The organism is Streptomyces sp. NPDC031210 (genome assembly GCF_055570395.1).
In genome coordinates this window covers 55,106-112,776 of sequence record NZ_JBVIHH010000019.1, presented here as the reverse complement: position 1 = coordinate 112,776, position 57,671 = coordinate 55,106, and the positions used below count along the sequence as shown (strand labels likewise).

Sequence of the window (57,671 nt, the reverse complement as noted above, 5' to 3'; positions counted from 1 at the left end):
GGCACCGCGTGCCCGAAAAGGCGGCACCCCGTGCCGACCTGCGGTTATTCGGCCGCCGAGCGTTGATCGATCATCGATCAGAGGCGTATCGTCGTCCGTCGGGGCGCGACACCCCTGCCTGCCGAATGCCTGCCGAACTCGCATTCCCACCCGTCCGGAAAGGGGCCACCCATGCCCGAACCCGTGCGCCTGCCGTACAGCCAGCTCGACCAGCTCCCGGACCGCGACCCCGAGGAGACGGCCGAGTGGCGCGAGTCGCTCGACGCCGTCACCAAGGCAGCGGGCCCGCATCGCGCCGCCTATCTGATGCGCCGCGCCCTGGAGCACACCGCGCGCACCGAAGGCACGGCCCTGCCGTCCCTCCTGGAGACGGACTACGTCAACACCATCCCGACCTCCGCCGAGCCCGACTTCCCGGGCGACGAGGCGATGGAGGCCAGGATCACCGCCTGGAACCGCTGGAACGCCGCCGCGATGGTCACCCGCGGCTCCCGCCAGGGCCTGGGCGGCCACATCGCCACCTTCGCCTCCGCGGCCTGGCTCTACGAGACCGGCTTCCAGCACTTCTTCCGCGGCAAGGAAGGCACCGGCAGCGGCGACCAGCTCTACATCCAGGGCCACGCCACCCCCGGCATCTACGCCCGCACGTTCCTGGAGGGCCGCCTCACCGCGGACCAGCTCGACCGCTTCCGCCAGGAGGCCGGCGGCGACGGCCTCTCCTCGTATCCGCACCCCCGCCGGATGCCCTGGCTGTGGGAGTTCCCCACCGTCTCGATGGGTCTGGGCCCGCTCTCCGCGATCTACCAGGCTCGCTTCAACCGCTACCTGGAGCACCGCGGCATCAAGGACACCGCCGACTCCCACGTGTGGGCGTTCCTCGGTGACGGCGAGATGGACGAGCCCGAGTCGACCGCCGCCCTGGCGCTGGCCGGCCGCGAGGAGCTCGACAACCTCACCTTCGTCATCAACTGCAACCTCCAGCGCCTGGACGGCCCGGTCCGCCCCAACTTCCAGATCGTGCAGGAGCTGGAGGCCCAGTTCCGCGCGGCCGGCTGGAACGTCATCAAGTCGCTGTGGGGCCGGGCGTGGGACGAGGTCTTCGCCCTCGACACCGACGGCGCCCTGCTGCGCCGCCTCGGCCAGACCCCCGACGCGCAGTTCCAGACGTACGCCACCCGCGACGCCGCCTACCTGCGCGAGCACTTCTTCGGCGCCGACCCGGCCCTCGCGGCCCTCGGCGGCAAGCTGTCCGACGCCAAGCTGCTGGAGCTGTTCCAGACCTCCCGCGCCGGCCACGAGCCGCGCAAGGTGTACGCCGCGTACAAGGCCGCCGTCGAGCACAAGGGCGCGCCGACCGTCATCCTGGCGCAGACCGTCAAGGGCTACACCCTCGGCGCGGGCTTCGAGTCCCGCAACGCCAACCACCAGATGAAGAAGCTCTCCGGGCAGGAGTTCCGCGCCATGCGCGACCTGCTCGAACTGCCCATCCCCGACAGCGCGTTGGAAGACGGCCTGGTGCCGTACTGGCGGCCGGCCGAGGACTCCCCGGAGATGGCGTACCTGCGCGAGCGGCGCGCCGCCCTCGGTGGCCCGGCGCCGGCCCGCAAGGTCGTCGCCAAGCCCCTGCCGATGCCCGCGGAGAAGAACTTCGACGCGCTGAAGAAGGGCTCGGGCAGCCAGGAGATCGCCACCACCATGGCGTTCGTCCGGCTGATCAAGGACCTGATGCGGGACAAGGAGACCGGCAAGCGCTGGGTCCCGATCGTGCCCGACGAGGCCCGTACCTTCGGCATGGAGTCGCTGTTCCCGACCGCCGGGCTCTACTCCCCCAAGGGCGCGACCTACGACCCGGTCGACCGTGACCAACTGCTCTGGTACAAGGAAGCCAAGGACGGCCAGATCCTCAACGAGGGCATCACCGAGGCCGGCGCGCTCGCCGACTTCACCGCCGCGGCGACCTCGTACGCCACCCACGGCGAGCCGATGATCCCGTTCTACATCTTCTACTCGATGTTCGGCTGGCAGCGCACCGCCGACCAGTTCTGGGCGCTCGCCGACCAGTTGGGCCGCGGCTTCGTGATCGGCGCGACGGCCGGCCGGACGACGATGACGGGCGAGGGCCTCCAGCACGCCGACGGCCACTCGCACCTGATCGCCTCCACCAACCCCGCGGCGCTCTCCTACGACCCGGCCTTCGCCTACGAGGTCGCGGTGATCGTCAAGGAGGGTCTGCGCCGGATGTACGGCCCGGACGCCGAGGACGTCTTCTACTACCTGACGGTCTACAACGAGACCAAGGTCCAACCGGCCATGCCGGAGGGCGTCGAAGAGGGCATCCTCAAGGGCCTCTACCGCTACCAGGAGGGCACCAAGCCGCAGGCCGACAGCCCGCACCTGCAACTGCTGGCCTCCGGCACCGCCATCCACTGGGCCCTTGAGGCGCAGCGGCTGCTGGCGGACGACTGGGGCGTGGCGGCCGACGTGTGGTCGGCGCCGTCGTGGACCGAGCTGCGCCGCGACGCCCTGGAGTGCGACGCGGCCCGCCTGGAGGGCGAGGACCGCGTCCCGTACGTCACCCGGGCACTGGCCGGCGCTCCCGGCCCGGTCGTCGCGGTCAGCGACTGGATGCGGGCGGTACCCGACCAGATCGCGCCCTGGGTCGAGCAGGACTGGACCTCCATCGGCACGGACGGCTTCGGCCTCTCCGACACCCGCGACGCGGCCCGCCGCCACTTCGGCGTCGACCCGCAGTCGGTCGTCATCCAGTCCCTGGCCGCCCTCGCCCGCCGCGGCGAGGTCAAGCCGGAGACGGTCAGGGAGGCGAAGGAGCGGTACGGGCGCTGAGACGCCGGGCCGCCGGGCCGCCGGGCCGCTGGGCCGTTAGCCGCCTGGGCGGTTGGGCGGGCGGGCGGCTGGGCGGCCGGTGGCCGGGCCGCTTCAAGCTGGCGGGCGGTCCCCCGGCCGACACCGGGGGGCGGCTCGCCGTGGGGGCACGCCCCCTCTCCCCAGGGGACCGGGGGCACTCCCCTCCCCAGGGGACTCAATCTCCCGTGCGGAGGTCACCTCCCGCGCCCGGGACCTCCGCACGGGACCTGCCCGTAGGCGGACCGGCAGACCTGCACACGGTCCGGTGGCCCGCCATCTTTTTCCCCACCGCCCACCCCCCGCTACCGCCGCAAGGACGCCGAGGTGGAGCGGGAGTTGGAGCCGTACGGCCTGGTTTTGAAGGCCGGCGTCTGGTATCTGGCGGCCCGCGCCGAGGGCGGCCCTCGGGTGTACCGCGTCGACCGCTTCACCGCCGCCGGTCCCGCCCCCGAGCGCTTCGTCCGCGACGAGACCTTCGACCTGCCCGCCTTCTGGGCGGAGCGGGCCGAGCAGTTCGCCCGCTCCCTCCTGCGCGAGGAGGTCCTCCTGCGACTCTCCGCGAACGGCGTCCTGCGCCTGCCGCACGTCACCGACCGGGCGGCGGCCCAGGAGGCGATCGAGAAGGCGGAGGCGGCCGGCGGGCCGGACGACCGGGGCCGGCTGACGGTCCGGCTGCCCGTGGAGTCCGCCGAAGTCGCCTACGCGCAGTTGCTGGCCCTCGGCCCGGAGGGCGAGGTGCTGGCACCCTCCGGTCTGCGCGACCGGTTCGCGGCGGCCGCCCGCCGAACGGCCGCTCTTTACGCCTGAGGTGGCGCGCCTTCCCGGGAGGACGCCCGTGGGACGAACTGGCCCAAGGCCGGCAGGCGCCACCCCGGCAGTCCGCGAACCGCCTAGCGGTAGTCCTCCGCGCTCCCGTCCTTACCGCCCATGACGACCTCTTCGAAGTAGCCGAAGGCGTCGGGGCGCGAGCCGTCCGTGTCGGTGAAGTCGTAGACCTTCGCCAGTTGCCCGCTGGAGAGCGACTGACCGCTCCAGCGTTCCTTGGCGGGGTCGGCGGCCAGTGCGGTGACGGCGCGGGCGATGAGGGCCGGGGACTCGGCGACGGCGAAGTGCGGTTGCTCGGCGATCGCGTCGCGCCAGGTCTCCTCCGTCACGCCGAAGTGGTCGAGCATCTCCTCGGACCGCAGGAATCCGGGGGTCAGCGAGACGGCCGTGCCGCCGTACTCCTTCAGTTCGGCCGCGAGGCCGAAGGCCAGGCGGTGCGGCGCGTTCTTGGTGAGGTCGAAGCAGAGGTTGCCGCGATACGTACGGTTGAACGCGGCGGTGCCGTCGGTGATTTCGGCGACCAGCCCGCCGGGCCGCCGGATCAGCAGCGGCAGCGCGTAGTGGCTGGTGATGACGTGGGTGTCGATGCCGAGCCGGAACATCCGCAGACCCTTGTCCAGGTCGAGATCCCAGACCTTCGTTTCGAACTCGATCAGACGGTCGCCGCCCCAGACGCTGTTGACGAGTACGTCCAGCCGGCCCTGCTCGCGGTCGACGCGGTCGATGAGGGCCTTGACCCGCGCGGGATCCAGATGGTCCGTCGGTACGGCGATCCCGGTGCCGCCGGCCGCGGTCACCAGTTCCGCGGTCTGTTCGATGGTCTCGGTGGGCCGGCCTACCTCGCTGACCCGCTCGCGCGTGGTCCGTCCCGTGACGTACACCAGGGCGCCGGCGCGGCCCAGTTCGACGGCCATCGCCCGGCCCGCGCCCCGGGTCGCGCCGGCGACCAGCGCGACCCGTCCGGTCAGGTCCGCCGTCACCGGCCGGTCCGCCCCCGTCACCGGCCCCTCGGCCGGCCCCGAGGCCGAGGGTCCCCCCACTGCCGCCCGGTCCCCCACTGCCGCCGCGTCGTTCCCTTCCGTCACGCTCGCCACTCCTCACCACTCCAGACCAGCCCAGGTCACCCCGGACCGCTCCAGCAGTCAGGCGCCCGGTCGACATCCTTCGACCATGACACTGACAGCGAATCCCGACATCTTCTGTCCGGATTCCGTGGCGGGACCGGGCCCGGTTCCGTGGCGGAACCCGGAACCCGGAACCCGGAACCTTGGCCACCCCCCGTCAACTCACCTCGGAACGGCCCGCACGCTCCCGCCCTCGCGCAGGCGGCCCGAGACCTGGGCCGGGGCGTGCGGGTCGACCCGTACGGCGAGGGTGGCGCGGTCGGTGGTGGCCCGGACGGCGCCGGTGACCTGGAGGCCGCCGACCTCCTGGCTGCCCGCGGCGAGCAGGTACCACTTGCCGGACTTCGCCTGCCAGTGCACGTCGCCGACCACCCGCCGGCCGAAGCCGCTGCACGCGGCGGTGTTCACGGCGTGTCCGGCGACCTGCCCGGGATCGGTGGGCCGGGCGGCGGGCGGCTGGAACCGCACCGTGACCTGCCCGGGCCCGCTCCAGGTGTCGGCGCGGGTGCAGACCCAGGCGGCGCTGCCGCCGCCCTCGGGGAGCCGCTGGTGCGCGAACTCCCAGTTGTTGACCGACCGTACGCCCGCGCCCCGCAGCGCCCCCAGGGAGCAGGCCGTACGGGCCCAGCTACGCAGCGCGGAGGCACCGGTCGCCTCGTCGGCTCCGGCCGGGGCGCGGCCGGGGCCGGGCGGCGGGAGGTAGGTGAGGTGGACGGGGGCGAGGTCGCCGAGGTCGGTGACCAGGAAGGTGCGGTTCTCCGCGATCCGCGGGGAGGACCGGAACCGCACCACGGGCCAGCGTCCGCAGGCGGCGCCCGTCTCCGGCGGGGTCGCGACGCGGTCGGTGACGCCGTCGGGGGCGACATGCAGCGAGCCGGCCGGGCCGCCCGGCGCCAGCAGGTCGCGGGTCGTGGTTTCGGCGATCCACGGCGCGACCAGATAGCGCATCCAGCCGTTGCCGCGCCCGATCACGAGGGCGGCGCCGGTCGTGAGGTCCGCGTCGTCCACCCGGGCGAAGTGCAGGGTGGGCGTGGCCTGTTCCGGCTCGGCGTAGCGCACCAGCCGTTCGCCGTCGTGGAAGACCACCACCCGTACGTTGTCGATCAGACCGGCGTACAGCAGGCGGGGCGGGTGGTCCGGCGGCCGGGTGGAGGTGCCGGCGGACGCGGTGATCCGCGCGTCGGCGGGCGGCTTCGCCCACACCCGCAGCGCCCGGGTCAGGAGTGCGGTGTCGCCGGCCGCGCGGCCGCGGGCGGGCCAGGCGGTGAAGTCGAGCCGGGAGGTGTCGGCCCACTGCTCGTTGGGGGTGCGCACCAGGTGGCCGGGGTCCAGCGCCTGTTGCGCGGGGGTCGGGGCGGACGCCCGCCGGGCGGCGCCGGACGGTTCGTCGTCGACGCCCGGCACACCCGTCACACCCGTCATCACCGCGGCGACCGCGACCACGGCCGCCACGGCGGCCGCGACCCGGACCCGCTGGCGACGGCGCAGCAGATCCGTCGGCCGGGCCTGGAGGGTGCACGGGTCGAACTCCTCCGAGGCGAGCAGCGCCTCGGCGCCGGCCCCGGTCTCCCGGTCCAACTGTGCCGCGGCCCGCTGGGCCCCGTCCGGGTCGGCGGCCCCGGCGTCGGCCAGTACGGCCCGGGTCTCGTCCTCGTCCAGCCCTTCGAGGTGGCGCAGTCCGATGGCGGCCCGGACCGGCGCGGTGACGGCGGACAGCGCCTGGTCCAGGGCCAGTTCGTCGGCGCCGCCGGCCCGGGGGAAGAGGCGCAGTCCCCAGACGAAGGGCACGGCGGGCGGCAGGGGTCCGCCGCCCGGCCGTTCCTCGCAGGCCAGTGCCAGCCGCAGGGTCCGCAGCCGGACCAGGGCGTAGCCGGTGGCGGGGGCCGGGCCGCGCTGCCCGGGCAGGGTGGCGCCGGTCCGGCGCGGGCCGCTTCTGGGCAGGGCCCGCTGGACCAGGCCGTGCGCCGCGAGGACCCGCCGGTGGCGGCCCATCGCTGGTGGGAGTACGAGGTAGGCGAGGCGGACGAGCCGGGGGTAGTGCTCCACGAGGGCCGCCTCCGCCCGTTCGACCTCGGCCCGGGTGCTTTCCTCCATGGGCATCGCCTGGAACAGCCCTTCACGTCATGGGATTGTGCCGTTCGTTGCATGCGTCGCACGCCATCCAACGAGTGAATCTTAGGGCGGTCACACGACTGTTCCGCGATCCGGATATTGACCGTGTCGCATCCGGGGTACTCGGCGTGCGGGGCGGAGCGGCACGACCGATGCTGGAGCGGTGATGGACGAGACGGAGTTCTGGGAGCTGATCGACGGCGCACGTCAGGCCGCCGAGGGCGACCCGGAGGAGCAGGCCGACGCGTTGGTCGAACGGCTGCTCGGGCTCGACCCGGACGCGGTCGTGGACTTCGCCCGCCATTTCGAATCGCGCTACAACCGGGCGTACGCCTGGGACCTGTGGGCCGCGGCCGCGGTGCTGCTGGACGGTGCGAGCGACGACGCGTTCGACTCCTTCCGCTGCTGGCTGATCGGTCAGGGCCGGGAGGTCTTTGAGGGCGCGCTGCACGATCCGGAGGACCTCGCCGAGCTACTGGAGGAGTTCGACGAGGAGGTGGACGGCGACGCGGAGGAGCTGGGCTTCGCCGCCGACGAGGCGTACGAGCAGCTCACCGGTGCCGAACTGCCGGACCTGGAACTGGCGCCGGCGCCCCGCGAACCGCTGGGCACCTACCTCGATCTCGATGACGACGAGGCCCTGGCGGAGCGCTTCCCGCGCTTGTGGGAGCGGTTCCGGCGATAGGCCCGGGGCCCCCGGTCGCCCGCTCCGTCCGCCCGGGGGCAGGATGGCCCCATGCGGATCGCGATCACCGGCTCGGCCGGTCTCATCGGCGCGGGACTCGTACGGTCCTTGGAGGCGGACGGCCACGACGTGGTGCGCCTGGTGCGGCGACCGCCGGCGGCGGCCGGTGAGGTGCGTTGGGACCCCCGGCGCGGGGAGGTCGACACGTCGGGGCTGCGCGGCTGCGAGGCGGTCGTGCATCTGGCCGGCGCGGGGGTCGGCGACCACCGCTGGACGGCGGCGTACAAGCGCGAGATCCGCGACAGCCGGGTGCGCGGCACCGCCGTCCTCGCCTCGGCGCTCGCCGCGATGGACGCCCCGCCGCGGGTCTTCGTGTGCGGCAGCGCGATCGGCTACTACGGCGACACCGGTGACCGACGTACGGAGGAGAGCGCGCCGGCCGGTTCGGGCTTCCTGCCGGAGGTGTGTGTCGCCTGGGAGGCCGCCGCGCGGCCGGCGCGGGAGGCGGGCATCCGTACCGTCTTCGCGCGCACCGGCCTGGTCGTGGCGCGCTCGGGCGGCGCGTGGGGCCGGCTGTTCCCGCTGTTCCGCCTCGGGCTGGGCGGCCGGCTTGGCGACGGCGGCCAGTTCTGGAGCTTCATCTCCCTCCACGACGAACTGGCGGCGCTGCGCCACCTGATCGACACCGACGCCCTGTCCGGGCCGGTCAACCTCACCGCTCCGGAGCCGGTCACCAACCGCGAGGTCACGGCCGTCATGGGCCGCGTCCTGCGCCGGCCCGCGCTGCTGGCCGTTCCCGCCCCGGCCCTGCGGGTCGCGCTGGGGGAGTTCGCGGGTGATGTGCTGGGCAGTCAGCGCGTCGTTCCGCGGCGGCTGCTGGATTCCGGTTTCACCTTCGCGCATCCCGGCATCGCCGACGCCGTGCGGGCCGCGTAAGCGGGAGGCGCGCCAGGCCGGGTGGTGCACCAGGCCGAGTGGTGCGCCAGACCGGGTGGTCCGACAGGCCGGGAGGCTCGACAGGCCGGGTCGCGACCGAGAGCGGCACGGCGTGCCACCCTGCGGCGCTCCCACGCGCCCCCCGGCGCCCCTGTCGGTCGCACCGCCGCGCTCCTTACCGTCCTCGAACACACATCTCGGCATCCCGCGCCGTGGCACCGGGCATGAGACCGGTGCCATCGCTGGGTCCGATCTCGGGAGGGGCACGTGCTGCGCACCGCATCGACCGTGGACGTCGTCATAGTGGGGGCCGGTCCGGCCGGTCTCGCCGCGGCCCGCCATCTGACCGGGGCGGGCGTCTCGGTCACCGTGCTGGAGGCCGCGCCACGGATCGGCGGCCGGGCCGCCACCGATCACGTCGACGGCTTCCGGCTGGACCGCGGCGGCCGCCCGCTGGCCCTGTCCACCGCCGAGCTGCTCCGTACGCCCGGTCTGGGCGAGCTGACGCTGCGGCCGTTCGCGCCCGGCCTGACGCTGCACAATGGGCAGCGGGCGCAGCGCATCAGCGGCGCCCGGAGCACAAGGGGCGCGCTGTCCGCGGCGCGCGCCCTGTCGCGTGCCGACCGGCGACCGGACCGGTACGGCGACCGCGCCGCCGTCCCGGCCCCCGCCGACCGCCCGGTCGGCGACGCCCTGGCGCACCGTCCCGTCTTCCCGCCCCGCTCCCCCGACGCGTTCCTGCGGCCGCTGCTCGGCGCGCTGCTCGGCGATCCGCGGCTGCGCGGGTCCAGCCGCAGCGCCGCGCAGGTCCTGCGGGCCTTCGCCGAGGGCCGGCTGTGCCTGCCGGCCGGCGGCGCCTTCGCCGTCCCCGCCCTGCTCGCCGCCGCGCTGCCGCCCGGCACGGTCCGTACGTCCGTGCGCGCCACGTCCGTGTCGACGACGGGCGTCAGCACCGCCGAGCACGGCCATGTCCCGTGCCGTGCGGTGCTGGTGGCGACCGGCGCGCGGGACGCGGCCGAGCTGCTGCCGGGACTGCGGGTGCCCGCCTTCCATCCCATGACGGTGCTGCACCACACGGCGGGGACCACCGGGGGCCGCGGCGGGCCGTACCGCGAGACGACCCTGGTCCTGCCCGTCGACGGGCCGGTCGCGCACACCTACGTGGCCGGGGCGGTCGACCCCTCCCGTACGCCGCCCGGCCGGTCGCTGGTCACCACCACCGTGCTGGGCGCCGCGGCGGCGCTGCCACTGTCCGTCCTGGACAAGACGGTCCGGCCCCAGTTGGAGCGGATCTACGGTGCCACGGCGGACAACTGGGAATTGCTGAGCGGCCATCACGATCCGTACGCCGTACCCGCGATGGCGGCGCCGCACGACCCGCAGCGGCCGGTGCGGGTGCTGGCGGGCCTGTACGTCTGCGGCGACCACCGGGACACCAGCACCCTTCAGGGCGCGCTGCGCTCCGGGCGCCGCGCGGCCCGGGCGCTGCTGCGCGACTTCGGCGTCCCGGCCCTGACCGGGCCGGACACGCTGCCGACGGCGGCCTGAGCCGCCCGGGTCGGCCGGTCCGCCGGCACGCACACGCACAGCACGCACGGCACCGGCGGGCCGGGCCCGGGCCCGCCGGTCAGCCCAGCGCCGCCACCCGGTCGCGGTAGCCGCGTACGGCCGCCGCGTCGCGGTACGGCTCCAGGCGGCGTTCGAATTCCCGGACGTATTCGTGGGCGCGCACCGACCGCATCTCGGACGCCTGGACGGCGGCCTCGGCGCCGAGGGTGCACGCCTGTTCCAGTTCGCCCAGGCCCAGGCGCGCGGTCGCCAGGACCACCCGGCAGAACAGCCTGCTGCGGGCGAAGCCGGCGGCCCGCAGTTGCAGGGAGCGCTCGGCGTGCTGGGAGGCCGCGCGGTACTGCTGGAGGTCACGGTGGCAGTGCGCGAGTTCGTCGGCGAGCTGTGCCTCGTCGAAGAAGCGGGCCCAGTACGGGGTGTCGTCCCCGGGCCGGGCGCCCTCCAGTGCCCGCTCGGCGCGGGAGAGCGCCGCGGTGCAGGCCCGCACCTCGCCCAGCAGGCCGTGGCCGCGCGCCTCCGCGGAGTGCAGCAGCGCCTGGACCGCGGGCGGCGCGCTGCCGCCGATGCCCTGCTGCGCGACCCGCGCCAACTGGACGGCTTCTCTGCCGTGCCCCAGATAGACGGCCTGGCGGCTCATCGTCACCAGGACGTAGGAGCCGTACGCCCGGTCGCCGGCGGCCTGGGACAGTCGCAGGGCCTGGACGAAGTACCGCTGCGCCAGGCCGTGCGCGGCGATGTCGTAGGAGGTCCAGCCGGCCAGCCGGGTCAGGTCGGCGGCGGCCGCGAACAGGCGGCGCCCGGTCGCCTCGCCGTAGGTGCCGCGCAGCATCGGCTCGGTTTCGTGTTCCAGATAGCGCACGAGTGCCTGCCGGGCGTGGCCGCCGCCGTAGGCGTGGTCCAGCGCCCGGAACAGTTCGCCGACCGAGCGCAGCGCCGCGATGTCGCCGGCGGTGACCTTGGCGCCCTGGGCGCGGTCGACGCGGTCGGTGCGGCGCTGGCGGGGCACCGAGACGCGGCCCTGGGGCGGCACCCGGCCGGCGGCGTCGGCGGCCGGTTCGCCGCGGGCGACGCGTTCGTCGGCGCGGCCGATCAGCCAGTCCCGGCTGGGCACCACGAGCCCGGCCGGGGTGAAGGCGATCTTGCGGAGTTCGGCGTGGCTGCCGGAGTCCTTGCGCCACAGGCCGCTGACGATGTCGACGGCCTCGGTGGGGCTCGCGGCGAATTCCAGCCCGGCGTATACGGGCGCGCAGGCGTCCAGGCCGAGGTCCTGGGCGGACAGCCGGCGGCCGAGTCTGCGGGTGAACACCTCCGCGATCAGGGCGGGGGTGGTGCCTCTGGGCTGTTGCCCGCGCAGCCAGCGCGTCACCGAGGTCTTGTCGTAACGCAGGTCGAGGCCGTGCTCGATACCGAGCTGATCAACCCGTCTGGCCAGCCCTGCGTTGGAGAACCCCGCCTCGGCGATGAGCGCGGCGAGCTGGCGGTTGGGTGTGTGTTGCGGGGGTCGTTCCGTCATCAGCTTTACCGGTCTCCTGCCTTCCGGGCCGCGCTGCCGGGCTCGGCTGGCCCTGTCCGGCACGCTCCTCGCCCTTGTGGGACGGCGTGAATGTAACGGCCTTCGGGGCCGTTCTCGCCGCCTGCGCCCCGCGTTCATCCGATCGTGTGAGCAGGGCGCATGCGGTGCGGCGGGCCCGGGGCGACCGGGCGGCTGCGGTCCCCGGGAGGAGCGGCCGTACAGTGGCAGGGGCGCGAAGGGGCATCAAACGTCGCAGTCCGCTGCGACAAAGGTTCGAAGAGGAGCTGCCGTGACTGCGATCTCTCGGGGGGAGACCCCCGCACCCGAGGGGCTGCGCTTTGTCCGCCTGGGCTTCGGGGCGGACGCCGTGGAGTACGAAACGGCGTGGCAGGAGCAGCGCCGGGTGCACGCCGCCCGGTTCGCCGACGAGATCCCGGACACCTGCCTGCTGCTGGAGCACCAGCCCGTCTACACCGCCGGGCGGCGCACGGCCGACGACGAGCGCCCCCTGGACGGCACGCCCGTCATCGACGTCGACCGCGGCGGGAAGATCACCTGGCACGGCCCCGGCCAGTTGGTGGGCTACCCGATCCAGAAGCTGCCGCGCCCGGTTGACGTCGTCGCGCATGTCCGCCGCCTCGAAGACGCCCTGATCCGGGTCTGCGCCGACTTCGGTGTCGAGGCGAGCCGGGTGGAGGGCCGCAGCGGGGTGTGGGTGCTGGGCGATCCGGTCGAGCAGCGGGCCGGGCTGGGCGGTCTCCAGCTCGACTTCGATCCCCGGACGACGGACGAGCTGTTCGATCCGCGGCTGAACGGCCCGGAGTACGCGCCGTCCAACGCGGGCCAGCGCCGCGAGGACCGCAAGCTCGCGGCGATCGGCATCCGCGTCGCCAAGGGCGTCACGATGCACGGATTCGCGCTGAACGTGAACCCGGACAACACCTCGTTCGACAAGATCGTGCCGTGCGGCATCCGGGACGCGGGCGTCGCCTCGCTCTCGGGCGAGCTGGGCCGCGAGGTGACCATCGCCGAGGTGCTGCCGGTCGCGGAGAAGCATCTGCGCGAGGTCCTGGAAGGGGCCGAGCTCCTGCCCAGGGCGGTCTGACCGACGGCCCGGCGGGAATGCCACCCACTCCTAGGGGGTTGCCCCGCACGTAAAGACGTACGAATTATCGGGCGTACCCTGGTGTGCGCCGCAGAATCGAATGCCGCGATAGCAGAAAGGGGCGCCGACGTGTCCGCTGTCGCACCCGACGGACGCAAGATGCTGCGCCTGGAGGTCCGGAACAGCCAGACCCCCATCGAGCGCAAGCCCGAGTGGATCAAGACCCGGGCGAAGATGGGCCCCGAGTACAACCACCTCCAGGGCCTGGTCAAGAGCGAGGGCCTGCACACGGTCTGCCAGGAAGCCGGCTGCCCCAACATCTACGAATGTTGGGAGGACCGCGAGGCGACCTTCCTCATCGGCGGTGACCAGTGCACCCGGCGCTGCGACTTCTGCCAGATCGACACCGGCAAGCCGCAGGCGCTGGACCGCGACGAGCCGCGCCGCGTGGCCGAGTCCGTCCAGACCATGGGCCTGAAGTACGCCACGATCACCGGCGTCGCGCGCGACGACCTGGAGGACGGCGGGGCCTGGCTCTACGCCGAGACCGTCCGGCAGATCCACGCCGCGCTGCCCGACACCGGCGTCGAGCTGCTGATCCCGGACTTCAACGCCGTGCCCGAGCAGCTCGCCGAGGTCTTCTCCTCCCGCCCGGAGGTCCTGGCCCACAACGTCGAGACCGTTCCCCGCATCTTCAAGCGCATCCGCCCCGGCTTCCGCTACGAGCGGTCGCTGGAGGTCATCACCAAGGCGCGCGAGGCGGGCCTGGTCACCAAGTCCAACCTGATCCTGGGCATGGGCGAGGAGCGCGAGGAGATCAGCCAGGCGCTGCAGGACCTGCACGACGCGGGCTGCGAGCTGATCACGATCACGCAGTATCTGCGTCCCTCGGTGCGGCACCACCCCATCGAGCGCTGGGTCAAGCCCGCCGAGTTCGTGGAGCTGAAGGAGGAGGCCGAGGAGATCGGCTACGCCGGCGTCATGTCCGGCCCGCTGGTCCGCTCCTCCTACCGCGCCGGGCGCCTTTACCAGCAGGCGGTCGAGCGGCGCGAGGTCGAGGCGTCCAGTCAGGCGGTCTGAGCCGCCCGGCGCGCCGTCTTGTGAATCGTGGCACATGCTGGACCTGACGCGGCCCGCACTCCCCCAGGCCAGGGGGTGGGCGGGCCGCGTCAAGGTTTCATGGGTGTTTGACCGGCAGGTCATCCATTGGTAACACCGTTGAGTGACGATGGATGCACGCACCGCTCCCATACCGTCCGCTCAGCCCGACCGCCCCGAGGGAGACCCCGTTATGCAGGCCGCGCCGCTTCGCGCCACCTCCCGCCCCACCGACCGCCCCAGCCCCTCCGTCACCGGTGCACTGCGTGCCGTCGAAGCCGTGCTGCTGGGTGGCGGGCAGCGCACCGCCCGCCGCAACGCCTGGACCTCCGTGCTGGAGGACCGCCGCCGGGCCAAGGACCGGCGGGAGGCCCAGTACGTACTGGAGGCCGCGGCGACCGAGCGGCCGCAGGCCACGTAAACTTCGCTGTATGGCGAGGAAGGCAAACTCAGACGGCGCTGCCGGCGCTGAGAACCCCGGGCGGCTCAAGCAGATCGCCCTGACCTACAAGATGACCCGTCGGGTCGACTCCAAGGTCGGTCTTGTCGTCGCTGGCGTGGGCATCGTCGTATTCGGCGTTCTCCTTGCCATCGGCTTCGCGATCGGCCACCCCGTCTACGCGGGAATCCTGGGCTTCGTCCTGGCTTTCCTGGCGATGGCGATCGTCTTCGGGCGGCGTGCGGAGCGGGCGGCGTTCGGGCAGATGGAGGGCCAGCCGGGTGCGGCGGCCGCCGTGCTGGAGAACGTCGGCCGCGGCTGGACGGTCACTCCGGCGGTGGCGATGAACCGCAGCCAGGACGTCGTGCACCGCGCGGTCGGCAAGGCCGGCATCGTGCTGGTGGGCGAGGGCAACCCCAACCGACTGCGCGGCCTGCTGGCCGCCGAGAAGAAGCGGATGGCGCGCACGGTCGCCGACGCCCCGGTCCACGACATCGTGGTGGGCGACGGCGAGGACCAGGTGCCGCTGAAGAAGCTGCGGACGACGCTGCTGAAGCTGCCGCGGGTGCTGCCCGGCGCGCAGGTCACGGCCGTCAACGACCGGCTGCGCGCGCTCGGCGACCTGATGAGCAACATGCCGGTGCCCAAGGGCCCGATGCCGAAGGGCATGCGGATGCCCCGGGGCGGCAAGATGCGCTGAGCGGCCCGCAGCGCTCCTCGCGAGACCCGTGACCGACCGCCGACCCCGACCGACCACAACGCCCCGGAGCGAGAAGCTCCGGGGCGTTTTGTATGCGGTGTGTACCGGGTGGGGACGCGTACCGGGGGTGGACGTGTACCGGGTGGCGACGCGGCTCGCCCGCGCCCGGCGCGTGACTCAGATCCGTACCCTCATGGGGCTCAGATCCGGGCCTCCCAGAGGTCGGATCCGGCCCCTCCCAGGGCTCAGATCCGTACCTGCACGGACTTCGCGAGGCGGTCGTGCAGGCCGCGGCCGTCGCGGTCCCAGATGACGGCCGGGATGATCACGACGAGCAGGAGCGTACGCAGCACGACCCACGGCAGGGAGATCCGGCCGCCGCCCTCCGCCACGACCCGCAGGCCCAGCAGCCGCTTGCCGGGCGTGAAGCCGACCGTGCCGACCGTCAGGACGCTGAGCACCGCGAAGACGACCAGCGCCCAGTTGCTCGCCGACTGCGCCTTACCGCCGCTGAGCAGCCCGTACGCCACGAGCATGCACAGCGCCCAGTCGATGAGCAGGGCGGCGATCCGGCGCCCGGGGCGGGCGATGGAGCCCGGCCCCTCCTCCGGCAGCCCGAGCCGCTGGCCGCGGTATCCGAATTCGACGCCCATGTCCTCGGCTGCCGCGCGGGGCCCGGAGATCCACGATCCGATTGCTTGCCTGTTGTCCACCCGTCCACGGTACTGCGACCGCATACGTTCGAATTTTCCGGGGCGGCCGGGGCAGGTCAGGAGGGCCTCCGAAGGCGCACACTGGGAGGTGGCGGCGACCGCGCGCCGGTTAACCTGGGCGAAACAAATGGGTCATGCTTGGGAAATCCCGCCTGCCTATGGTCGGGCAAGCGCGCCACCGCACATGGACGCGCTCCGAGTAGCAATCCCGCGTCCGCCGACCGGTGACCGGGCTAGGAGGAGTTGGATGTTCCAGAACGCCGATGAGGCCAAGAAGTTCATCGCGGACGAGGACGTCAAGTTCGTCGACGTCCGATTCTGCGACCTGCCCGGTGTGATGCAGCACTTCACGATCCCGGCAGCGGCGTTCGACCCGACCGAGGAGCTGGCCTTCGACGGCTCCTCGATCCGTGGATTCCAGGCGATCCACGAGTCCGACATGGCGCTGCGCGCGGACCTCTCGACCGCCCGGGTGGACCCCTTCCGCCGGGACAAGACGGTCAACATCAACTTCTTCATCCACGACCCGATCACGGGCGAGCAGTACAGCCGCGACCCGCGCAACATCGCCAAGAAGGCCGAGGCCTACCTCGCCTCCACCGGCATCGCGGACACCGCGTATTTCGGTCCGGAGGCGGAGTTCTACGTCTTCGACAACGTCCGCTTCGAGACGTCGGCGAACCAGTCGTTCTACCACATCGACTCCGAGGCCGGCGCCTGGAACACCGGGTCGACGGAGAACAACCGCGGCTACAAGGTCCGCTACAAGGGCGGCTACTTCCCGGCCCCGCCGGTCGACCACTTCGCCGACCTGCGCGCGGAGATCTCCCTGGAGCTGGACGCGGCGGGCCTCCAGGTCGAGCGCCAGCACCACGAGGTCGGCACCGCCGGCCAGGCCGAGATCAACTACAAGTTCAACACGCTGCTCGCCGCGGCCGACGACCTGATGCTGTTCAAGTACATCGTCAAGAACGTCGCCTGGCGCAACGGCAAGACCGCGACCTTCATGCCCAAGCCGATCTTCGGTGACAACGGCTCCGGCATGCACGTCCACCAGTCGCTGTGGCAGGGCGGCTCCCCGCTCTTCTACGACGAGCAGGGCTACGCCGGCCTGTCGGACACCGCCCGCTACTACATCGGCGGCATCCTCAAACACGCCCCGTCGCTGCTGGCCTTCACCAACCCGACGGTGAACTCCTACCACCGCCTGGTCCCCGGCTTCGAGGCCCCGGTCAACCTGGTCTACTCGCAGCGCAACCGCTCCGCCGCGATGCGTATCCCGATCACGGGCTCGAACCCGAAGGCCAAGCGCGTCGAGTTCCGCGCCCCGGACCCGTCCTCGAACCCCTACCTCGCCTTCTCGGCCCTCCTCCTGGCCGGCCTGGACGGCGTCAAGAACAAGATCGAGCCGGCCGAGCCGATCGACAAGGACCTCTACGAGCTCGCCCCCGAGGAGCACGCGGGCGTCCCCCAGGTCCCGACCTCCCTCCCGGCCGTCCTCGAAGCCCTCGAGGCCGACAACGAGTACCTCCAGCAGGGCGGCGTCTTCACCTCCGACCTGATCGAGACCTGGATCGACTACAAGCGCACCAGCGAAATCGCCCCGATCCAGCTCCGCCCGCACCCGCACGAGTTCGAGCTGTACTTCGACATCTAAAGGGTGGGGTTGGGTGATGGGCGGAATCCCGGAAACAGGCTGCGACCTGCGAAACACCTCTAAGTGTTTCTCGCTGATCTCCCTCGTTTTCCACCCCCTTGTGCACCGCGTGTGCACCGCCCGACCAATTCTCTGACGCGATGCCAGGAACAACAGCGGAGGCCGCTACCCCACAGGTGGGGTAGCGGCCTCCGCTGGTTTGGCGGGCCTCCTGCGTGAGCCTGCCAGAGTGCCGATGGAGGGCCAACATGCTTAGCGAGATCCCCCGCTGACCGCTGCGCCCTGGATGGGCCCGCTCGGGAACGTCCACCCGACGAATGGTGGGGCCAGCCATCAGGCGGCGAGCCCGTCAGGCCCGGCCGTAGACCCAAGCGGGCCGCACTGCCCGAGATTGAACGACGGAGGGCCCTGGCGATAGATCGCCAGAGCCCGGTCGGCCAGTTCCCAGCGACTCCAGTCCTTGCTGTTGCCATCCGCAACGATGCCGGACGGCTTGCCGCCGCGGGAGTTAGCCCGCTCGCCAGCCGGTCAGCCGGTCGTCTGGCCCCTTCCTCACAGGCTTAGCGTCGGGGGGGAGTCCTACCTCGATTCGTTCGCGGGCTGCTGCGCCACTCGCGCGGCGCACCTCATCGCGTTTCGCGATCTCCCGGAGTTGTTCTCGCCGGTGTGGCTGTTTCCGGGCCGCGAGAAGACGGATCCATGATCGGCGGCTTTGTTTCGCGGTCCTGGTTTTGCCGCTCATGGGATGCCTCCTTCTTGCGGGTGGGCTGGTTGTCTTGGGGCACCCCCCTGCCTACTGCAGCTCCGACACCATACGCGACCAGGGCGAATACCAATAGCGACACGGCAAAGTCAATATTACGCCGCTTCGGTTGGATCACCGCCTGCCTGTCGTAGTGGTAGTACTGAATTTCGTTTTCAAGCAGGACTTCGGCGGTATGGTCCTCGTGCTCCCCGAGGTACAAGACCTTCATGACGTCCAGGTGTTCCAGCGTCTTGAGCCGCTTCCGCCGCAGCGGGGGCCAGGCGAGGGGTGGACGGTCGAGCAGGGTCAGGGCTAGAAAGATCAGACTGGCGACCAAGAAACCCACGGTGATGTGGAGGCATGTTTCGTTTACCTTCCCCCTGATCAGAGGGAGTAGGACGGCCTCAAAGCCGAGCAGAGCCGCAGCCGCGACGTTGAGGGAGTCGCTGACCCTGTACTGCTCCATGCGCTGGTCGTGGACTTGTTGGAGCAACACGTGGACAGACGGCACCGGACAGACCGGCGGCGCGGGCCCTGGCTGCTGCGGAGTGGCCATCTCTTACCTCTGAGGTCCGTCACACAGTTCAAGGACTTCCAGCCTCCGGCCGCCCAACCGGCCGTGGCGACTTCGAAGAAGCATTTGGGTGATCCCCATGCAAAGGACCTCAACGAGTGCCCAAGCGCCGACCCCGACCCCGATGGGGCCTCGGTTCCCCGTCCGGCTCGTACGACCGTACTCGACGGCCCGCGCCCCCTCGCGCAGACAAATCTCATCCGCGCAAGATCATCTGAGCCGTCCGACCGTGGTGGAGAGACGATGGAGATCTGAGAAGTGAGAGAAAGAGGACGTCCCGATGCCGCAACAAGATCTCTCGTGGTCGTTGCAGCAACGCTACAACCGGCTGCTGGACGCGAATCCGCAGCTCTACAGCCACGAGATTAAATTCACCACCGACTGGATTCACAAACAGCCAGCCCTCACGGCACTTCTGCGCGAAGCAGACCTAGTTGAACCTATGCCAGACACCCGGGAATGGATCGCCGAGTTCGAGAGCGGCACTGGGCCGACATGGCCCATCAGCACCGAGGAGGGTCGCGTCTCCCTGATTTGGACGCTCATGCAGCACATCGCGGCAGCAGCCAAGGACCGACCCGATATCGGTTGGCAATATGCAGCTGGGCGCGGAGGCAGCGGGAATCTTCGCTCCGAAGTTCAAAACTTCACCCGGACAGTGTTCGAGCCTCTCTTCCTGCTGCTCACCGAGAGAATTGGGCACGAAGGGGCGGTCCTCCACACACTCTCCCGCTACGTGACCCGAGTCGAGTGGTTCGACCGCGATCAGCTCTTCAAGCGCTTCAATGAGAACCGACCCACTGGCGAAGAGGTCTACAACCTTGATCTTCAGCGCTTCCTCTTCATGGACGCCGGCTACGTGACACACGCCAAGGCGAGGTCCGCGACGGGGGAGCCCGATCTCATCGGCGAGCTGCAATCCACCGACCCGCTCGTCTGCGACGGAAAGATCTTCGACAACCAGAGCCGGGGCAAGAGCTACTTGGCCAAGGGGTTCAATCAGGTCCTCCACTACGCACAGGATCACCAGAAGCGCGTGGCCTACCTCGTCGTCTTCAACATCACCGACCGCGCACTCCAGTGCCCCACCGACGCCCCCTCGAACGCTGGACCGCCATACGTCGAGTTGTCCGGCACCCGCGTCTACTTCATCGTCATCCGGGCCGCGCCCCCCAGCGCGACAGCCAGCAAGCTCGGCAAGGCCAGCCCGGTCATCATGAGCCGCGAGGAACTATTCAACCCTCCAGATGTTGCTTACCAGTGAGCAACAGGTGACGATGCTCGGCGCCTGCCAGGGCTCTCGCAGATGCGGGCGAATTGATCAGGCGCCGTCGTACACCCAGGCCCGGCCGGTCTGTCGGTACTCCTCCACCGGGTGACGGGCGCGGTGGAGAAGGCTCGCAAGGCGATCGGCTGACGCTACCGGCTAGCCCGTGACAGAGACTCACGCGCGTCACTCGCCATCAAACAGCTCAGGCCGCCACTCCTGGATGTCCGGGTCGAGTCTTCCTTGGCATACGTCCTGGATGGCTTTATCGACGTCTCGCGACAGCAGTTGTCGACGACTGCGGGAGGCACCCGCCGACAGCCGGCAACGGAGCGATACCGGCTGCCACCTGCGCCCGTAGCCAGCGCTTTTGGCCCGAGCGCCGGACGGGCGGGCGACGGCGTCTCACCGGTCACCACCGAGCTGCCGTCCGAAGCCGTGGACATTCGGCGCGGGCAGCGCCTCCCGAACTGCCGGAGAAACGCTACTCTTCGTCACCGACAGAGCCATCCTGGAGGGCCGCCGCGTAATCGATCTCGATGGCCCGCGAGAACGCCTCAAGGACCTCCATCGGTGCGTTGAGGTAGCCGCTGCCCGGGTGGAGTTTGGGGCGGCTGGCCGTCGCGGACGATGGTGAAGCGGGTCAGCGGGCCCTCCACAACAGCCTCAGCATCGGGGAGGGATGCAGGAGCCATGAGTGAGTGGCGACTGGGCCGACACCCAGGGCATTCCCTCCGTCGCGAGAGAGACGACCACTTCGCGTTGCCCCTCTCGGTTGCTCGTGAGGGGGAGGTGGTCGCCGTCGCGGAGCTGGTGATGACGACCGTGGAGGCAGAGCATCTGCATGCCGCGCTGTGCTTCGCCCTGGATGGCAAGCGGATCCCCGACTTCGCGCCGGATTGCCGGTACTCCGTCCAGCGGGGCCCCAGCATGCGCCGCTAGACCCGTCGGTGTGCCGCCCGTCCCATCCGCTGGGGCGGGCGGCGCTGTCACGTCTGAGACGCATTACGCGGGTGGACGCAGCACCCGGTGCGGTTCCTTCTGGGCGATGTGCTGGCACTCGCCGTAGGTCATGCCGTCCATGGGCCAGGCAACGAGGTGGTGCCCGGCGAGCCACTGATGGCGAGCGGTATGCCACTGTCAGCGCGCCGCGCAGTAGTCGGCTACTGAGGTTTCAGTTCGGGGTGACATCATGGCGGGGCCGAGATGAGTCCGGTCTGGGCGATGAATCCGTCGAGCAGGCCGGGCTGGTACTGCAACCGTTTCAGGCGTGTGCGAGCCAGCGCAGCGAGTTCGTCGATGCCGCACGGAGCCAGATTGCCCAGGCTGTTCTTCAGGTGTGCCTACACGCCCTCGGCCGGGTTGAGGTCGGGTGCATACGACGGGAAACGGAAGACGGTCAGCCAGCTGCGGGCCGCGATCAGCTCGCGCATCGCGGCATCGACATGATGGGTGAAGTTGTCCCACACCAGCACGACGGACTCGCCGAGCTGCTGGTGGACCGCGTCCAGCAAGCAGGGCAAGTCCCTCTCCCTAAAGCCCTTCCTCTCACCCTTGCGGCCGTGGTGCACCAGTATCCGGAAGACGAGCCCGGGCCTGCGGCACACCACACCGGCGAGCGAGATACGTCCCGAGTCCGCGGCCCGGGCCATGACGCGGGGCGTGCGACCGCGCCGGGACCAGGTCCGTGCCTTCGGCGGCCGGAGCACCTGCCCCGACTCGTCGGCGAAGCACAGCCACGTGTCCTGGTCCCTCACCGCCTTTGCCCGTGGGGCCAGATCTCCTCAAGTCAGCAGGTCACCGCGTTCTCGTCGCGTTCGGCGGCCCGGCGCTGCGGGACCTGCACCGTCCAGCCCATCTGACGCAGGATGCGCCATGTCTGCGCCGGGCTGAAGCGGACACGGAATCGCCGCGCGATCACGGTCGCGACCCGGGCCAGCGTCCACCGCTGGTCCTCCACCCAGCCGTGCGCGGCCGGCCCCTTCTTCAGTAGCGCCTGTGGGCACCCGGTAATACTTGACGGGGCTGACGCAGAAAGCTCACCAGTTCGGGCAGGGTGCTGAATGCAAAGGGCCCGTCGACGAAGGCAGCTGGGACTGGCGCTCTCGTCACGAACAGTGCTCTGACCTCGTAGGGGCAGCCGCGCGCGACGGATGGCAGGTGGAGTGCGGAGGCCACTGCTGCGGCATGAGGAGCGAGGTCGTCGAGCTTGCGCTGCAACTGTGTGGTGTAGGCGGGCTTACCCGTGTGATCGGTATAGAAGTCGTCGAGGTGGCGGCGGATCTCCGGAATGGCGTAGACATCGGCAGGATCTTTGACCTCAATCAGCCAGATGACGGGGCGGGAGGCAACCCCTGCGACCACGTCAATCTCGGTGGCTAGTGATGGCACGCCCAACCGCTGCGGGTCCTGCTCTCCGATGCGAGCTTCCACGGAGAAGCCGGCTGACTTCAGAGTCTCTTCTACGTCTCTTTCTAGCGCCTTGTTCTTCCGGCCCCGGATGCCCTGGAGCGCGACGGCGATAGGGCCGGGAGGCTCAGGTCGGGTCCATGGCAGCTGCCCCTGCATCAGGTTCCGGAAGTAAGCCCCTGCAGAAGCCAAACACAAGTGGGGTGCAATGACGAGGGAACTGTTGGTGAGTTCGGCTACTGGTTGGACAAGCAGCCGCCGCTGCCTACTGCGCACATGCCATGGCTTCCAGTCCGCCGCCTCCAGGGCCGCTGACGTGCTGGTGAGCATGACCAGTGCGGCTGCTGCCCGGTCCCGCCCGTTGGGTGCGTCCTGATGCCCCAGCGTGGTCACTTCCAGCAGGTAGGCAAGGACGTCATCAGGTTCGGCGACGGCGGCGTCGGGGTCACCAGGGGTCAAGGGCCAGTGGACAAGAGCGAAAAGCACGGTGAACAGGTCGGTGGCGGTGACGCCGAACGCGCTGTGCATCGCAGTGTCCAGATCAGCCGGGACCGCAGGAGGGTGGATTCCCCCGTCGCTTCCTTCCGCCTCCGCGGACGTGATCGGTGGGGCCTCAGTAGTCGCGAATTTGGAGACGTGCTGGCCCACGGACTGGGCCGCCAGCGCCCGCTGAAACGCCTCGAAGTCCAGGTGGTAGACACGGCCGCTGCCAGCACTGTCAGTCGGCAGAGTGGTGGAGATGTCGGAGGCCGCGGTGATCTCGTACGCGTCGGTAACCTGCAGTGCGGTAGGCCGGACCTGATGGTGTACCCCCTCGCTGCGGGAGGTGGCTGCCAGGTAAGCGTCGGCTGCGGCGATTACTTCCATCCAGGCGAACTGGTCCACCGGCTGGGTTCCGGTGGGCCGTTCGCGCAGTGTGGCCTCGATGACGATCTGGTTGCAGAGCCGGAGCAGCAGGTATTCCTGCTGAAGTTCGGACTGGCGTTGCACGGGATCCCAGGACAAGGTCAGGGTGCGGGCGGTCTGTTCCAGTTCGCGGAGGAGCCGGTTCTTCGCAGCCATCGTGCGTTCGATCTGCTGCATGCCGACGGCAACGAGCTCGTCGGTTGAATGTGCGGCGAGTCGACGGGTGAGTGCGTCCAGGGCTGCAGGGGCGAGCACGCCATTGTCCAGTGCCTTGGCCTCGGTGCCGGTGTACGTGCCAGGGGTGATGCCGGAGGCGCGGACAGTACGGGCGATTTCCTGATTCACAGCCGAGAGCAGGGCGGCGTCGAGTTTCCAGGGCGGGCGTAGGTCGGTGCGGGCGGTCGGGGCCTGCGTGATCCTTACCGTGAGGGTGGGACCGGCGGCCTGCCAGGCGTCCGCCAACATGCTGGCATCAGCAGCCGGGATTTCGGCGGCTACTAGCAGAGAGCGGATGGCGAGTGCCATGGTGCGGCAGGTGGCGTCGATGTCCGCATCGGTCTGGGCTGCGAGGGCCTCGCAGCCCACGACGAAACGGGCGTGGACTAGGGGACCGTGCGGGCCAGGGCGATGCTGGACGTCGGTCACGGTGATCGGATCGGCCGCCTCTCCCTCGGCGTCAGGTGAGGCGGCGGGCAACTCGATGAGGTAGCCGGCCGTGCGACTCTTGGCATGGGCGGTCTGCCACTGGGCTCGCACCAGGTCCAGACCGAATGCGAAGGAACGGGCCAGGTCATGTAGGAGACGATGATCACGGTCGGTCCAGGATGGGTCCGCGCAGCGAAAGGCCACCGGGACGGTACCGGTGTGAACGCACCACCCGTGCAGGTCGGGGCGGTGGTGCTCCGCAGAGCTGGATCCTGGATTCTCCTCATCGGCCAAGGAGGATTCGCCAGTGCTGGCTCGCACGGCGGCCAGCGGCCATTGGTATACGCCAACCGGACCGTAGCTGGGCGGGTCCAGGGCGTGCCAGTCCTGGACAGCGGACAGGCTGAGCACAGCCAGCGACCGCTCCAGGTCATAGAGGTCAGCGTTGCGATTCCATTCCGCATCGCTGTGGTGCGGAGAGAGGAAGATGATGGGGGTCTGCCCACCGGAGAAGAGCGTTTTGCGGTTCGCGCGCCACCACTCCCACACGTCGAAGGTCTCCCATGCGAACATCTCCGGCCTAGTTGGGGCGGCGAGCTCACGGCAAAAGGTGAACAGGTCGCTGTCGGCGTCTGCGGTGACCGCGATCCACAGCAAGTCTTCCAGCGACATGCTGGCTGTCCCTGGGTTCTGGGGGATCGCCACATGCCCCGATGTCGCCACCAGCAGTAGGGGCACGACCTCAATCCCGGCATCGAGGATCAGCGTCCCACCACCGGACATGGGCACCTGGACCGGGGCACCGGAGTTGGCTCGTGCCTGCTCAGCGATACGTGCCGCCACAGGAGGCCCGTCGAACCGCAGCCCGTCCTGGTGCAACCGAGCGAGTAGCTGGACCAGGATGGCTCGGCGAGGGCCGAACATCACGATCCACTGCACGACGTTACCGGGCGACACCACTACGCCCTCAGCGGCGTCCGGGTGTCCAAGGACCAGATCGGAGAACCGCCATAGGGCACGCCTAGCATGGTCGGCTGCCAATTGCGCGAAGCGCCGATTGGCAGTCGGCCATTTGGCGGCACGGCGGGCCAGCTCGCTTACCCCCTGCCCGGTGACTTCGGGCAGGAAGGCCAACGGCAGCCAGAACCTGCCTACGGATCCGGCACTGGTAGTGGGCAACGAGACGGCCAAGTAGCGGCCGAACGTGCTCAGCGCAGACTCAGGCCGGTAGGGCATCTGTCCCTCTGCGGCAGTCGCCCAAGCGAGTGCCGCACGCAGGTCGGAGGTGGCGGACAGCGCGGCGGGCAGTGGCATGTGCAGCAGTTGGTCAGCCGCTTCCAGTTCCAGGTCGGTTAGAATCGCAGGTCCAACACCGGGTAGTTCGCCGATAGGCCACGATGGCTCCATCACGCCGACTGCGTGATCGGTGTAGCGCAGTGCGACCTCGGTGTAGTGGGCCACGCCGAAGCCCAGCTCGGGGACCAGGACCGGGTCGGTGGCCTGGGCGACCCTCTTCCAGCGTGCGGCATCGGCCACCGGCCTCTCGACCTGCCCGGGGAACAGCCGGAGTACGTCATGGCCGAGACGGGCAAGAACCAGCCGACGCGGATCTACAGGCACGAAGTCCTCGATGCTTGCCAGACGCGGTTCCTCACGTCGGCACGCGTCGAGCAGACCACCGAGTTTCACAGCATTGGCCACCCCACCCGGCTTGTGCACCGATTTCAGAGCACGGTCCAGCAAGTAGCCAACCGAAGACCACCGATGCCGGACTCCCGGACTCGCCCCCGCCGCAGTCAGCAAGACCAGCGCGCCGTCGGAGCCCAAAGCAGTCAGGCGCCGCTCCGCACTCTGCGGAAGCGTCCGGCCTGCCCGTCTCTTGCTGCCACTCATCGTCGACCTCGCCACTTCCCCCACATAATGATTGTCGAGTCCACCGCGATATCCCAGTCGATCTCTCCCGCGGCATCGGCTGCTGCCTAGACATGTTGGAGCTACGTGTTCTCCATGAATATTGCTCCTGCGCCAGGCCCGATGCTCTCGTCCGGCGCTACGGGCGGGGCCGGTCATCGAGGCCAGTTTCGGCTGATCAGCCGTCGGCTGTTACCCGAGCAGTAGCCACCACGCCATCTTCCCCGTAGTGCGGTAGCTACTGAGAAATCAGGGAGACGATCTTGAGCAGAGTGGCCGTCGCAAGACCGCGAACATGCTGCGATCGGTAGCTAACTGAATGTAATCGACCTGATCAGTCGTCGTCCTCTGCATCGAGCTCCTGACCAAGGGCCTCGACATCAGTTCCGTCGAAGCCTTGCAGAACTACTCCTGCTCGGCCGTCGCCAGGACACCGCGCCGAAAAACGTCGTGCAACGGCCACCTCCCACGATGTGCACCGGTTGTGCACCAGCCCGTTCGCCAGCGGAGAATCTGTGCAGTCAGAGCCTCATCGAGCTGTACTTCGACAGCTAAGAACGTCACAGGTCAGAGTGGGTTTTCGCGCTCCTGGGCCGTCTGTGGGCCGTCGGCCGTGTTCTTCCCTCATCGGAAGGCGCGGCCGGCGGCTTTTTCGCGCCGTCGATCTTCGTTCCCGAGCTCAGGTCTCGTTGACCTGCTCGCACCCCTCGTGAAGGGCGCGCTGGATGGCCTCGGCGACGTCGGCCGGAACTCGGGCAAGCGGTGTTGACGAGGTGCTCGGACGCGCCCCGGTCAGCAAAGACTTTGGTGGTCTCACGAGGGTGAACACGGCGCCGAGGCATTTCCGGTATGACCGAGTCCGAAGGCCAGAATATTGATGGATGAAGCCTGCTTACCCCGAACCGATATCGATGCAGCGAAGACGCCATCGCAGCGCTATCGCGCGACTCTGTGAGGTTCATTGGCTGACACGGAAATTTACCGTGCCGGTCGAGGAATGGCGAAAAGGCCGGGTTAAGATTCGGTGAGGGGCCCGATCAGTTCGTGTCCTCAAGCCTGGCTGTCGCGTTGCTTTTTGCGGTCTTCGAGTTGTTTGACGACCACGTTGGCCAGGGCCACCAAGAGGGTGGCCAGCAAAGCGGGGAGCCAGGGGTGTTGCACGGTCAGTCCAGGCGTGAAGGACGAGACGAACAAGGCGGCAAGGAATGTCGTGGCCGCTGACAAGCCCGTTTCTATGCCGCGTTTCCTTCTCCCGGAGACGGACGACAGGCGCAGCCCGAGACGTAGCGGGTAGAGGAAGATGCCGGCGAGCGGCCCGCAGGGCAGACACAGTGCGGCGCCCCAGAGCAGGGGGCCGACGCCGTCGGATTCGATCAGGCTGCGGGACAGCACCGCGACGACGAGGACACCCAGCACAAGAACGAGGGCCACAACGGCCGCGACGCCAAGACCCAGCCCGGTCATGCCGAAGGCGGCCAGCACTTTGTCGCGGGGGGACAGGGAGGCCCAGGTGGACTCCTCCTCCGCCCGCTGGTGATCCTTCACTGCGCACTCCTCCCTGCGGCGGAACGATGATGCGGGGTCCCCCCGCGCCGAAAGCGCCGGGGGGACCCCCGTGAGGTCAGTTACCTCAGAGTCAGAGGGCGACCATCATGATGGCCTTGGCGATGTCGTAGGCGACGTCGGTGGGAACGCCTGCCTTCACCATGGCGACAGCCAGAGCGGTCTCGCTCCACCCCTCGACCTCCTCGATCGCGTCCGCGATCTTGTTACCGTTCCGGGAGATGAAGGCGCCGCTCTTCTTGCTGACCTTGCCGACGATCTTTCCCGCCCAGCTCCCGCCGTGGCGCAGACCAGCGACAATCAGCTTGCGTACGATCGTGCCCATGCCCAGGGCGCGCTTGGTGCGCTTGTGGGCGTCGGGGTTTTCGAGCTGCTTGGCGTACTCCTCGAACTCCCGGATCTGCGTTGCGTCGGCGCCGTCGGCCCGCATGCGGGAGACGAGGTCGCGGACGTCCGCGGCGGTCGGCTTCAGCGACTCGGCCGCCTGGGTCGCGGCCGCACGGTCACGGTTGGCCTCGACTGCGCTCGCGGCAGGGGCGGCGACGCCGACGACGACGACAGTCATGGCAGTGGCTGCGGCTATGCCAAGGGAATTGTTCTTCACGTGCTCGTTCCCCTTGTAAGCAGGGGGAGAGGTATACGGGCACGCCGCTTGGCGTGGAACTTGGCGTGGAACTTGGCGTGGAAACTGAACGGCCCCGTTTTCCTACTTCCCCCTGGCTTTCCCCGGCCGCCGCGGTGGTCTGACCGAGCGGCACAACGACGTCAACTCACACCATTCGCGGATCCAAAACGCGAGACCGTGAACAGGTACACCTGCGAGTGAGTTACGGACGTACCCGATGCGCCCCGCCGCAAGCAATGGATCCGGCGTGGCGGTTGAAGCTCCGTTCCCCATGTCAGACCGTGGTGCGCTTCGTTGGGCGGTGAATGCGTCAACAGCACGGGTCCTGCTGTCAGCTCGCTTCCATACGGTCGCCGCCATTAGTGAGGCAATAGCCCATGACCGCGAGATGCGCCGACAGCTCCGCACGGGATCCAGCAAATACCCAAAGGCTTGAGGTGTGGCTGGGGCGCGGCCCGGCGGGTGGGTGGGGGGGCTCGGTGACGGGTGGGTTTGGGTGGGGTGGGGCAGACTGGGGTTATGCCTGAATTGCCTGAGGTGGAGGTGCTTGGTCGGTTTTTGGGGGAGCGGGTCGTGGGGAGGGTGGTGGGGCGGGTGCATCCGGTGGCGGTGCATGCGCTCAAGACGTATGAGCCACCGGTGACGGCGTTGGAGGGGCGGGCGTTCGAGGGGGTGAGCCGGTGGGGGAAGTTCCTTGATCTGGGGGTGGGCGATCTGCATCTGGTGATGCATCTCGCGCGGGCGGGGTGGGTGCGGTGGAGTGATCGGCTGCCGGCGGCGCCGCCGCGGCCCGGGAAGGGGCCGCTGGCGTTGCGGGTGCGGCTGGAGGGGCCCGAGGGGGCGGGGTTCGACGCGACCGAGGCGGGGACGCAGAAGCATCTGGCGGTGTATGTCGTGCGGGACCCGCAGGAGGTGCCCGGCATCGCGCGGCTCGGGCCCGATCCCCTCTCGGAAGGGTTCACGCTCGCGGTGTTCACCGAGCTGCTGCGAAGGGAGGAGCGTCGCCAGATCAAGGGCGTCCTACGGGATCAGAGCGTGCTCGCCGGGATCGGGAACGCGTATTCGGACGAGATTTTGCACGCGGCCCGGATGTCGCCGTTCAAGCCGGTCGCGAAGCTCTCCGAGGAGGAGGTGGCCCGGCTCCACGCAGTGATCGGGGCGACGCTCGCCGACGCGGTGGAACGGTCGCGGGGACTGCCTCTGAAGGAGCTCAAGGCGGAGAAGAAGAGCGGGCTGCGGGTGCACGGGCGGAAGGGGGAGCCCTGCCCGGTCTGCGGGGACGTCATCCGCGAGGTGTCGTTCAGCGATTCGTCGTTGCAGTACTGCGCGACGTGTCAGACGGGGGGCAAGCCGCTCGCCGACCGACGCCTCTCCCGCCTGTTGAAGTAGGTAAGGGAGAGAGAGGAGATGGGAGAGGGGAGGGCCGCCGCCCGGGTGGGGGCGGCCCTCGCGGGGGTCAGGGGTGGGGGTGTTCGGTGGTGAGGAGGGCTCGTAGTTCGGTTACCGCGGTGCGCAGGTGGGTGGCGAAGGTGTGCATCTGGTCGGCGACCGGGCGGGGGGTGCTCAGGTAGACGTTGAAGCGGTCGGGGAGGAGGACGTAGGCGACGCCGATGCAGCGGCTGCTGGTGGAGCCGAAGCCGAAGTACTGGATGTGGGCGGAGGGGGCGGAGCTGGTGCTGAGGTAGTCGTCGCGCAGGGTCAGCCAGCCGGGGGTGCGGTAGAGGGCGGGCTGTTCGGTGAGGCCCAGTTCCGGGCCGCGGCGGCGCTGGATCAACTCCAGTTCCCACAGGTGCTGTTCGGGCGCCTGGCCGCTCTGGCACTCCTTCGCGCGCCGCACGTGCTGGTCCGCGGCGGCACGGAAGGCGGCGCGGCGGGTGTCCGCGTCGGCTCCGGGGTCCTCCATCGCCGCCACGAACTCCTGGATCTGCGGCGTGACGACGCGCATCGCCTCGGTCCGGCCGCGCCGGTACTGGCGGGTGGCGATGGATTCGTAGGTGGCGCCCAGCCTGCCCTTGGCGCGCTGGTGGGCGAGCTGATAGGCGAGCTGGACGAAAGCGTCCGGGGAGACGCGGAGGGCCTTGGCGGTGGTGGCGCCGAAGTCCTCGAAGGAGACGGTGCGGGTGGCGGTGGCCTCGCCGTAGGCGGCGAACGCGTCGGCGGCGGAGTGGATCCGCTCCCGCAGGGCGTCGTTCAGCTCGAAGGTGATCGGCTCCAGGGCGGGCCGGCCCTGGGGGCGAGCCCCGGCGCGGCGGGCGTGTTCCTCGGCCGGGGTGGCGAGGAGGGCGTCGACGAAGCTGAGGATGGTGGTGCCGTCCAGCTCGCAGTGTTCGACGTTGATACCCGCGCGGCCGTCGGCGAACACGATCAGCGAGACGGCCTTGTCGAACCAGCGGTTGCCGCGGTCGCCGTAGAGGAGCTGGTCGCAGGCGTCCTGGGTGTCGGCGGGCGCGAAGTCCTCCAGGCAGAGACAGAACAGGGCGGTCTCGACGTCGTCCAGCGCGTCGGCGTTGCGGGGGTGGCAGGCGAGCAGGTCCTGGCGGGCGGCCGCCCATTCGGCGCGGGCCATGGTCGTCAGGTGGCCGACGGGGGCGTCGCCGGCCGGCTCCTCGCCGGCCTTCGTGATCGCGCGCAGGCCCGTTTCGAGGTCGTCCAGGCTGTGCGGGACGCCGTCCGGGCCGAGGACGTCGAGCCGGAACATGGTGCCGCGGAAGAACACCACGATGTGGCGGGCCCGGGAGGGGCCCGGCCAGGCGTCGGTGTAGGGGGCGCGGACGGTGTCCTGTTCCGCGCCGGGGATGCGGGTGGTGGAGAACAGGAACTTGTTCTGCTCCATCGACTGGGGCTGCCCGCGCTGCACGATCGGCTCGATCAGCTCCTGGTCGAGCCGCCGCTTGTAGTGGACGGCTCCGGCGATGAGCCCGGCGGCCCGTTCGAGCTGGGGCCGGTCGCTGTCCTCGAAGAGGAAGAAGAAGTTGGCGTTGAGCGCGATGCGGTCGCGTCGGCCCAGGTAGCGGTACGGCCAGAAGGTGTCGAGCCAGCTCTGCACGCCGTCGGTGGCGTCGTACGCCTCCAGTGCCGCGTGCAGCGCCCGGCCGGGCCCGCCGGGCCGGAGGAAGGCGGCCACCTCCGCCTCGGTCGCGGCCCGCTCCTCGGCGGTCAGCAGCGGGGCGCACCAGGCGAGAAACCTCTCGCAGCTCGCCTCCAGTGTGGGCAGCGGCACGCGCGGCAGGCTGTCCTCACGCGCGAACGTCGGGAGTGCTGCCATGTCCTGACTGGTCTTCAATTCTGTCTCGATTCAGATCAGATCGTGCGGAGCTGGGGGCGGACCGGACGGGGCCCCGGGACGGAGCGGCCTAGTCCAGCAGCCGGTCGCCGCGGACGGCCCGGCCCTCGGCTTCGAGGTGCTCGGGCAGGACCCGGCCGAAGAGCTGCCGGGTCCGGGGGACGCTGCCGATGACGCCGGGCCGCTCGCTGTAGGCGAAGATCGCGGAGTGGCGGGCGCGGTCGCCGCGTACGGGGCTCACGCGGTGCAGGGAGTAGCGGCCCTTGAAGAGCTGGAGGTCGCCCGGTCGCAGGGGGAGGCCGCGGATCAGCCGTTCGCCGCGGCCGTCCAGGACGTCGCGGACGTCGTCGAAGCTCTCGTCGTGGGCGGAGCGGATGTTCGGGCAGTACTCGAAGACGCCGCCGGCCGCCGCCTCCTGGGTGAGCATGCTGACGGTGAACTCGTTGGTGTCGAAGTGCCACGGATGCTCCATGCCCGGCGCGACGACGTTGAGAACCAGTCCGGAGAGCGGGTCCGCCAGCTCGTGCAGCTCGGGCAGTGCGAAGCAGTGGGCGAGGAAGCGCTGGAAGAGCTGGTGGGAGTAGAGCCGGCTGATGAGGGAGTCGGCCGGGATGCGGTCGCGCGGGACGAAGGCGTTGCCGCGTTCGAAGGTCCGCCGGCCGGGGTGGTCCGGCGGGAGGTCCGCGTCGACGGCGATGTTGTAGACGTTGACCGTTTCGGTGTCGTAGTGGGCGCGGGGGGCGAGTGCCGCGCATTCCTGCCGCAGCGGCTCGCGGAGGGCGGGGCGGACGAAGTCCGGCAGTACGGTGCAGCCGCGGGTCTCCAGGTCGTGCCGGGCCCGGGAGATCAGGGCCTGCCCGGCCGGGCCGGTGAGGTCGGACAAGGGGTACCGGGCCGTGTCGACGAGCTGGTCGAGGGTGGGGGCCTCCGGGGTGCTCGGGGCGGTCGCGGTGCTGGGGTTGCTCGCGGCGGTCTTCGCGGTCTTCAGGGTGTTCAGCGTGCTCAAGTCGATCCTTTCCACGTACGGGCAGATCGTCCCGGGCCGGGTGCCTGCCGCACCCGGCCCGTCAGCGACTTCCGGCCATGGGCCGACGGCAACTCTACTGATTGGTAACCGAGTTGAAGCTCCCACAGTGACGGCCGGGTTGTCTGTGACACGTCGCACTGTGTGCGGGGTGGCGGCGGGGCGGGCGTCGCGTGCGTCACGTTTTTTGCAACTTGTTGCATAAGCGGGGGTGGGTGGTCTACAAATTCCGTGACGCCCGCTGTCCAAGGAGACCGCCGATGACCTCGTACCCGCACTTGACGAGCCCGCTCGACCTCGGGTTCACGACCCTGCCGAACCGTGTGCTGATGGGTTCGATGCACGTCGGGCTGGAGGAGGCGCCGCGCGGGTTCGAGCGGATGGCGGAGTTCTACGCGGCGCGGGTGCGCGGCGGGGTCGGGCTGATGGTCACCGGCGGGATCGCGCCCAACGAGGCCGGGCGGCCGTGGGAGGCGGGCGCCGCGCTGACCACCGAGGCCGAGGCCGACCAGCACCGGATCGTCACCGACGCGGTGCACCGCGAGGGCGGCCGGATCGCCATGCAGATCCTGCATTTCGGGCGGTACGCGCATCACGCCGGCCTGGTGGCGCCCAGCGCGCTCCAGGCGCCCATCAGCCGGTACGTGCCGCACGCGCTGACCGACGACGAGGTCGAGCAGACCATCGAGGACTTCGTGCGGGCGGCGGCGCTGGCCCGGCACGCGGGCTACGACGGCGTCGAGATCATGGGCTCCGAGGGCTACCTGATCAACGAGTTCATCGCGGCGGCCACCAACCGGCGCGAGGACCGGTGGGGCGGCTCGTACGAGAACCGGATCCGCTTCCCCGTCGAGATCGTCCGCCGGGTCCGTGAACGCGTCGGGCCGGACTTCATCCTCATCTACCGGCTGTCGATGCTCGACCTGGTGCCCGGCGGCTCCTCCCTCGACGAAGTGATCACGCTGGCCAAGGAGGTCGAGGCGGCCGGCGCCACGATCATCAACACCGGCATCGGCTGGCACGAGGCCCGCATCCCCACCATCGCGACCTCCGTGCCGCGCGGCGCGTTCGCCTGGGTGACCCGGCAGGTCATGGGCTCGGTCTCGGTCCCGCTGGTGACCTCCAACCGCATCAACACCCCCGAGGTGGCCGAGCGGCTGCTCGCCGAGGGCCACGCGGACATGGTCTCGATGGCGCGCCCGCTGCTCGCCGACCCGGAGTTCGTCAACAAGGCGCGCGAGGGCCGCCCGGAGGCCATCAACACCTGCATCGGCTGCAACCAGGCGTGCCTCGACCACACCTTCAGCGGCAAGATCACCTCCTGCCTGGTGAACCCGCAGGCCTGCCACGAGACCGAGCTGGTGCTCTCGCCGACCCGGCGCCGCAAGCGCGTCGCGGTGGTCGGCGCCGGGCCCGCCGGGCTGGCGTGCGCGGTGACGGCCGCCGAACGCGGTCACGAGGTGACGCTGTTCGACGCCGCGGAGCGGATCGGCGGGCAGCTCAACATCGCGCGGAAGGTGCCGGGCAAGGAGGAGTTCAACGAGACGCTGCGCTACTTCCGCCACCGGCTCGCCGAGCAGAAGGTCGACGTCCGGCTGGGGACGGCCGTGACGGCGCGGACGCTGCTGGAGGCCGGGGCGGGGGCCGCCGCGGACACCGGGGCCGGATTCGACGAGATCGTGCTCGCCACCGGTGTCACCCCGCGCACCCCGCCGATCCCCGGCATCGATCACCCCAGCGTCCTGAGCTACCTCGACGTGCTGCGGGACGGGGCGCCGGTCGGTGAGCGGGTCGCGATCATCGGGGCCGGCGGCATCGGCTTCGACGTGGCGGAGTTCCTGACGGACGACGGGGAGGCGGCGAGCCTGGACCCGGCGGCGTTCTTCCGGCAGTGGGGCGTGGACACCGGCTACGGCGAGCCGGGCGGGCTCGGGACGCCGCGCCGGCCGGCACCGCCGCGGACCGTCCACCTCTTCCAGCGCAAGACGAGCAAGGTCGGCGCGGGGCTGGGCAAGACCACCGGCTGGATCCACCGCACCGAGCTGCGGCACCGCGGGGTGACGATGGTGGCGGGGGCCGAATACCACCTCATCGACGACGCCGGGCTGCACGTGACGGTCGACGGCGAACGGCAGGTCGTCGCCGTCGACACCGTGGTGCTGTGCGCCGGCCAGGAGCCCCGCCGCGAGCTGTACGAGACGCTGACGGCGGCCGGGCACGCCCCGCATCTGATCGGGGGCGCGGATGTCGCCGCCGAGCTGGACGCCAAGCGCGCCATCCAGCAGGGCACCGAGCTGGCGGCGGCCCTGTGACCCCCGGCTGCCGGTGAACGGCCCGGCCTAGGATTCCCCCATGTCCCTCCCGCACGCGATCCTCACCGCCCTGCTCGAAAAACCGTCGTCGGGGCTGGAGCTGACCCGCAGATTCGACCGGTCGATCGGCTACTTCTGGTCCGCCACGCATCAGCAGATCTATCGCGAGCTGGGGAAGCTGGAGAAGACCGGGCTCATCCGCGCGCTGCCCGCCGATCAGCCGACCCGGGGGCAGAAGAAGGAGTTCGAGGTCCTGCCCGCCGGCCGCGCCGAGCTGACCCGGTGGGCGTCCGGCGAGCAGGACCCCAAGCCGATCCGCGACGCCCTGCTGCTGCGGCTGCGCGCCGCGGCGGTGGTGGGACAGGACGGGCTCGATGACGAGCTGCGGCGTCATCTGGCGCTGCACCGGCGGCAGTTGGCGGAGTACACCGACATCGAGAAGCGGGATTTCGGTGCCGCCGTGACGGCGGAGGATCGGTTGCGGCGGCTGGTGTTGCGGGCCGGGATCGGGCTGGAGACGTTCTGGGTGGAATGGCTGACGGAGGCGCTCGCGGAGGTGGCGGAGTGACGGCCGGCCCCGGGGATCCCGGAGCCGGCCGCACCGTCGCGCTCGGCCCGACGGGCCGCGAACGCCGGTCAGCGGTTGGCGTAGAAGCCGGTCAGCGGTTGTCGTGGGTGCCGGTCAGCAGTTGTCGTAGATGAGGGCCCGCACCAGGCGGCAGGTGGTGTCGGAGGGGGCGTGCACCCCGATCTCGGCCGCGGTGGAGCGGATCTTGCGGTTGGGGGCCTGCTCGGGGCGGTAGACGCCGGTGTCGAGCAGCGCTATCGCCAGGCGCATGGCCTTCAGGCGGCGGTTGTGGGATTCGTACCGCTCGCGCGGCCATCCGGCGGGCAGGGGCTTCTTGGGCAGCGGGTGGGCCGGGAGAGGCTTCGTCATGAGTGTGGCAGCGGCCATCGGCAACCTCCTGGAGCGTGCGTGGAACCCTCACTGACTGGTTCCCATTCTACTGGCGACCACTGACAAAAGGCCCTGGCCAGCGGGTATTTGGCGGCTCGCACGGGCCCCGCCGCGGGTGGCGGACGGCGGTCAGTCCAGCGCCTCCTCGGCCGCCGCCAGGATCTCGGTGACCCGCAGGCCGAAGCGGAGGCCGCAGGGGTGCGGGCGGCCGGTGCGGGCGGCGGCCAGCAGGGCGTCGACGGCGCGGTGGTAGGCCGGCTCGGGGCCGTCCTCGCGGCGCGGCAGGCGGGCGACGCCGGCGGCCCCTCGCAGGGTCACCTCGACGCCGGCGGCGGGCGCGGGCACGGTCAGGCTGAGCGTCACCGAACTCGCCGCGCCGCCGCTGTGGCGCATCGCCAGCAGCACCGTGTCGGCCGGCCCCCGGGTGGCGGTGACCGCTTCCGCGTCGCCGAGCACCGGCAGGAGTACGGACAGCGCGTGCGGGCCGACGTCCCACAGGGCGCCCTTCTCCCGGCGCCAGGGGGAATCGGCGTACGGGCTGACGCTGTCGGCGGCGAACACCGAGCCGAGCCAGTCGGCGTGCGCGGTGAACCAGCCGCCCGCCGCGGCCTGGGTGGCGATCCACTCCCCCTCCCGCGCCCCGAACCGCGCGGTGAAGAAGACGACGGCCGCGGTGCCCGCCCGCTCGGCGGCGTCGGCGACGGCGCGGGCCTCGGCGACGGTGGTGGCGACCGGTTTGTCCAGCAGCAGGTGGCAGCCGGCCGCCGCCGCGCGAACCGCCAACGGGGCCTGTACGGAGGGCGGCAGGGCGAGGGACACGGCGTCGCAGGCGGCGAACAGCTCGTCGGCGGTGGCGTAGGGGCGGCTGCCGTGGGCCCGCGCCACCTCGTCGGCGGCCCGCGGCCGGCGCCCCCAGACGCCGGCGAACTCGACGCCGGGGTGCGCGGCCAGGACGGGCGCGTGGACGCGCCGGGCCCAGGGGCCGGTGCCGAGGAGACCGATGCGGGGAGTCGTGGCGGAGGTCATGGGGCCAGTGTCCCGTGGGGCCGTGTTCTGGGGGGCACGTCCTGGGGGCCGTGTCTCCAAGGGGGCACGTCCTGGGGGCGTGGCCCGGCCGGGGCGGCGCACGGCCGGGGCGGCGCACGGCCGGGGCGGCGGCCGTAATCCACGTGCCCGGCCCGCGCCGCGGGTGTTACGTTGCGCGGGCCGGCCGCGGGACTTCGGTGCGACTTCCGGACCTGCTCTGCTAAGCAACGATTCGCTGTTCGTGCCCCCATTCCCCGGCCGGCGTCCGGCTATGGGGGGAGAACGGCGTGGAGGCGTGCGCGGACCGGGTGGCGGCCGAGGACGTGCTGTTGTTCGTCAATGCCGCGATCACCTCCACCGCCCAACGCGAATTCCGCTCCGGCGAGGCCGAGCAGCGGATGTCGCTGGACTTCCTGCACGAGTACGTCCGGGTCAACTACCGCCCGCTGTACGCCGCTTGTCTGGCGCTGGACATCAATGACCACAACGCGGCGCTGATCGTGCGGCGGCTGCTGGAGACGGCCGCGGAGGCGACGCCCCAGGAGCGGCGGGTCGAGGGGCGGCTGATCGCGGCCCGGCTCGCGCGGCTGCCGGCGCCGCGCGTCTACCGCCTGTTCCGCGCGCTGCGCGCCGCCCGCGTCAACAACCGCAGGACCCGCGCGATCATGCGGGACTGGCTGGCCGCGCGCCCCGACCCCGCCCTCGACGCGGTGAAGTACCGCTCCGGCCTCAAGTGCGCGGCGCGGCATGCGCATCTGCCCCTGCGATCGGCCGGACACGGTGGCGGCGGCGAGCTGGGCGATTTCCTGTTCGCGCCGGGCCGCCGCAAGCACTTCACCAGCCCGCTGCTGGACGCCTGGCGGCGGGCCCACTACGAGCAGGCCGCCCTGTACGAGCTGCCCTTCACCGTCGCGGAGGGCTTCGCGGCGGCGCACGGCCTGGACCGGGGCGCGTTCCTGGAGCGCATCGCGCCCCGGATGACACGGCTGGAGCGGCTGCGGGTGCGGGAGTCGGCCCGTACGCACCGCGCCGAGGTGGACACCGACCTGACGGGGATGCCGCTGACCCGGCTCGCCTCGTACGTCCTCGGGCTTTCCCTCGCGGACCGTGTGGCGCGCCGCGCGGAACTGACCGGCGCGCTGCGGGCCGCGGCGCGGCGCACGGCGGGGGCGCGGGCGGGCACGTGGGGCCGGGTGGCGGCGGTCCTGGACGACAGTTTCTCCACCACCGGCTCGCGGCAGAAGCGGCAGCGTCCGCTGGCGGTCGCGCTGGCCTGCCATTTCCTGCTGGAGGCGCTGGCCGGGTGGTACCGGCCGCTGTGGACGTCCCGGCGCACGGACGCCCTGCTGGTCCACCCCTACGGGCCCACTCCTTTGGGGATGCGCGTTCTGGACGCGCTGGAGTGCGCGCCCGAGCGGCTGGTGATCGTCTCGGACGGGTGGGACAACGCCCCGCCGGGACTGGCCGGGGAGGTGCTCCGGGTGTGGCGCGGCCTGTCCGAGGGCGGGGGCACGGCCGGGCCCTCTCCAAAGGGCCGTACTTCCCGTGATTCCCGCGCTTCCGGTACTCCCCGGGCTTCCCATGCTTCCCGTCCTTCCGTGGCCCGTCCTTCCGTGGTGCATCTCAACCCGGTGTACGACGCCGACGACTTCGACGTGCGGCGGCTGTCGCCCTCCGTGCCGACGGCCGGGATACGCGACGCGGAGGATCTGCCGGCGCTGGCCCAGCTCGCCCGCTTCGCGGAGGGCCGGACCGCCTTCGCGGAACTGCGGGCCCATCTGGACGACCGGGTACGGCTGTTCCTGGCGGGGTCATGAGCGGGCTGGATCTGAGCGGGCTGCGCGCCCGTCCGGCGCAGGTGTGGGGTGCCGTGCGGCTGGTGCCGCTGGTGCGCGCCGAGCCGGTCACCGATCTGCGGCTGCATCGCGAGGCGTACGACGACGGCCCGTCGGGCGGCGGCGGCCCCACGACCGTGGCGGCCGGCGGACGCACGACGTACGTCTCGTACATCCCCCATGGTTTCGTGGCGAACTGGACCGGCGACGGCTCCCCCGCCGCTTCCTTCGGCTCGCAGTTGAGCGAGGGCCGCGGCCGGGTGGACTGCGCGCCGCTGCACCTGCCGCGCAAACTGGTCCAGCGGCTGCCGAGGTCCCGGCCGGCCGGTGGCGGGCCGACGGGCGGCCGGCCGACGGCGCTCCGCTTCCTGCCGCTCCACCTGGCCCTCGACGGCTATCTGGCGCTGCACTTCGGCGGGCCCGCCGTCCTGTGGGAGGAATGGACCCGGCGGGCCGTGCGCGAGGGCCTCTCCCCCCGCGCCGAGACGGTGTACCGGGGCGGGCGGGTGCGCGGGCTCGGTGACGCGCTGCGGGTCTTCGAGATCCACCCGGGCCAGTGCGGCGTGATGGTCTACGTCGCCGACGCCCTCGCCGCCGCCTTCGTCGTGCCGCACCCGGACGACTACCGGGCGCTGCATCCTTCCCTGCTCCAGGACCTGTACGGCGAGCTGATGTACCAGTACGCCCTCTACGGCGGCCCGGTGCCGGAGTTCACCGCCCGTATCGCGGACGCGTACGTCCACTCGCCGGCCGATCTGCGCGCCGCCGCCGAGCGGTGCCGGCGGGAGTGGGAGCGGCAGCACGACGACCTGATGGCGGGCGAGCTGCTCGACGCGTCCTATGACGTGCGGCGGGTCTACCGCATGGGGCGGTTCCGGTTGTCGCGTTTCCTGCCGCCGTTCGCGCTGCACCGGCCCCAGCACATCGGCGAGACGATCACGGACGACAAGGGCCGGGTCGTCTACCTCAAGACGTTCCGGCTCTCCGACAAGCAGGTCAGGCGCGGCCACGTCCTGCACCGGCTCGCCGGGCACGACTGGCATGTCGGCGACGCGGCGGCGGCGATGGGCATCAGCGCCGCGGAGCTGACGCGCCGCGTCCACCATCTGGGATTCGAGGGGCTGCTGAAGGAACACGGCTGAATTCCTGCCGGCTTTTCCGGGGTACGAAGGCGGGCGTTCCGGGGCGAAAGCGGTCGCCGACGCGGGGGTGTCCGGATGGGTAACCTGCGGTTCACATTCGGGCAACGGGCGAGAAACGGCTGGTTGCGAGGGTGCGTCGGTACGCCCGCACGCGTACCCGCACCTACTCGTAAAGGCGAAACCCCGTGACGTTCAAGGCCGAGTACATCTGGATCGACGGCACCCAGCCGACCGCCAAGCTCCGCTCCAAGACCAGGATTCTCGCGGACGGCGCCGAGCTGCCGCGCTGGGGTTTCGACGGGTCCAGCACCAACCAGGCCGAAGGCCACTCCTCGGACCTCGTACTGGAGCCGGTGTTCAACTGCCCCGACCCGATCCGCGGCGGCGACCACCTTCTGGTGCTGTGCGAGGTGCTCAACACCGACCTCACGCCGCACTCCTCCAACACCCGCGCGCTGCTGCGCCCGGTGGCGGAGCGGTTCGCCGGCCAGGAGCCGATCTTCGGCATCGAGCAGGAGTACACGTTCCTCAAGGGTGACCGCCCGCTGGGCTTCCCCGAGGGCGGCGGCTTCCCCGCGCCGCAGGGCGGCTACTACTGCGGTGTGGGCGCCGAGGAGATCTTCGGCCGGGAGATCGTCGAGAAGCACCTCGACCTGTGCCTGGCCGCCGGGCTGGGCCTGTCCGGCATCAACGCCGAGGTCATGCCGGGACAGTGGGAGTTCCAGGTGGGCGCGCTGCCGCCGCTGGAGGTCTCGGACCACATGTGGGTGGCGCGCTGGCTGCTGCACCGTACGGCGGAGGAGTTCGGCGTCACCGCCTCCCTCGACGCCAAGCCGGCCAAGGGCGACTGGAACGGCGCGGGCGCGCACACCAACTTCTCCACCCGGTCCATGCGTGAGGGCTACGACCCGATCATCACCGCCTGTGAGGCGCTCGGCCAGGGCGACAAGCCGCTGGAGCACGTCCGCCAGTACGGCAGCGGCATCGAGTCCCGGCTGACCGGCGCCCACGAGACCGCCCCCTGGGACGCGTACTCCTACGGCGTTTCGGACCGCGGCGCCTCGGTGCGTATCCCGTGGCAGGTCGAGATCGAGAAGAAGGGCTACATCGAGGACCGGCGGCCCAACGCCAACGTCGACCCGTATGTGGTCACCCGGCTGATCGTGGACACCTGCTGCACGGAGCTGGAGCGGCGCTCGCAGGGCTGAGGCGGACCTGGCGTCCGCCAGGGCACGTGAGAACGCGTGGGAGGGCCGGACCGGCTGGTCCGGCCCTTTCGCCATGCCGTGCCGTGCCGTGCCGGGCCAGGCCAGGCCGGGCCGGGCCGGGCCGGGCCGGGGGCCTGACGCCCGGCGGGCGGGGCCGGTTCGCGGCCGCGTGTCGCCGATGCCGGGCGGGCGGCGCCGATTGTCAGTGGCGGATGGCAGGCTGTGGTCATGCTTGCGATCACCGTGAAGACCGAGACCGGTCCGGTCCTCTCCCGCCCGGCGGAGGACCAACTCGCCGGTCTGCTGCGGCGGATCGGCGCGGACGACGACCACTTCGTCGTCGTGGAGCGGATCCCCGACGCCCGGCACCGGTTCGTGCAGACGTGGCGGGAGGGCACGGGGCCGTTCGCGGTGGAGTACCGCGACGGCGGGCCGGACGCGCACTTCAGCGCCCGGACGTCGGACGCCGGCAAGGTCGTCGAGGTCTTCGTGGCCTGGGCGCGCGGTGAGCAGACGTGGCGTACGGCGCTCGACTGGGAGCCCACCGACCTGGGGGCGACGCCCGGTCTGGCCCCGGAGACCCGCGCGAAGGCCGAGGAGCAGGCCCGCCAGGACATCCGCTGCGGCTTCTGGGGCTTCCACGAGGTCGCGCGGGGCGTCCGCGACCTGTTCGGGCCCGGCGATCCGCCGGTGACCGCGCAGGAGGCGGAGCGGATCGTCGCGGGATTGTGGGAGGAGCGGCTCGCCGAGCAGGAGGGGTGGCCGGCGGTGACCGACGCGGACCGGGTGGCGAGCGCGTTCGCCGCGCTGGACGCCCAGGGGCTGACGGCCCGGATGAGCTTCGGCTGCTGCGGTAGCTGCGCACTGGCCGAGATAGGCGGCGAACGCGCCGACGGCGAGCGGGGTTTCGTCTTCTTCCACTACCAGGACACCGAGGCGGCCGCCGAGGGCCACGGCCTGTCGGTGCGGTACGGCGCGTACGACGGGTCCGGGGCGGAGCGCGCCGAGGTGGGGCGGGCGGTGGTGGCCGCGCTGGCCGGCGCGGGCCTGACGGCGCGGTGGGACGGCGATCCGGACGAGGTCATCGGGGTATCCCCGCTGGACTGGCGCAAGCGGCTGCCGACGGGGGCGTGAGATGGGACGGGATGCTTCCAGAGAAGGCGGCCGGATGAGACCGCTCGCGGTCCGGAGCGCGCTGCGGGCGCCGGGGGTCGGGCCGCGGGCCACGACGCCCCGGGTGGCGCGGGGCCGGGCCCGGGTGCCGTGGGTGACGCCGCTGTACGTCGGTGCGGTGCAGGCCGGGGCCTACGCCCTGGCGCGGCTGCCGGCCCGGCGGCGGGCGGCGGTGTTGCGCGCGCGGTCCACCAACGTCGCGAATCTGCGGGCCGGCCGGTGGGGGACGCTGGTCACCAGCGCCGCGGTGGTCGAGGAGCCGCTGCCGCTGCCGTACGGTGCCGCGCTGCTGGCGGTGCTGGGGACGGCGGAGGCGCGGTGGGGCCCGGGGCGGGCGGCCGGGGTGTTCGCGGCCGGGCACGTCGGCGCCAGCCTGCTGGTCTACGCGGGGCTGCGCGGCCGGGTCCGCGCGGACCCGCCGGACGCCACCGCGCGCGCCGTGGACGTGGGCCTGAGCTACGGCTTCTGCGCCACGCTCGGCGCGCTCGCGGCGGCCGTGCCGCACCGGGGCGCGCGGGCGGCGGCGACGGCGGGGGTGCTGGCGCTGGGCGTCCGGCCGGTGCTGCGGCGCGGGCGCGACTTCACCGATGCCGGGCATCTGGTGGCGCTCGTCCTCGGGACGGCCATGGGCGCCGCGGGCGTCGCCGGGCGCGCGGACCGGTCGTCGGGCGCGGGGGTTTGAGGGACAGAGCACCGACCGTCTGGTTCAATGGGGCCATGGCCAGTCTCACCGACACCGCGACAGGTCGCCTCGACCTGGAGCCCTTCTGGCCGTCCCGGCAGGCGCACGCCTTCGACCTTCTGTGTTGCCGCGCGCACTGAGCGCGGGCCCGCACACACCTCACTGACGCCGCTGACCGGCGTCTCCAGCCCTGCCCGCGCGCATGACGTCCCCCGACGACGCCCCTCTGCGCGAAAGAGCTGACCCCATGACGCATCTCCGTACGCTGCCTGCCACTTCCGCGACGGCTCCCCTGCCCACCCACGCCCCGTCCCCCACCGCGCCGCACGCCCCCGCGCAGCGGCACCGCCTGCGGGCCGTGGCACCCGATGAAGTGCCGCCCGTGGCCGAGCTGTTGACGTCCGGCGCCACCTGGCTGCCGGCGCCGCAGCACAGCCTGCCCGCCCTGCCCGGCCACCCGCCGATGGTCGGCTACCTCGTCCTCGTACCGGCCGGGCAGGCCACCGCCGCGCAACCGGCCACCGAGGCCGCGAAGCCGCCCGCCCCGGCGACGACCGGCGACGAGATCGTCGCGATCGACCCCGAGCGCCGCACCGCGCAGGTGCGGGGCCGCCCGCTGGACCTGACCTACCTCGAATTCGAGCTGCTGGCCCACCTGGTGGCCCATCCGCACCGGGTGCACACCCGCGACCAGTTGGTGACCACGGTCTGGGGCTACGGGCACATCGGCGACGGCCGCACCGTCGACGTCCATGTGGCCCGCCTGCGCCGCAAGCTGGGCGCCGAGCACCGGGCGTCGATCGTGACGGTGCGGCGGGTGGGGTACAAGTACGTGCCCGGCGTGTGAGGTGGGGCGCCGGGCGGGCGGGGCTCGGCGCTTCGGGTTCGGACACCTAGGGGCTGACGGCGGGCGCCGGTGTGCTCCGGCGGTGGGCGCCTCTGCCGGATGCCGCGCCCGGACGCTCGCCCAGGACGGCGGCTCTGGCCCGGGCCGCCAGGGTGCGGCGATCGGTGGCCGGGTCCGGAGCCGGTAGGGGCGGGTGCGCCGTGAGGTGGACCGTCAGCCCACGGGCGGCCAGTACCCGGCGCAGCGAGGTGACGAGGGTGTCCTCGCCGCAGAACGCGGCGACGGTGCTGGGAAGGCCGTGCTGGGTGTAGCGGAGGGTGACCGGCCGGACGGGGGCACCGGCGTCGAGGGCGGCCTGGAAGGTGGCCCGGCGGAAGGTGCCCCCTTCCGCGGTGCACCAGGTGGTGGCCTGCGGGAAGACGGCCACCGAGCGGCCGGCGCGCAGCAGGTCCGCCAACTCCCGCACGACGGACGGCAATCGGCGCGGGTGCGCGCGGTCGATGAAGTGGGTGCCGGCGCGCCGGGCCAGGCCGCCGACCACCGGCCAGCCGCCGACCTCGCGCTTGGCGAGCAGGGTCACCGGTTCGACGGCGAGCAGGGCGGGGATGTCGAGCCAGGAGATGTGGTTGAGGACGATGAGGGTGCCCGGGCCGTCGTCGGCGGGCCGCGCTCCGGGCCCGTCGCCGCCGTGCCCGCCCGACGTCACCCGCAGGGGCCCCGCCCCGGCCGCCAGTCGGATGCCGAGGGACGCGAGCAGCGCGCGGGCGTGGGCGCGCAGCCGTACCGGATCGGCCGGCCCTTCGCCGTCGGCCAGCGCGCGCCGTACCGCGCCGGCGAACGCGGCACAGCGCCGGACGGTGTCCGTCGCGGCGACCCGGGGCACCGCATGGGCGGCGCAGGCCGAGGTGCAGGCGGACGTGACGTCCCAGGGGCCGGTCACCGCGCCCCCAGGAAGAAGCGGCGGTAGCGCTCGCCGAGCCGTTCCATGTCCAGGACGACGAAGAAGTCGGCGGTGTCGAAGTCCGGGTCGTGTGCGGGCGCACCGCAGATCCAGGCGCCGATCCGCAGATAGCCGCGCAGGAGCGGCGGCAGGGCGGCGGCGCTGGGCCGGTCGGGGAGGGGGCCGGTGGGCCGCCAGGGGTGGTGCGGGGTGACGTGGAGTCCGGGCGGGGCGGCGTGGCGGGTGCGGCCCAGCTCCCAGGCGTGGGCGGCCGCGGTGCCGCCGTCACCGAGCGGTACGGAGGCGCAGCCGGCGAGGTAGCGGTGGCCGGAGAGCAGGGTGTGGCGGGCGAGGGCGGCCCACATCTGCTGGATGACGGCGCCGCCGCGGTGGCCGGGGTGCACGCAGGAGCGGCCGGCTTCCACGAGGAAGGGGCGCAGCGGGTCGAGGGCACCGAGGTCGAATTCGCCGTCGGAGTAGAGGCGGGGGGCGCGGCCGGGCGGCAGCAGCCGGTAGGTGCCGACCACCTCGCCGGTCGGGGTGTGCGTGACGATGAGGTGGTCGGCGAGGGCGTCGACGTCGTCGATGTCGTGGCCGGGCAGCGGGGTGTGCAGGCGCGCGCCCATCTCCTGGCCGAAGACGTGGTGGCGCAGGCGTTGCGCGGCGCGGATCTCCTCGGGGTGGCGGGCGAGGGTGGTGGTGTAGGCGGGGCCGGAGGGGCCGGCAGCCGACGGGGCGGCGGGTGCGGGGGCGGCTGCGGGAACGGCGGTGGGGGCGGGTGCGGGGACGGCTGCTGGGATCGTCGCCGGAATGGCGGCGGACGCGGTCGAGGCCGTGCTCACGAGAGCCCTCCTGGGGAGTGGGGAGGCGGTGGGTCGACGCGCCCGACTGTCCACGGGCCCGCCGGCCGGGCGCGTGAAGCCCAGGGAGCCTGCGGATGAGAGGCGGCGGAACACTGGCCGCCGGGGCCGGCCGCGAGGTGTCCCGGTGGGGTGCGGCCTACTTGGACAGCCGCCGCCCGACCGTTAGCGTGCTGCACGCACAGGTCCGCCGTCACCCGCCGAGCAGTGGGGGCCCAGTGAGCCAACCGTCACGACGCACGCTGTTAGGGACCGCCGGAGCGCTCGGCGCCGGAGCGGCCCTGGGCGGGACCGCCGCCGCGGCCGGGCGGCCGGCGCACCGGCCGGTAAGCGCGGCCGGGTACGACACCGCCGCGGCCCGGGCCGCACTCGGCCGGCTGCTGCCCCATCACGCCGACCAGTTCCACCTCGTTCCGCTCGCCGCGGCGGGCGACGGCACCGAGCGCTTCCGGGTCGAGGGCACGGCGGGCCGGATCACGCTCGCCGGCAGCAGCCCCGCCGTGCTGCTGACCGGCCTGAACTGGTACCTGAAGTACACCTGCCGGGCCCACCTGACCTGGGCGGGCGAGCAGCCGGCACTGCCCGATCGGCTGCCCGCACCCGACGCCCCGCTGGAACGCTCCACCTCTCTGCCGCACCGTTTCGCCCTCAACGACACCCACGACGGCTACACCGCGCCGTACGCGGACTGGTCGCGCTGGGAGCGCCTGATCGACGTCCTGGCGCTGCACGGCGTCAACGAGGTACTGGTCACGCCCGGCTCGGACGCGGTCTACCACCGGCTGCTGACCGGCTTCGGCTACTCCGACGCCGAGGCCCGCGCCTGGATCCCCGCCCCGTCGCACCAGCCGTGGTGGCTGTTGCAGAACATGAGCGCGTACGGAGGCCCGGTCAGCGCCGAACTGCTCGCCCGCCGGGCCGCGTTGGGGCGCCGCATCATCGACCGGCTGCGCGAGCTGGGCATGCGTCCGGTGCTGCCCGGCTACTTCGGCACCGTCCCCGAGGGCTTCGCCGACCGCAACCCCGGTGCGCGTACCGTGCCGCAGGGCATGTGGTCGGGGCTGCGCCGCCCCGACTGGCTCGATCCGCGTACCGGGGTGTTCGCGGAGGTGGCCGCCGCGTTCTACCGTCATCAGCACCAACTCCTGGGCCCCGCAGACCACTTCAAGATGGATCTCCTGCACGAGGGCGGCGATCCCGGCGACGTTCCGGTGCCGGCCGCCGCCCGCGCCGTCGAGAAGGCCCTGCGCACCGCCCGTCCCGGCGCGACCTGGGTGATCCTCGGCTGGCAGGGCAATCCGCGCCGCGACCTGCTGGACGCCGTCGACCACGACCGGATGCTGATCGTGGACGGCCTGAGCGACCTCGACACGGTCACCGACCGCGAGCGGGACTGGGGCGGGGTGCCGTACGCGTTCGGCACCATCCCCAACTTCGGCGGCCGGACCACCCTGGGTGCCAGGACCCACCTGTGGACGGAACGTTTCACCGCCTGGCGGGACAAGGCGGGCAGCAAGCTCGCCGGCACCGCCTACATGCCGGAGGCCGCCGAGCGGGACCCGGCGGCGTTCGAGCTGTTCAGCGAACTGGCCTGGCGCCGGCGGCCGGTGGACCGAACGGCCTGGTTCGACGGCTACGCCCAGACCCGCTACGGCGCCCCCGACGCCCACGCCCGCGCCGCCTTCGCCGCCCTGCGCACCAGCGCGTACGAGATCGGCAGCAAGGACGGCCGGCCGCACGACTCGGTGTTCGCCGCCCGCCCGAGCCTGGCCGCCCGCTCCGGCACCACGTACGCCACCCACACCCCGGCCTTCGACCCGGCCGTCTTCGACACCGCCCTCGCCGCGCTGCTGCGGGTCCGCCCGGCGCTGCGCGGCAGCGACGCCTACCGCTACGACCTGACCGACACCGCCCGGCAGGCCCTGGCCAACCGCTCCTGGCAGCTCATCCCCCAACTTCAGGACGCCCACCGGCGCGGCGACGTGGCCACCTTCCGCGCGCTGTCCGGACTGTGGCTGCGGCTGATGGGGCTGAGCGAGGAGGTCACCGGCGCGCACCGGCGGTTCCTGCTCGGCCCGTGGCTGGCCGAGGCCCGGGCGGCGGCGTCCGGGCCCGAGGAGGAGGCCCGGCTGGAGCACACGGCCCGGGCGCTGCTCACCACCTGGGCGGACCGGGCGACCGCCGACGGGGGTTCGCTGGCCAACTACGCCAACCGCGACTGGCACGGCCTGATCGGCGAGGTGCACCTGCCGCAGTGGCGGGCGTATCTGGACGAGCTGGCGGACGCGCTGGCGGCGGGCCGGCCGCCGAAGACGTTCGACTGGTACGCGGTGGAGGAGCCCTGGACCCGCGCGCGTACGGACCATCCGCTGCGTCCCACGGCCGACGCCCACCGCACCGCCCGGCGCGTCCACGACATCCTGGCGAGGGCGCCCTACCAGGGCACCGTCACGGTCACCGCCGTGCCGCCCGCGATGCCGCCGGGCGGCGCCGCCACCGTGACCGCGGCGCTGCGCAACGTCAACGGGCTGCGCGCGACCGGCCGCGTCGACTTCGCGCTGACCGGTGTGGAGGCGAGTGCCTCGGGCCCGCTGTCGCTGCCGTCCGTCCCGGCCGGGGGCACCGGTGAGGCCCGCTGGCGGGTCGCGGCCCCGGCCGGCCCGCTCCAGGCGTCGCTGCGGCCGCTGCCGTACGCCCTCACCGTCGACTACGGGCCCCGGGGTGAGCCGCGGGTCCGCGTCACCCGCGACGGCACGCTGTTCGTGGCCGGTCCGCTGGAGCCGGAGTACGAGACGGTCACCACCAACGCGGCGGTTTTCGGCCAGTTGGGCGACCGCTTCGCGATCAACGGCGGCGGGGCCGACCTGTGGAAGGCCACCGCCGAGTTCGGCGCCGTCTACCGGCCGGGGGCGCTCGCCCCGGGCGGCGCGGTGACGGTGGAGGTGACCGGGCAGGACCCGACCGGGCCGTGGGCCCGCGCCGGTCTCGTCGTCCGCAACGCCCTCGCCGCGCCCTCCCCCGGCTCCCCGGGCGCCCTGGGCTTCCTCAACCTGTCCGTGACGCCCGCCAACGGGGTCGTGCTGTCGTACGACTCCTCCGGCGACGGCACCCTGGACACCTACCGGCGGGCGCCCCAGGTCGCCGCCCCGGTACGGCTCCGGCTCACCCGGGAGGCCGACCGCGCGGGAGCGGGCGTCTACACGGGCGCGTACTCCACCGACGAGGGCGCCACCTGGCGCGCGGTCGCCACCGTCGGCGTCCCCGGGGCCGCCGCCCGGCAGGACACCGGCCTGCATCTTTGTGCCGCCAACTCCGGTACGGGGGCGCGCGGGACGGCCGGGTTCCGCCGCTGGATCGTCGCCTGAGCACCGCGTACGCTGACCGGGTCAGGCCAGGGGCCTGACCGGTGCAGATCACGAGCGAGGGGATCACGGTATGAGTGCCGCAGCAGAGAAGGAGTGGCTCTACGCCCTCGACATCTCCGACGCCACCTGGCAGCGCGCCCCCGGTGAGTCCGAGGAAGCGGTGGAGATCGCCTTCCTGGAGCGCGGTGCGGTGGCCATGCGCAACTCCACGGAGCCCGACGTGGTGCTGCGTTACACCGAGGCGGAGTGGCGCGCGTTCGTGCTCGGCGCGCGGGACGGCGAGTTCGACCTGGACAGGTCGCAGGGGTAACGGCCCCGCGGGGCGCTCCACGCCCCCGGGTCGCGCGGGGTCATGGCGGGGCGGTGCGAGGTCACCCGCCGGGGCGGTCGCGCGGCCCGGTGACCATGACAGGATTCACTCGTTTCCACGAACGTGGAGCAGCAGCAGGCGACATCCCCGCGTCCGGACCGCACCTCTCCCACCGGCTTCGGCGGTGCCGGAGCCGGTGGCGTCATCGACGTCGAACAGGCCGAGGCGGCGCTGGTCGAGCACTATCCCCGGCTGGTACGGCTGGCCTATCTCGTCCTGCCGCCCGGCGTCAGCCGTGGCCGGCGGGTACTGACGGCGCATGCGGTGGTGCAGCGCGGCCTGCCGCGCCAGCGCACCTCCACCCGGGGCCTGGACCTGCCCGCCCGGCGCGGCGGGACCGAGCCCGGCGCCGATCCGGGTTATCTCTTCCTGCGGTTGCGGGTGCTGCGCGGCGCGCTGGCGGCCGGGCGGCCGCGGTGGTGGCTGCCCGCCCTGCCGCCCGCGCTCCCCCAGGTGTGGGGGCTGCGGCTGTTCCCCCGTTCCGGCGGCGCCGACGAACTGGCCCTGGACCAGGCGCTGTCGGCGCTGTCCGGGCCGGGCCGGGCGGCGTTCGTGCTGCGGGATCTGGAGCGGCTGAGCGCAGCGGACACGCGCCGGGTGCTGGAGGCGGCCGGGGTGGAGGAGGCCCATGAGGCGCTGGAGGAGGCGGAGACGGTGGCGACGCCGGCCGGCAGCCGGGACCGTTCGCTGCTGGAGTCGGTGGAGTTCGACCCGTGTGCGTTGCAGGCCCGGCCGACGGATCTGATCCGCCGGCGCCAGCACGTGCGGGCGGTGCTGGCGGCGGGCGCGGCGGCGGCGGTGTGCGGGGCGCTGCTGGGTCTGCCGGGTGACGGCTGGGGCCCGGACGGTGTGGCGGCGCCGCCGTACGCGCAGAACGCGGCGGCCGAAGCGGCCCTGGATCCGGGCAGGTTGACGGTGGCGCCGGCGGCCGCGTGGCGGTCGGCGGAGCGGCGGGATTTCGCGGCCTGGCCGGCCCGTGGTGACCGGGTGGGCGACAAGGCGCTGCTGCGGCGGGCGCTCGCGGTGTGGGCCCGGCCGAGCGCCGGGGTGCCGGTGTCGGCGACGCCGGGCACCGCGACGGGTCCGGCGGCGGGCCCGGCGCAGTTGCTGTTCGCGGGGGTGGTCGACCATTCCGTGGTGGTGCTCTTCCACGACGGGCTGCGGGTGGTGCGGTACGCCGAGACCGCGGACGCCGACGGCGGGAGCGACGGTTCGGGCGCGGCGCTGGACTTCGCGCGGACGGACGGCGCGGACACGGCGTCGGCACAGGCGCTGGTGGCGGGGCGTACGGAGGGCAATGTCCGTTATCTGGCGGCCCCTTGGGTGACGTCGGCGCGGCTGGTCGATCTGCTGAAGCCGGACGGCCCGGGCGAGGCGGTGCGCCTCGACGCGAGCGGCCTGACCGCTCCGGTGCCCATGCCGCGCCCACGGGAGACGTGCGGGTCCTGGCCCGCGCTGCGGATGGGCGGCCATCTGCTGACCGACCTCGGGGAGCTGCCGCCGGCCCGGCTGACGTACGGCCCGCCGGGCAAACCGGGTGAGGTGACCGGTCCGCGTGCCCGGACGGCGTGGGCACGGACGGCCTGCCATCTGCCGGCGGTGCGCGGCCAGGGTGTGCGCACGGTGAACTCCTGGGAGTTCGCCCGCCAGCCGCTGCCGGGCGGTGCGGGCAGCGCGGCGTGGCTGTGCACCCGCGCCGAGACCTGGCGGGGGGCGGGCAGCCGGACGATGGCGCAGTTCCAGGCACCGGCGCCGGGCGGGCAGCCGTACGCGCCGGGCACGGTCGTCGCGCGCGCGGAGGGCGGTACGGCCTGCGGCCCGCGGGCGCCGCGGGTGCTGGCCGGGGTGCTGTGGAAGGCGTCGGGCGGCAAGTGGTGGCTGCTGGCCGCGGGCAGCGCCCAGGTCACGTCGATCACGGCGACCGGCGGGGTCCACGGCCGCGCGACCGGCCCCCTGCTGGCGGTGCCGGCGAGGGCGGGCGACCGCGCGGAGCTGGACGCGGTCCTGGCGAACGGCAGAAAACTGGCGGCGTTGCGCTGAGGCGCGGGCCGGGGGTGACGACGGGAGCGGAGTGATCGGCTCCCGTTGTCGCGTTTTCTCGTGTGCGAGGGGTGTTGACGCGAGCTTACTCCCCAGTACATTGACGCCATGTCTAATACGGCCTCGTTGCGGCCCCAGTCGGTCGCGTCCGAGCACACCCCTCTGAAGGCCCGCAACGTCGCTTTCGACTGGGCGGGCACCCCTCTGCACTGGATACCGGGCGACCCGGCCAGCACCCACACCATCAATGTCCTGCATCTGCTGCTGCCCGCCGGGGAGCGGTGGTTCGTCCACGTCTACAAGCAGGTCCTGCCCCTCATCCGCGACGCGCGGCTGCGGGAGGACGTGATCGGGTTCATCGGCCAGGAGGCGATGCACTCCCAGGCGCACGACGACGTGCTGCCGCACCTGAAGGCGCAGGGCCTGGACCCGACGCCGTACACCGCGCAGGTCGACTGGCTCTTCGAGAAACTGCTCGGGGACCGCACGCTGCCGCCGGGGCGGGCCCGCAAGTGGTGGCTCATGGAGCGGGTCGCCACCATCGCCGCGATCGAGCACTACACGGCGTTCCTGGGCGACTGGGTGCTCAACGCCGAGGCGCTGGACGCCAAGGGCGCCGATCCGACGATGCTCGATCTGCTGCGCTGGCACGGCGCGGAGGAGGTCGAGCACCGGTCGGTGGCCTTCGACCTGTTCGTCCACCTGGACGGCGGCTACCGCCGGCGGGTGCGCACCTGGGCCACGGCGTTCACCGCGCTGGTCTTCCTGTGGCAGCGCGGCGTCCGGTTCTTCATGGAGAACGATCCGTCGCTGACCGACGGCAAGGCCGCGTTCCGGGATTTCTGGCGGGGCGGGCGGCAGGGCGTCCTGCCGACTCCCGAGCAGATGCTGCGGTCCATTCCGCAGTACCTCAGCCGCACCTACCACCCCTCCCAGCACGGCAGCACCGCGCAGGCCGTCGCCTATCTCGACCGTTCGCCCGCCGCGTCCGCGGCCGCCGCACCCGCCCACGGAGGCGCCTGAGATGTCCGCACTGCCGCGCATACGGACCGTCCTCGTGCTGACCGGCGCCGCGCTGGTCACCCGCCGGGCGCTGCGCCGCCGCATCCGGCGGTCGCCGCTGTGGCCGCTGCCCGCGCTGGAGGAGCCGATCTCGGGCCGGGGCCGGGACCGTACGGAGCCGCTGCGGCTGCGGGTCGCCGAGCGGGCGGTGGCCGCCGACGGGGTGGTGGCGCTGCGGCTCGAAGGTGAGCGGCTGCCGGGCTGGGAGCCGGGCGCGCACATCGATGTGGTGCTGCCGTCGGGCACCGTCCGCCAGTACTCGCTGTGCGGGGAGCCGGCCGACGCGGTGCGCCCGGACGGCGGCTCGTACACCATCGCGACGCGGCTGATCGAAGACGGCCGGGGCGGCTCGCGGGAGGTGCACGAGAAGCTGGTCGAGGGCGTCACCGTCGAGGTGCGCGGGCCCCGCAACCGCTTCCGGCTCGGCGAGTGCCACGCGTACGTGTTCCTGGCCGGCGGCATCGGCATCACCCCGATCCTGCCGATGGTGCGGCAGGCCGAGGCGGAGGGGGTGCCGTGGCGGCTGGTGTACGCGGGGCGGTCGCGGGCGTCGATGCCGTTCCTGGCGGAGTGCGAGAAGCTCGCTGGGGCCGGTGGCGGGCGGCTGACGGTGGTGGCCGAGGACGAGGACGGCCGGCCCGACCTGGCGGCGGTGCTGGCCGACGCGCCCCCGCACGCCGCGGTCTACTGCTGCGGCCCGCAGCCGCTGATGGACGCGGTGGCCGCGCTGCTGCCCGACGGCCCGGACGGCCTGACCCTGCACACCGAGCGGTTCGCGCCCGCCGTGCCCGCGCCGGCCGGACAGGACGCGCCGTTCGAGGTGGAGTTGCGGCGCACCGGCCGGACGGTGACCGTGCCGGCGGACACCAGCGCCCTGCGGGCCATCCGCGACCAGGCGCTGCCGGACCTGCCGTACTCCTGCGAGCAGGGCTTCTGCGGCACCTGCCAACAGCGGGTGCTGGCCGGTGAGGTGGAGCACCGCGACGAGCTGCTGACGGACGCCGAGCGCGAGGACTCGCTGCTGGTCTGCGTGTCGCGGGCGCGGGGCGGGCGGCTGGTGCTGGATCTGTGATGCCGGGGCGCGCCCCGGGTCGTTAGGGTGTGTGCATGACGACCGGGGCGCGCCGCAGGATGGGCGTCGAGGAGCGGCGTGAGCAGCTCATCGCCGTCGCACTCGACCTGTTCAGCCACCGCTCCCCCGAGGACGTCTCGATCGACGAGATCGCCGAGGCGGCCGGCATCTCCCGCCCGCTGGTCTACCACTACTTCCCGGGCAAACAGCAGTTGTACGAGGCCGCGCTGCGGCGCGCCGCCGAGGAGCTGACCGCCCGCTTCGCCGAGCCGCACGAGGGCCCGCTGGGCGCCCGGCTGCTGCGGGTGATGGAGCGGTTCTTCGACTTCGTGGACGACCACGGCCCCGGCTTCTCGGCGCTGATGCGCGGTGGCCCGGCGGCCGGTTCCGGCCGTACCAGCGCGATGATCGACGGCGTACGGCAGGCCGCGTACGAACAGATCCTCGCCCACCTCGCCATCCCCGACCCCGCCCCGCGGCTGGAGTTGGTGGTCCGCTCGTGGATCTCGCTCGCCGAGACCACCGCGCTGCTGTGGCTGGACGGCCGCCGCATCCCCCGCGCGGAGCTGGAGCGGCAGTTGGTCCACGATTTCGCGGCACTGGCGGCGGTGAGCGCGGCGTACGACGAGCCGATGGCGGCCGTGGTCCGCCGGATGCTGGCGGAGGAGCCGGCGGACGGCATGTTCGCCGAACTGGTGGGACGGCTGCTGGCGTTGCCGCAGGCGGTGTGACCACTTACCGCCCCGGGCCCGTGCGGCACCCTTGGCTGGCGGAGGGCGGTGGGCGGGTGGTGCGGCGTCGGGGAGCAGCCCTTCAAGGAGGGGACGGGTGGGAGTGGGTACGCCGTCACCCTCCTTGAGAAGCGGGTGGCCTCCGGGCCGGGATCAGTGGTGGCGGAAGACCGCGACGGTGCGGCCGGGGACGGTGAAGGTGCCCGAGGCCGCGGCGTACGAAGCGGTGGCGGTGATCCGGTCGGCGCCGTGGGCCTGGACGGGGTGCAGGGCGTAGTCCTCGCCCGCGAGGGGGGCGACCGTCTGGTCCTGGGAGCGCGGGGTGGCGTTGAAGACGATGACGAGGTCGCCGAGGCGCATGGTGATCACGCCGGGGGTCTCGTCCTTTCCGGAGAGCGGGAAGGACAGGGCCGACTGGACGCGGGCGGTGGTGGGCAGGTCGAAGGCCGGTTCGGTGGCGTGGATGCGGAGCAGGTCGCGGTAGGCGGCCGAGGCGCCGGTGGTCTCGGCGCAGCCGGGGCGTAGCGCGGGGTCAGCCAGCAGGGGCTTGGCGTAGGGCCACTTGTCCTTGTTGTCGGCGGCCGGCGGCAGGCCGCGGCCGAAGCCGTTGCCGTCGGCGCAGTCGAAGTGCAGGGCGTTGAACCAGTCGCCGCTGTCGAAGGAGTTGCGGTCCAGGGATTTGGAGCGCAGCAGGTCGGAGCCGGCCTGGGAGAGCGCCGGGCCCTGGGAGAGGGCGGCCGTGGCCATGGCCAGGACCTGTGCGCGGGCGCGGTCGGCGGGCGAGGTGGCCTGCGGGAGTTTGAAGGCCAGCGCGTCGTAGAGGGTTTCGTTGTCGTGGGCGTCGGCGTAGGCCAGGGCGTCGCCGGGTGCGGCGGCGTAGCCGGCCGGGGCGCCGTTGTAGTCGACCTCGGAGCCCTTGACGGTGCGGCCCGCCGAGTCGGTGAAGGTGTAGTCGGCCAGGTTGCCGGTCAGGCCGACCTTGATGAGGTCCTGGGAGTGCAGCAGGCGGGCGCGCTGTTCGGCCTCGGAGCCGTTGGCGGGCGAGGAGTTGGGGTCGGTGAAGAGGCCGGAGGCGAAGCCCTGGACGCGCGGGTCGGCGTCGAAGGGGCCGCCGCCGCGCACCGCGTCGCGGGCCCGGTCGCTGAAGGTCGCGATGCCGGTGCCGGCCATGTTCTTCTGGGTGGCCTGGACGAAGCGGGCGTCGTCGGCGGCCTCGCCGAAGTTCCAGCCCTCGCCGTAGAGGATGACCGCCTTGCCGTCCACGCCGTCCTTGGCGGGTGTCAGCGCGTCGAGGGCCTTGCGGACGGCGAGGATGTTGGCCTTGGGGTGGTGGCCCATGAGATCGAAGCGGAATCCGTCGATCTTGTACTGCTTGGCCCAGGTGACGACGGAGTCCACGACGAGCTTGCCCATCATGGTGTGTTCGGGCGCGGTGCCCGAGCAGCAGGTGGAGGTGGCCACGCCGCCGTCGTCCAGCAGCCGCTGGTAGTAGCCGGGCACGATGCGGTCCAGGACGGACCGGGCGTCCTGGCCGCTCGCGGCGGTGTGGTTGTAGACCACGTCCATGACGGTGCGCAGTCCGGCACCGTTCAGGCCCTGCACCATGCGGCGGAATTCGCGCGTGCGGGCCGTGCCGTCCGGGTCGGAGGCGTAGGACCCCTCCGGGACGGTGTAGTGCAGCGGGTCGTAGCCCCAGTTGTACGCGTCGCGGGCGGCCGTCTTGCCGACGCACGCCTGCTGGTCCTCGGAGTCGGGGGCGTGGGCGGCCAGGTCGCAGCCGGGGCGGGACTGGTCGGCGCGCCGCTCGGGGATCGTCGCGACGTCGAAGACGGGGAGCAGGTGGACGTGCGACGTCCCGGCGCGGGCAAGGGATTTCAGGTGCCGCATGCCGTTCGAGCGCTCGTCGGCGAAGGCGAGGTACTGGCCGCGGTGGCGGGAGGTGCGGTCCTCGGTGGAGAAGTCGCGGACGTGCAGTTCCTGGATACGGGCCCGGCGCGTCGGCACCGGCGCGGGCTTGGCCAGGTGCGTCCAGCCCTCGGGGGCGAGCGCCGGGTCGGCGAGGTCGGTGACCAGGCTGCGCGCGGAGTCGGCGGTCAGCGCGGTGGAGTAGGGGTCGGTGACCTTGTTGGTGACGGTCCTGCCGGCGGTGGGCGCCCAGACGGTGACGAGGTAGCGGTAGGGCTTTCCGGCCCAGTCGCGGCCGCCCTCGGCGCGCCACACCCCGCTCGCGGCGTCGCGCCGCATCGGGACGGTGCGGCCGTCCAGTTCGAGGGCGACGGTACGGGCGGTGGGCGCCCAGACGGAGAGCGTGGGGCGGCCGTGATGGAAGACGGGGCCGAGGCGGGCGTGCGCGGCGGCCGGTCCGTAGAGGTCGTCCAGGACGCCGGGTATCTGGACGCCGGTGGCGGCGCGCAGGGTGTGGTCCGCGGTGCGCTGGGTGGCGACGAGCCGGTCGCGCAGGGCGGTACGGGCCAGGTGCCGGTCGCGGGGGTCGACGGCGAAGGCGGGGAAGGCGGCGAGGTGCGGATAGGCCGCGCGTTCGGCGGGGGTGAGGGTGGCGGGGGTGAGGCGCAGGCTGCCGCTCCGGCCGCCGCCGTCCTCCCCTGGCGCGCCGAATTCGAGCCGGGCGTCGCCGGGTTGGGCGCCCTTCCAGACGACGGTGTCGCGGTCGATCCACTGGGCCAGAGCGGTGGCGGGCTCGGGCGCCGGCGCGGCGGTCGCGGCCGGGGCGCCGGGCAGGACGGCGGCGGCGCACAGGGCCATGGCCACGGCGACGACGCCGCGGCGGCCGGGGGCGGGGCGCGGGCGGCCGGTACGGCGCGGGGGGTCGGTGGGGCGGAGGAGGTCGTTGGGGCGCAGGGGGCCGGTCACGAAGGGGCTCCTTGTGGGGGCGTACGAGGGTGGGCGGCGGGCGGGCGGCGATAGCCGGGGTCAGCGGGCGGTCGGGGAGAGCCGGGGCGGGCGGTCGGGGGTGACCGGGGACGGGCCTCATGGCCCGCCCCCGGGGCGGGGTCAGCCGCAGCCGGTGCGGGCCCCCGCGTGCAGGGCCAGCGCCGTGTTGGCGGGCAGCGTCGCGGTGAAGCGGCCGGAGCCGTCCACCGTCACCGCGCGCCCGCTCTGCACGTCGCGGTAGCCGCCGGCCGGCAGCGAGGTCTGGAAGGTGCGGGTGAGCGCGGCGGATTCGTGGTTGAGGGCCACGAAGCCCTTGTCACCGCGTCCGAAGGCGATGGCGTCGCCGCCGTTGTCCCACCAGTTGGTGACGGCGGTGCCGCGCACGGTGTTGCGGAAGGCGACCATGCGGGCGATCTCGGGCCACTTGTGCTGGCACTTCCAGCCGTCCCGCCAGCAGGCGTCGACCCGGCCGCCAAGCGGCGGCCCTGCGTCGCGGTCGGTGAACTCGTAGCCGGAGTGGACGTCGGGCGAGCCGTAGGGCCAGGCCAGCATGAAGACGTTGGCGAGGGTGTAGTTCGCGCCGTCCTTGTAGCTGAGGGTGTCGCCGCCGCGCTCGGTGTCGTGGTTGTCGACGAAGACGGCGGCCTTGGCGCCGGGGAGGTAGCCCCAGCCCTCACCGTAGTTCTTGAGGTAGGCGAGGTTCTCGTTGTTGAAGACGCGCTTGAGGTCGCGGGCGTAGCGGAATTCCTGGACGTCGCCGGTGCCTTGGTACTCGTCCGGGGAGACGGCCTCGCCCGCCCCGTAGATGGCCTCCTGCTTCCAGTAGACCTGCGGGTCGGTCAGCCGGCCCTTGATGTCGGCGA

The 57,671-nt window shown here is 72.3% G+C and carries 41 protein-coding genes and 3 pseudogenes (1 of these 44 cut by a window edge); 27 read left to right on the top strand and 17 right to left on the bottom strand.

The window, feature by feature from the left end:
* Nucleotides 1-171 precede the first annotated feature (171 nt).
* Together aceE and ACZ45Z_RS29130 are read left to right on the top strand one after the other, a co-directional pair.
* Complete coding sequence (gene aceE, locus ACZ45Z_RS29135) at nt 172-2,844, top strand: pyruvate dehydrogenase (acetyl-transferring), homodimeric type (protein WP_468368524.1); 2,673 nt, start codon at nt 172-174, stop codon at nt 2,842-2,844.
* Nucleotides 2,845-3,165: 321 nt separating this feature from the next.
* A pseudogene (locus ACZ45Z_RS29130) lies at nt 3,166-3,672 on the top strand (helix-turn-helix transcriptional regulator); the annotation flags it as partial.
* Nucleotides 3,673-3,755: 83 nt separating this feature from the next.
* On the opposite strand, the gene ACZ45Z_RS29125 reads toward ACZ45Z_RS29130, so the two are convergent.
* Nucleotides 3,756-4,670 carry an SDR family oxidoreductase gene (locus tag ACZ45Z_RS29125; RefSeq protein ID WP_468368572.1) on the bottom strand — a complete coding sequence of 305 codons (915 nt, stop codon included), beginning with the start codon at nt 4,668-4,670 and terminating at the stop codon, nt 3,756-3,758.
* 306 nt (nt 4,671-4,976) lie between these two features.
* Nucleotides 4,977-6,908, bottom strand: a complete 1,932-nt coding sequence (locus tag ACZ45Z_RS29120) for a hypothetical protein (protein ID WP_468368521.1) — start codon at nt 6,906-6,908, stop codon at nt 4,977-4,979.
* 184 nt (nt 6,909-7,092) lie between these two features.
* Between ACZ45Z_RS29120 and ACZ45Z_RS29115 the strand changes: the two genes are divergently transcribed.
* From ACZ45Z_RS29115 to ACZ45Z_RS29105, 3 genes are all read left to right on the top strand, one after another.
* Nucleotides 7,093-7,611: a DUF4240 domain-containing protein gene (locus ACZ45Z_RS29115; RefSeq protein ID WP_468368519.1), complete on the top strand. Its 519-nt coding sequence runs from the start codon at nt 7,093-7,095 to the stop codon at nt 7,609-7,611.
* Nucleotides 7,612-7,662: 51 nt separating this feature from the next.
* Entirely contained in the window at nt 7,663-8,547 is an 885-nt protein-coding gene (locus ACZ45Z_RS29110; RefSeq protein WP_468368517.1) for a TIGR01777 family oxidoreductase, read from the top strand.
* Between the two features lie 267 nt (nt 8,548-8,814).
* Entirely contained in the window at nt 8,815-10,095 is a 1,281-nt protein-coding gene (locus ACZ45Z_RS29105; protein ID WP_468368514.1) for an FAD-dependent oxidoreductase, read from the top strand.
* Nucleotides 10,096-10,174: 79 nt separating this feature from the next.
* On the opposite strand, the gene ACZ45Z_RS29100 is transcribed toward ACZ45Z_RS29105, so the two are convergent.
* Entirely contained in the window at nt 10,175-11,629 is a 1,455-nt protein-coding gene (locus ACZ45Z_RS29100) for a regulator (RefSeq protein WP_468368511.1), read from the bottom strand.
* Nucleotides 11,630-11,918: 289 nt separating this feature from the next.
* Here ACZ45Z_RS29100 and lipB point away from each other — a divergent pair, with 289 nt between their 5' ends.
* The 4 genes from lipB to ACZ45Z_RS29080 all read left to right on the top strand — a co-directional run bounded on the left by lipB (nt 11,919) and on the right by ACZ45Z_RS29080 (nt 14,971).
* Nucleotides 11,919-12,734, top strand: a complete 816-nt coding sequence (gene lipB, locus ACZ45Z_RS29095; RefSeq protein ID WP_468368509.1) for a lipoyl(octanoyl) transferase LipB — start codon at nt 11,919-11,921, stop codon at nt 12,732-12,734.
* A 129-nt stretch (nt 12,735-12,863) separates the two neighbouring features.
* Nucleotides 12,864-13,814: a lipoyl synthase gene (gene lipA / locus ACZ45Z_RS29090; RefSeq protein ID WP_468368506.1), complete on the top strand. Its 951-nt coding sequence runs from the start codon at nt 12,864-12,866 to the stop codon at nt 13,812-13,814.
* 211 nt (nt 13,815-14,025) lie between these two features.
* Entirely contained in the window at nt 14,026-14,253 is a 228-nt protein-coding gene (locus tag ACZ45Z_RS29085; protein WP_468368503.1) for an SCO2195 family GlnR-regulated protein, read from the top strand.
* A gap of 10 nt (nt 14,254-14,263) precedes the next feature.
* Nucleotides 14,264-14,971 (top strand): DUF4191 domain-containing protein, encoded by a 708-nt coding sequence (locus ACZ45Z_RS29080; protein ID WP_468368500.1) that lies wholly within the window; start codon nt 14,264-14,266, stop codon nt 14,969-14,971.
* Nucleotides 14,972-15,216: 245 nt separating this feature from the next.
* Here the strand turns inward: ACZ45Z_RS29080 and ACZ45Z_RS29075 are convergent, their stop codons facing one another.
* Nucleotides 15,217-15,684 (bottom strand): RDD family protein, encoded by a 468-nt coding sequence (locus ACZ45Z_RS29075; protein ID WP_468368497.1) that lies wholly within the window; start codon nt 15,682-15,684, stop codon nt 15,217-15,219.
* Between the two features lie 247 nt (nt 15,685-15,931).
* Here ACZ45Z_RS29075 and glnA point away from each other — a divergent pair, with 247 nt between their 5' ends.
* Entirely contained in the window at nt 15,932-17,341 is a 1,410-nt protein-coding gene (glnA, locus tag ACZ45Z_RS29070) for a type I glutamate--ammonia ligase (protein WP_468368495.1), read from the top strand.
* 626 nt (nt 17,342-17,967) lie between these two features.
* On the opposite strand, the gene ACZ45Z_RS29065 is transcribed toward glnA, so the two are convergent.
* Nucleotides 17,968-18,552, bottom strand: coding sequence for a hypothetical protein (locus ACZ45Z_RS29065; protein ID WP_468368492.1), 585 nt, complete (start codon nt 18,550-18,552; stop codon nt 17,968-17,970).
* Nucleotides 18,553-18,940: 388 nt separating this feature from the next.
* On the opposite strand from ACZ45Z_RS29065, the gene ACZ45Z_RS29060 reads away from it, so the two are divergent.
* Complete coding sequence (locus ACZ45Z_RS29060; RefSeq protein WP_468368490.1) at nt 18,941-19,924, top strand: hypothetical protein; 984 nt, start codon at nt 18,941-18,943, stop codon at nt 19,922-19,924.
* A gap of 765 nt (nt 19,925-20,689) precedes the next feature.
* Nucleotides 20,690-20,869 carry a hypothetical protein gene (locus ACZ45Z_RS29055; protein ID WP_468368487.1) on the top strand — a complete coding sequence of 60 codons (180 nt, stop codon included), beginning with the start codon at nt 20,690-20,692 and terminating at the stop codon, nt 20,867-20,869.
* Between the two features lie 248 nt (nt 20,870-21,117).
* Here the strand turns inward: ACZ45Z_RS29055 and ACZ45Z_RS29050 are convergent.
* The 4 genes and pseudogenes from ACZ45Z_RS29050 to ACZ45Z_RS29035 all read right to left on the bottom strand — a co-directional run.
* Nucleotides 21,118-21,917: pseudogene (locus ACZ45Z_RS29050) on the bottom strand (IS630 family transposase); the annotation flags it as partial.
* On the bottom strand, nt 21,914-25,630 hold the full coding sequence (locus ACZ45Z_RS29045; protein ID WP_468368485.1) for a hypothetical protein: 3,717 nt from the start codon (nt 25,628-25,630) through the stop codon (nt 21,914-21,916). The pseudogene ACZ45Z_RS29050 and the gene ACZ45Z_RS29045, both read right to left, overlap by 4 nt.
* 1,218 nt (nt 25,631-26,848) lie before the next feature.
* A complete protein-coding gene (locus tag ACZ45Z_RS29040; protein WP_468368483.1) occupies nt 26,849-27,343 on the bottom strand; it encodes a hypothetical protein in 495 nt (164 codons plus the stop codon).
* 91 nt (nt 27,344-27,434) lie between these two features.
* Nucleotides 27,435-27,965, bottom strand: coding sequence for a hypothetical protein (locus ACZ45Z_RS29035; protein WP_468368480.1), 531 nt, complete (start codon nt 27,963-27,965; stop codon nt 27,435-27,437).
* Between the two features lie 540 nt (nt 27,966-28,505).
* On the opposite strand from ACZ45Z_RS29035, the gene ACZ45Z_RS29030 reads away from it, so the two are divergent.
* Nucleotides 28,506-29,375 (top strand): Fpg/Nei family DNA glycosylase, encoded by an 870-nt coding sequence (locus tag ACZ45Z_RS29030; RefSeq protein WP_468368569.1) that lies wholly within the window; start codon nt 28,506-28,508, stop codon nt 29,373-29,375.
* A gap of 67 nt (nt 29,376-29,442) precedes the next feature.
* On the opposite strand, the gene ACZ45Z_RS29025 is transcribed toward ACZ45Z_RS29030, so the two are convergent.
* Both ACZ45Z_RS29025 and ACZ45Z_RS29020 read right to left on the bottom strand, forming a co-directional pair.
* Entirely contained in the window at nt 29,443-31,251 is a 1,809-nt protein-coding gene (locus ACZ45Z_RS29025) for a choline/carnitine O-acyltransferase (protein WP_468368477.1), read from the bottom strand.
* Between the two features lie 88 nt (nt 31,252-31,339).
* Complete coding sequence (locus ACZ45Z_RS29020) at nt 31,340-32,266, bottom strand: HalD/BesD family halogenase (RefSeq protein ID WP_468368566.1); 927 nt, start codon at nt 32,264-32,266, stop codon at nt 31,340-31,342.
* A gap of 287 nt (nt 32,267-32,553) precedes the next feature.
* Here ACZ45Z_RS29020 and ACZ45Z_RS29015 point away from each other — a divergent pair, with 287 nt between their 5' ends.
* Both ACZ45Z_RS29015 and ACZ45Z_RS29010 read left to right on the top strand, forming a co-directional pair.
* Complete coding sequence (locus ACZ45Z_RS29015; RefSeq protein WP_468368474.1) at nt 32,554-34,605, top strand: FAD-dependent oxidoreductase; 2,052 nt, start codon at nt 32,554-32,556, stop codon at nt 34,603-34,605.
* Nucleotides 34,606-34,645: 40 nt separating this feature from the next.
* Nucleotides 34,646-35,173 carry a PadR family transcriptional regulator gene (locus ACZ45Z_RS29010; RefSeq protein ID WP_468368471.1) on the top strand — a complete coding sequence of 176 codons (528 nt, stop codon included), beginning with the start codon at nt 34,646-34,648 and terminating at the stop codon, nt 35,171-35,173.
* Between the two features lie 114 nt (nt 35,174-35,287).
* Here ACZ45Z_RS29010 and ACZ45Z_RS29005 read toward each other — a convergent pair whose 3' ends face one another.
* The gene (locus tag ACZ45Z_RS29005; protein WP_468368468.1) at nt 35,288-35,560 is read right to left on the bottom strand and encodes a hypothetical protein; all 273 of its coding nucleotides are present in this window, start codon (nt 35,558-35,560) and stop codon (nt 35,288-35,290) included.
* A gap of 132 nt (nt 35,561-35,692) precedes the next feature.
* Nucleotides 35,693-36,589, bottom strand: a complete 897-nt coding sequence (locus ACZ45Z_RS29000; RefSeq protein WP_468368466.1) for a Gfo/Idh/MocA family protein — start codon at nt 36,587-36,589, stop codon at nt 35,693-35,695.
* A 287-nt stretch (nt 36,590-36,876) separates the two neighbouring features.
* On the opposite strand from ACZ45Z_RS29000, the gene ACZ45Z_RS28995 reads away from it, so the two are divergent.
* From ACZ45Z_RS28995 to ACZ45Z_RS28970, 6 genes are all read left to right on the top strand, one after another.
* On the top strand, nt 36,877-38,406 hold the full coding sequence (locus ACZ45Z_RS28995; RefSeq protein ID WP_468368464.1) for a hypothetical protein: 1,530 nt from the start codon (nt 36,877-36,879) through the stop codon (nt 38,404-38,406).
* Nucleotides 38,403-39,566, top strand: a complete 1,164-nt coding sequence (locus tag ACZ45Z_RS28990) for an ARPP-2 domain-containing protein (RefSeq protein WP_468368461.1) — start codon at nt 38,403-38,405, stop codon at nt 39,564-39,566. Before ACZ45Z_RS28995 ends, ACZ45Z_RS28990 begins: the two co-directional genes overlap by 4 nt.
* A 185-nt stretch (nt 39,567-39,751) precedes the next feature.
* Nucleotides 39,752-40,774 (top strand): glutamine synthetase, encoded by a 1,023-nt coding sequence (gene glnII, locus ACZ45Z_RS28985; protein ID WP_468368458.1) that lies wholly within the window; start codon nt 39,752-39,754, stop codon nt 40,772-40,774.
* A gap of 228 nt (nt 40,775-41,002) precedes the next feature.
* A complete protein-coding gene (locus ACZ45Z_RS28980; RefSeq protein WP_468368456.1) occupies nt 41,003-41,908 on the top strand; it encodes a DUF6891 domain-containing protein in 906 nt (301 codons plus the stop codon).
* A gap of 34 nt (nt 41,909-41,942) precedes the next feature.
* Nucleotides 41,943-42,629: a rhomboid-like protein gene (locus tag ACZ45Z_RS28975; protein ID WP_468368454.1), complete on the top strand. Its 687-nt coding sequence runs from the start codon at nt 41,943-41,945 to the stop codon at nt 42,627-42,629.
* Nucleotides 42,630-42,876: 247 nt separating this feature from the next.
* Entirely contained in the window at nt 42,877-43,476 is a 600-nt protein-coding gene (locus ACZ45Z_RS28970; RefSeq protein WP_468368452.1) for a winged helix-turn-helix domain-containing protein, read from the top strand.
* Between the two features lie 46 nt (nt 43,477-43,522).
* Here ACZ45Z_RS28970 and ACZ45Z_RS28965 read toward each other — a convergent pair whose 3' ends face one another.
* Nucleotides 43,523-44,416: a lysophospholipid acyltransferase family protein gene (locus ACZ45Z_RS28965; RefSeq protein ID WP_468368449.1), complete on the bottom strand. Its 894-nt coding sequence runs from the start codon at nt 44,414-44,416 to the stop codon at nt 43,523-43,525.
* The gene (locus ACZ45Z_RS28960) at nt 44,413-45,258 is read right to left on the bottom strand and encodes a GNAT family N-acetyltransferase (RefSeq protein ID WP_468368447.1); all 846 of its coding nucleotides are present in this window, start codon (nt 45,256-45,258) and stop codon (nt 44,413-44,415) included. The genes ACZ45Z_RS28965 and ACZ45Z_RS28960 overlap by 4 nt, the downstream gene beginning before the upstream one ends.
* 236 nt (nt 45,259-45,494) lie before the next feature.
* On the opposite strand from ACZ45Z_RS28960, the gene ACZ45Z_RS28955 reads away from it, so the two are divergent.
* The 6 genes from ACZ45Z_RS28955 (at nt 45,495) to ACZ45Z_RS28930 (ending at nt 53,916) form a co-directional block, all read left to right on the top strand.
* Nucleotides 45,495-48,641 (top strand): alpha-N-acetylglucosaminidase, encoded by a 3,147-nt coding sequence (locus tag ACZ45Z_RS28955; protein ID WP_468368444.1) that lies wholly within the window; start codon nt 45,495-45,497, stop codon nt 48,639-48,641.
* 70 nt (nt 48,642-48,711) lie between these two features.
* Nucleotides 48,712-48,951 (top strand): DUF397 domain-containing protein, encoded by a 240-nt coding sequence (locus ACZ45Z_RS28950; protein ID WP_468368441.1) that lies wholly within the window; start codon nt 48,712-48,714, stop codon nt 48,949-48,951.
* 123 nt (nt 48,952-49,074) lie between these two features.
* A complete protein-coding gene (locus ACZ45Z_RS28945; protein WP_468368439.1) occupies nt 49,075-51,051 on the top strand; it encodes a hypothetical protein in 1,977 nt (658 codons plus the stop codon).
* A 108-nt stretch (nt 51,052-51,159) separates the two neighbouring features.
* On the top strand, nt 51,160-52,074 hold the full coding sequence (locus ACZ45Z_RS28940) for a metal-dependent hydrolase (protein ID WP_468368437.1): 915 nt from the start codon (nt 51,160-51,162) through the stop codon (nt 52,072-52,074).
* A gap of 1 nt (nt 52,075) precedes the next feature.
* Entirely contained in the window at nt 52,076-53,185 is a 1,110-nt protein-coding gene (locus ACZ45Z_RS28935; protein ID WP_468368434.1) for a PDR/VanB family oxidoreductase, read from the top strand.
* Between the two features lie 35 nt (nt 53,186-53,220).
* A complete protein-coding gene (locus ACZ45Z_RS28930) occupies nt 53,221-53,916 on the top strand; it encodes a TetR/AcrR family transcriptional regulator (protein ID WP_468368431.1) in 696 nt (231 codons plus the stop codon).
* Between the two features lie 153 nt (nt 53,917-54,069).
* Here ACZ45Z_RS28930 and pulA read toward each other — a convergent pair whose 3' ends face one another.
* Together pulA and ACZ45Z_RS28920 are read right to left on the bottom strand one after the other, a co-directional pair.
* On the bottom strand, nt 54,070-56,679 hold the full coding sequence (pulA, locus tag ACZ45Z_RS28925) for a pullulanase-type alpha-1,6-glucosidase (protein ID WP_468368563.1): 2,610 nt from the start codon (nt 56,677-56,679) through the stop codon (nt 54,070-54,072).
* Between the two features lie 252 nt (nt 56,680-56,931).
* A pseudogene (locus ACZ45Z_RS28920) lies at nt 56,932-57,671 on the bottom strand (alpha-amylase) (its annotated part continues 673 nt past the right edge of the window); the annotation flags it as partial.

Bases quoted from the DNA above. Each gene is read 5' to 3' on its own strand.
- aceE (WP_468368524.1), top strand. From the start codon at position 172: ATGCCCGAACCCGTGCGCCTGCCGTACAGCCAGCTCGACCAGCTCCCG.
- ACZ45Z_RS29120 (WP_468368521.1), bottom strand. From the start codon at position 6,908: ATGGAGGAAAGCACCCGGGCCGAGGTCGAACGGGCGGAGGCGGCCCTC.
- ACZ45Z_RS29115 (WP_468368519.1), top strand. From the start codon at position 7,093: ATGGACGAGACGGAGTTCTGGGAGCTGATCGACGGCGCACGTCAGGCC.
- ACZ45Z_RS29110 (WP_468368517.1), top strand. From the start codon at position 7,663: ATGCGGATCGCGATCACCGGCTCGGCCGGTCTCATCGGCGCGGGACTC.
- ACZ45Z_RS29100 (WP_468368511.1), bottom strand. From the start codon at position 11,629: ATGACGGAACGACCCCCGCAACACACACCCAACCGCCAGCTCGCCGCG.
- ACZ45Z_RS29085 (WP_468368503.1), top strand. From the start codon at position 14,026: ATGCAGGCCGCGCCGCTTCGCGCCACCTCCCGCCCCACCGACCGCCCC.
- ACZ45Z_RS29080 (WP_468368500.1), top strand. From the start codon at position 14,264: ATGGCGAGGAAGGCAAACTCAGACGGCGCTGCCGGCGCTGAGAACCCC.
- glnA (WP_468368495.1), top strand. From the start codon at position 15,932: ATGTTCCAGAACGCCGATGAGGCCAAGAAGTTCATCGCGGACGAGGAC.
- ACZ45Z_RS29065 (WP_468368492.1), bottom strand. From the start codon at position 18,552: ATGGAGCAGTACAGGGTCAGCGACTCCCTCAACGTCGCGGCTGCGGCT.
- ACZ45Z_RS29060 (WP_468368490.1), top strand. From the start codon at position 18,941: ATGCCGCAACAAGATCTCTCGTGGTCGTTGCAGCAACGCTACAACCGG.
- ACZ45Z_RS29030 (WP_468368569.1), top strand. From the start codon at position 28,506: ATGCCTGAATTGCCTGAGGTGGAGGTGCTTGGTCGGTTTTTGGGGGAG.
- ACZ45Z_RS29025 (WP_468368477.1), bottom strand. From the start codon at position 31,251: ATGGCAGCACTCCCGACGTTCGCGCGTGAGGACAGCCTGCCGCGCGTG.
- ACZ45Z_RS29015 (WP_468368474.1), top strand. From the start codon at position 32,554: ATGACCTCGTACCCGCACTTGACGAGCCCGCTCGACCTCGGGTTCACG.
- ACZ45Z_RS29010 (WP_468368471.1), top strand. From the start codon at position 34,646: ATGTCCCTCCCGCACGCGATCCTCACCGCCCTGCTCGAAAAACCGTCG.
- ACZ45Z_RS29005 (WP_468368468.1), bottom strand. From the start codon at position 35,560: ATGGCCGCTGCCACACTCATGACGAAGCCTCTCCCGGCCCACCCGCTG.
- ACZ45Z_RS29000 (WP_468368466.1), bottom strand. From the start codon at position 36,589: ATGACCTCCGCCACGACTCCCCGCATCGGTCTCCTCGGCACCGGCCCC.
- ACZ45Z_RS28990 (WP_468368461.1), top strand. From the start codon at position 38,403: ATGAGCGGGCTGGATCTGAGCGGGCTGCGCGCCCGTCCGGCGCAGGTG.
- ACZ45Z_RS28980 (WP_468368456.1), top strand. From the start codon at position 41,003: ATGCTTGCGATCACCGTGAAGACCGAGACCGGTCCGGTCCTCTCCCGC.
- ACZ45Z_RS28975 (WP_468368454.1), top strand. From the start codon at position 41,943: ATGAGACCGCTCGCGGTCCGGAGCGCGCTGCGGGCGCCGGGGGTCGGG.
- ACZ45Z_RS28970 (WP_468368452.1), top strand. From the start codon at position 42,877: ATGACGCATCTCCGTACGCTGCCTGCCACTTCCGCGACGGCTCCCCTG.
- ACZ45Z_RS28950 (WP_468368441.1), top strand. From the start codon at position 48,712: ATGAGTGCCGCAGCAGAGAAGGAGTGGCTCTACGCCCTCGACATCTCC.
- ACZ45Z_RS28940 (WP_468368437.1), top strand. From the start codon at position 51,160: ATGTCTAATACGGCCTCGTTGCGGCCCCAGTCGGTCGCGTCCGAGCAC.
- ACZ45Z_RS28935 (WP_468368434.1), top strand. From the start codon at position 52,076: ATGTCCGCACTGCCGCGCATACGGACCGTCCTCGTGCTGACCGGCGCC.
- ACZ45Z_RS28930 (WP_468368431.1), top strand. From the start codon at position 53,221: ATGACGACCGGGGCGCGCCGCAGGATGGGCGTCGAGGAGCGGCGTGAG.
- pulA (WP_468368563.1), bottom strand. From the start codon at position 56,679: ATGGCCCTGTGCGCCGCCGCCGTCCTGCCCGGCGCCCCGGCCGCGACC.